Origin of the sequence: Terrimonas ginsenosidimutans, from assembly GCF_022012415.1 — a bacterium.
GTDB lineage: Bacteria > Bacteroidota > Bacteroidia > Chitinophagales > Chitinophagaceae > Terrimonas_A > Terrimonas_A ginsenosidimutans.
The window spans coordinates 115,344-173,014 of the sequence record NZ_JAKLTR010000003.1 but is presented as its reverse complement, the minus strand read 5'-3'; the positions used below and the strand labels follow the sequence as shown (position 1 = coordinate 173,014).

The 57,671-nt window shown below is 46.0% G+C and carries 45 protein-coding genes (2 of these 45 cut by a window edge); 26 read left to right on the top strand and 19 right to left on the bottom strand.

Features of this window, described 5'->3' with window-relative positions:
• Both LZZ85_RS05815 and LZZ85_RS05810 read right to left on the bottom strand, forming a co-directional pair.
• Positions 1 to 1,521 carry the 5' portion of a TonB-dependent receptor gene (locus LZZ85_RS05815; protein ID WP_237869537.1) on the bottom strand. 642 nt of this gene lie to the left of the window's left edge, so the window shows 1,521 of its 2,163 coding nt (coding positions 1–1,521); its start codon is at positions 1,519 to 1,521; the stop codon falls past the left edge of the window.
• An 842-nt stretch (positions 1,522 to 2,363) separates the two neighbouring features.
• Positions 2,364 to 2,882, bottom strand: coding sequence for a hypothetical protein (locus LZZ85_RS05810; RefSeq protein WP_237869535.1), 519 nt, complete (start codon positions 2,880 to 2,882; stop codon positions 2,364 to 2,366).
• A gap of 172 nt (positions 2,883 to 3,054) precedes the next feature.
• On the opposite strand from LZZ85_RS05810, the gene LZZ85_RS05805 reads away from it, so the two are divergent.
• The 7 genes from LZZ85_RS05805 to LZZ85_RS05775 all read left to right on the top strand — a co-directional run bounded on the left by LZZ85_RS05805 (position 3,055) and on the right by LZZ85_RS05775 (position 10,664).
• Positions 3,055 to 3,759 carry a LytR/AlgR family response regulator transcription factor gene (locus tag LZZ85_RS05805; protein ID WP_237869533.1) on the top strand — a complete coding sequence of 235 codons (705 nt, stop codon included), beginning with the start codon at positions 3,055 to 3,057 and terminating at the stop codon, positions 3,757 to 3,759.
• 3 nt (positions 3,760 to 3,762) lie between these two features.
• The gene (locus LZZ85_RS05800; RefSeq protein ID WP_237869531.1) at positions 3,763 to 5,778 is read left to right on the top strand and encodes a tetratricopeptide repeat-containing sensor histidine kinase; all 2,016 of its coding nucleotides are present in this window, start codon (positions 3,763 to 3,765) and stop codon (positions 5,776 to 5,778) included.
• Between the two features lie 244 nt (positions 5,779 to 6,022).
• Entirely contained in the window at positions 6,023 to 6,547 is a 525-nt protein-coding gene (locus tag LZZ85_RS05795; RefSeq protein ID WP_237869529.1) for a hypothetical protein, read from the top strand.
• 16 nt (positions 6,548 to 6,563) lie between these two features.
• The gene (locus tag LZZ85_RS05790; protein WP_237869527.1) at positions 6,564 to 7,253 is read left to right on the top strand and encodes a leucine-rich repeat domain-containing protein; all 690 of its coding nucleotides are present in this window, start codon (positions 6,564 to 6,566) and stop codon (positions 7,251 to 7,253) included.
• Between the two features lie 177 nt (positions 7,254 to 7,430).
• A complete protein-coding gene (locus LZZ85_RS05785; protein WP_237869525.1) occupies positions 7,431 to 8,342 on the top strand; it encodes a helix-turn-helix domain-containing protein in 912 nt (303 codons plus the stop codon).
• 355 nt (positions 8,343 to 8,697) lie between these two features.
• Positions 8,698 to 10,125, top strand: coding sequence for a DUF4932 domain-containing protein (locus LZZ85_RS05780; protein WP_237869523.1), 1,428 nt, complete (start codon positions 8,698 to 8,700; stop codon positions 10,123 to 10,125).
• Positions 10,126 to 10,175: 50 nt separating this feature from the next.
• Positions 10,176 to 10,664: a hypothetical protein gene (locus LZZ85_RS05775; RefSeq protein ID WP_237869521.1), complete on the top strand. Its 489-nt coding sequence runs from the start codon at positions 10,176 to 10,178 to the stop codon at positions 10,662 to 10,664.
• A gap of 51 nt (positions 10,665 to 10,715) precedes the next feature.
• Here LZZ85_RS05775 and LZZ85_RS05770 read toward each other — a convergent pair whose 3' ends face one another.
• Positions 10,716 to 11,207, bottom strand: a complete 492-nt coding sequence (locus LZZ85_RS05770) for a YfbM family protein (RefSeq protein WP_237869519.1) — start codon at positions 11,205 to 11,207, stop codon at positions 10,716 to 10,718.
• A 165-nt stretch (positions 11,208 to 11,372) separates the two neighbouring features.
• Here LZZ85_RS05770 and LZZ85_RS05765 point away from each other — a divergent pair, with 165 nt between their 5' ends.
• The 7 genes from LZZ85_RS05765 (at position 11,373) to LZZ85_RS05735 (ending at position 22,433) form a co-directional block, all read left to right on the top strand.
• Positions 11,373 to 12,674 (top strand): SWIM zinc finger family protein, encoded by a 1,302-nt coding sequence (locus tag LZZ85_RS05765; protein ID WP_237869517.1) that lies wholly within the window; start codon positions 11,373 to 11,375, stop codon positions 12,672 to 12,674.
• A 3-nt stretch (positions 12,675 to 12,677) separates the two neighbouring features.
• The gene (locus LZZ85_RS05760; RefSeq protein WP_237869515.1) at positions 12,678 to 14,162 is read left to right on the top strand and encodes a DUF5691 domain-containing protein; all 1,485 of its coding nucleotides are present in this window, start codon (positions 12,678 to 12,680) and stop codon (positions 14,160 to 14,162) included.
• A gap of 10 nt (positions 14,163 to 14,172) precedes the next feature.
• Positions 14,173 to 15,258 (top strand): ATP-binding protein, encoded by a 1,086-nt coding sequence (locus LZZ85_RS05755; RefSeq protein ID WP_237869513.1) that lies wholly within the window; start codon positions 14,173 to 14,175, stop codon positions 15,256 to 15,258.
• 131 nt (positions 15,259 to 15,389) lie between these two features.
• Positions 15,390 to 17,663 (top strand): DUF5682 family protein, encoded by a 2,274-nt coding sequence (locus LZZ85_RS05750; RefSeq protein ID WP_237869511.1) that lies wholly within the window; start codon positions 15,390 to 15,392, stop codon positions 17,661 to 17,663.
• Positions 17,664 to 18,800 carry a VWA domain-containing protein gene (locus tag LZZ85_RS05745; RefSeq protein WP_237869509.1) on the top strand — a complete coding sequence of 379 codons (1,137 nt, stop codon included), beginning with the start codon at positions 17,664 to 17,666 and terminating at the stop codon, positions 18,798 to 18,800.
• Between the two features lie 12 nt (positions 18,801 to 18,812).
• Positions 18,813 to 21,749, top strand: coding sequence for a DUF4132 domain-containing protein (locus LZZ85_RS05740; RefSeq protein WP_237869507.1), 2,937 nt, complete (start codon positions 18,813 to 18,815; stop codon positions 21,747 to 21,749).
• A 303-nt stretch (positions 21,750 to 22,052) separates the two neighbouring features.
• Positions 22,053 to 22,433 carry a hypothetical protein gene (locus tag LZZ85_RS05735; protein ID WP_237869505.1) on the top strand — a complete coding sequence of 127 codons (381 nt, stop codon included), beginning with the start codon at positions 22,053 to 22,055 and terminating at the stop codon, positions 22,431 to 22,433.
• A gap of 72 nt (positions 22,434 to 22,505) precedes the next feature.
• On the opposite strand, the gene LZZ85_RS05730 is transcribed toward LZZ85_RS05735, so the two are convergent.
• Positions 22,506 to 22,652: a hypothetical protein gene (locus LZZ85_RS05730; RefSeq protein ID WP_237869503.1), complete on the bottom strand. Its 147-nt coding sequence runs from the start codon at positions 22,650 to 22,652 to the stop codon at positions 22,506 to 22,508.
• Between LZZ85_RS05730 and LZZ85_RS05725 the strand changes: the two genes are divergently transcribed.
• The 5 genes from LZZ85_RS05725 to LZZ85_RS05705 all read left to right on the top strand — a co-directional run bounded on the left by LZZ85_RS05725 (position 22,636) and on the right by LZZ85_RS05705 (position 30,232).
• Positions 22,636 to 23,718 carry an efflux RND transporter periplasmic adaptor subunit gene (locus LZZ85_RS05725; RefSeq protein WP_237869501.1) on the top strand — a complete coding sequence of 361 codons (1,083 nt, stop codon included), beginning with the start codon at positions 22,636 to 22,638 and terminating at the stop codon, positions 23,716 to 23,718. The two genes, LZZ85_RS05730 and LZZ85_RS05725, sit on opposite strands and share 17 nt — an antisense overlap.
• 154 nt (positions 23,719 to 23,872) lie before the next feature.
• On the top strand, positions 23,873 to 27,040 hold the full coding sequence (locus LZZ85_RS05720) for an efflux RND transporter permease subunit (protein WP_237869499.1): 3,168 nt from the start codon (positions 23,873 to 23,875) through the stop codon (positions 27,038 to 27,040).
• Positions 27,033 to 28,466 carry a TolC family protein gene (locus tag LZZ85_RS05715; RefSeq protein ID WP_237869497.1) on the top strand — a complete coding sequence of 478 codons (1,434 nt, stop codon included), beginning with the start codon at positions 27,033 to 27,035 and terminating at the stop codon, positions 28,464 to 28,466. The genes LZZ85_RS05720 and LZZ85_RS05715 overlap by 8 nt, the downstream gene beginning before the upstream one ends.
• 263 nt (positions 28,467 to 28,729) lie before the next feature.
• Positions 28,730 to 29,254: a putative antibiotic biosynthesis monooxygenase gene (locus LZZ85_RS05710; RefSeq protein ID WP_237869495.1), complete on the top strand. Its 525-nt coding sequence runs from the start codon at positions 28,730 to 28,732 to the stop codon at positions 29,252 to 29,254.
• A 63-nt stretch (positions 29,255 to 29,317) separates the two neighbouring features.
• Entirely contained in the window at positions 29,318 to 30,232 is a 915-nt protein-coding gene (locus LZZ85_RS05705) for a pirin family protein (RefSeq protein WP_237869493.1), read from the top strand.
• A 28-nt stretch (positions 30,233 to 30,260) separates the two neighbouring features.
• On the opposite strand, the gene LZZ85_RS05700 is transcribed toward LZZ85_RS05705, so the two are convergent.
• The 5 genes from LZZ85_RS05700 to LZZ85_RS05680 form a co-directional block, all read right to left on the bottom strand.
• The gene (locus tag LZZ85_RS05700; RefSeq protein WP_237869491.1) at positions 30,261 to 30,932 is read right to left on the bottom strand and encodes a DUF4844 domain-containing protein; all 672 of its coding nucleotides are present in this window, start codon (positions 30,930 to 30,932) and stop codon (positions 30,261 to 30,263) included.
• A gap of 151 nt (positions 30,933 to 31,083) precedes the next feature.
• Positions 31,084 to 32,304, bottom strand: a complete 1,221-nt coding sequence (locus tag LZZ85_RS05695) for a hypothetical protein (protein ID WP_237869488.1) — start codon at positions 32,302 to 32,304, stop codon at positions 31,084 to 31,086.
• A gap of 373 nt (positions 32,305 to 32,677) precedes the next feature.
• Entirely contained in the window at positions 32,678 to 35,239 is a 2,562-nt protein-coding gene (locus LZZ85_RS05690; protein ID WP_237869486.1) for a polynucleotide kinase-phosphatase, read from the bottom strand.
• 18 nt (positions 35,240 to 35,257) lie between these two features.
• Entirely contained in the window at positions 35,258 to 36,691 is a 1,434-nt protein-coding gene (locus LZZ85_RS05685; RefSeq protein WP_237869479.1) for a 3' terminal RNA ribose 2'-O-methyltransferase Hen1, read from the bottom strand.
• 245 nt (positions 36,692 to 36,936) lie between these two features.
• Entirely contained in the window at positions 36,937 to 37,977 is a 1,041-nt protein-coding gene (locus LZZ85_RS05680) for a ferredoxin--NADP reductase (protein ID WP_237869471.1), read from the bottom strand.
• A 108-nt stretch (positions 37,978 to 38,085) separates the two neighbouring features.
• Between LZZ85_RS05680 and LZZ85_RS05675 the strand changes: the two genes are divergently transcribed.
• Positions 38,086 to 39,669 (top strand): Na+/H+ antiporter, encoded by a 1,584-nt coding sequence (locus LZZ85_RS05675; RefSeq protein WP_237869469.1) that lies wholly within the window; start codon positions 38,086 to 38,088, stop codon positions 39,667 to 39,669.
• 59 nt (positions 39,670 to 39,728) lie between these two features.
• Here LZZ85_RS05675 and LZZ85_RS05670 read toward each other — a convergent pair whose 3' ends face one another.
• On the bottom strand, positions 39,729 to 40,733 hold the full coding sequence (locus LZZ85_RS05670) for a S41 family peptidase (protein ID WP_237869467.1): 1,005 nt from the start codon (positions 40,731 to 40,733) through the stop codon (positions 39,729 to 39,731).
• A 372-nt stretch (positions 40,734 to 41,105) separates the two neighbouring features.
• The gene (locus tag LZZ85_RS05665) at positions 41,106 to 42,023 is read right to left on the bottom strand and encodes a DUF4886 domain-containing protein (protein WP_237869465.1); all 918 of its coding nucleotides are present in this window, start codon (positions 42,021 to 42,023) and stop codon (positions 41,106 to 41,108) included.
• A gap of 301 nt (positions 42,024 to 42,324) precedes the next feature.
• On the opposite strand from LZZ85_RS05665, the gene LZZ85_RS05660 reads away from it, so the two are divergent.
• Positions 42,325 to 42,852, top strand: a complete 528-nt coding sequence (locus tag LZZ85_RS05660) for a hypothetical protein (RefSeq protein WP_237869463.1) — start codon at positions 42,325 to 42,327, stop codon at positions 42,850 to 42,852.
• Positions 42,853 to 42,892: 40 nt separating this feature from the next.
• On the opposite strand, the gene LZZ85_RS05655 is transcribed toward LZZ85_RS05660, so the two are convergent.
• The 3 genes from LZZ85_RS05655 to LZZ85_RS05645 form a co-directional block, all read right to left on the bottom strand.
• The gene (locus tag LZZ85_RS05655) at positions 42,893 to 44,083 is read right to left on the bottom strand and encodes a GAF domain-containing sensor histidine kinase (protein WP_237869461.1); all 1,191 of its coding nucleotides are present in this window, start codon (positions 44,081 to 44,083) and stop codon (positions 42,893 to 42,895) included.
• A 133-nt stretch (positions 44,084 to 44,216) separates the two neighbouring features.
• Positions 44,217 to 45,005, bottom strand: coding sequence for a hypothetical protein (locus LZZ85_RS05650; protein WP_237869458.1), 789 nt, complete (start codon positions 45,003 to 45,005; stop codon positions 44,217 to 44,219).
• A 112-nt stretch (positions 45,006 to 45,117) separates the two neighbouring features.
• Complete coding sequence (locus LZZ85_RS05645; RefSeq protein WP_237869456.1) at positions 45,118 to 46,020, bottom strand: glycerophosphodiester phosphodiesterase family protein; 903 nt, start codon at positions 46,018 to 46,020, stop codon at positions 45,118 to 45,120.
• Positions 46,021 to 46,192: 172 nt separating this feature from the next.
• On the opposite strand from LZZ85_RS05645, the gene LZZ85_RS05640 reads away from it, so the two are divergent.
• Entirely contained in the window at positions 46,193 to 47,317 is a 1,125-nt protein-coding gene (locus LZZ85_RS05640; protein ID WP_237869455.1) for a peroxiredoxin family protein, read from the top strand.
• A 212-nt stretch (positions 47,318 to 47,529) separates the two neighbouring features.
• Positions 47,530 to 48,288 (top strand): DUF1349 domain-containing protein, encoded by a 759-nt coding sequence (locus LZZ85_RS05635; protein ID WP_237869453.1) that lies wholly within the window; start codon positions 47,530 to 47,532, stop codon positions 48,286 to 48,288.
• A gap of 426 nt (positions 48,289 to 48,714) precedes the next feature.
• On the opposite strand, the gene LZZ85_RS05630 is transcribed toward LZZ85_RS05635, so the two are convergent.
• Together LZZ85_RS05630 and LZZ85_RS05625 are read right to left on the bottom strand one after the other, a co-directional pair.
• Entirely contained in the window at positions 48,715 to 50,784 is a 2,070-nt protein-coding gene (locus tag LZZ85_RS05630; protein ID WP_237869451.1) for a hypothetical protein, read from the bottom strand.
• A 51-nt stretch (positions 50,785 to 50,835) separates the two neighbouring features.
• Entirely contained in the window at positions 50,836 to 51,447 is a 612-nt protein-coding gene (locus LZZ85_RS05625) for a hypothetical protein (RefSeq protein ID WP_237869449.1), read from the bottom strand.
• Between the two features lie 852 nt (positions 51,448 to 52,299).
• Between LZZ85_RS05625 and LZZ85_RS05620 the strand changes: the two genes are divergently transcribed.
• Entirely contained in the window at positions 52,300 to 53,712 is a 1,413-nt protein-coding gene (locus LZZ85_RS05620; RefSeq protein WP_237869447.1) for a hypothetical protein, read from the top strand.
• A gap of 223 nt (positions 53,713 to 53,935) precedes the next feature.
• Entirely contained in the window at positions 53,936 to 55,171 is a 1,236-nt protein-coding gene (locus tag LZZ85_RS05615) for a hypothetical protein (RefSeq protein ID WP_237869439.1), read from the top strand.
• Positions 55,172 to 55,445: 274 nt separating this feature from the next.
• On the opposite strand, the gene LZZ85_RS05610 is transcribed toward LZZ85_RS05615, so the two are convergent.
• Both LZZ85_RS05610 and LZZ85_RS05605 read right to left on the bottom strand, forming a co-directional pair.
• A complete protein-coding gene (locus tag LZZ85_RS05610) occupies positions 55,446 to 56,015 on the bottom strand; it encodes a hypothetical protein (protein WP_237869437.1) in 570 nt (189 codons plus the stop codon).
• Positions 56,016 to 56,025: 10 nt separating this feature from the next.
• Complete coding sequence (locus LZZ85_RS05605) at positions 56,026 to 56,172, bottom strand: hypothetical protein (protein ID WP_237869435.1); 147 nt, start codon at positions 56,170 to 56,172, stop codon at positions 56,026 to 56,028.
• A 318-nt stretch (positions 56,173 to 56,490) separates the two neighbouring features.
• On the opposite strand from LZZ85_RS05605, the gene LZZ85_RS05600 reads away from it, so the two are divergent.
• Positions 56,491 to 56,814, top strand: a complete 324-nt coding sequence (locus LZZ85_RS05600; RefSeq protein ID WP_237869433.1) for a LytTR family DNA-binding domain-containing protein — start codon at positions 56,491 to 56,493, stop codon at positions 56,812 to 56,814.
• A 97-nt stretch (positions 56,815 to 56,911) separates the two neighbouring features.
• On the opposite strand, the gene LZZ85_RS05595 is transcribed toward LZZ85_RS05600, so the two are convergent.
• Positions 56,912 to 57,671 carry the 3' end of a hypothetical protein gene (locus LZZ85_RS05595; protein ID WP_237869431.1) on the bottom strand. The gene runs 1,226 nt beyond the window's last position, so the window shows 760 of its 1,986 coding nt (coding positions 1,227–1,986); the start codon falls outside the window, past its right edge — the gene reads right to left on this strand; it ends in the stop codon at positions 56,912 to 56,914.

The following is a 57,671-nucleotide window of genomic DNA, read 5'->3' as shown; positions in this document are numbered from 1 at the left end:
AAACTGGTTTCTTTCAGCCTCCTCCGTGAATACTGTTGGCGCTTTATATCCAAAGCCACCGCCTGCGCGAACAGTTATCTTCGGGCTGACCCGCACCATGGCCGAAAGACGCGGCAGCAATTCAAAGTCCTCTGAATTCAGATAATCTCCACGAAGACCTGTTTCCAGCGTGAACTTCTCCGTTACAGACCATGCATTCTGGACAAATATGCCGTAAGTATTAAGGCTGTAGCTGCGGGCAGGATCAGGATTACCCGGCCTTTCATTGAGGACATCTGTTATCATATTGGCTCCAATGACCCAGTCAACATTCTCTCCTTTCCTGTTCCACGTAAATTCAGTAAAGGACGATTTCTGTAATGCATCAAATGTATACGCAGGAATGGCAATAGTGCGATCGAAATGCGTATAGCTGCTTTTCAACTGAAGCGTCGCCTGTTCATTAAGACGATGCGTGATCCCAAACTGCCCCGTGATCCGGTCTGTATTGTTCCGCTCATAAAAACCGGGAGTATTGTTTTTGACATAGTCCATATCTCCCCCGAGACGATCTTCTGTGATATAGCTGAGTCCAATATCGGCAGTTGTTTTCTGTCCATAGATGAACAACCGCGGATTGATCGCATAGCGTTCGAATTTCGGAATGGCAGTAAAGCCGATATCGGCGGGATCGAATGCGGCATTGCTGTTCCGTGATCCGAACACGGTCAAACCGATCTTACTATACCTTTCACTGTAAAACCCGCTAAGATCCAATCCACCGCCACTTGTACCATTGGCGAGGAAGTTCAGTTCCGGTTCTGCTCCCGGTGTCTTCGATACAAGATTCACTAATCCGGCAATGGCGCCGCCTCCGTACAATGTTGAAGAAGACCCTTTGATCACTTCCACCTGTTTAAGATCCAGTGGTGCGATCTGAAGAATGGATAGTCCCCCGGAGAATCCGGCATACAAAGGATATCCATCTTTTAGGATCTGTGTATAGCGTCCGTCAAGTCCCTGGATCCTGATCCCCGCATTATAGGAAGTAGCGGATGTCTGTTGGCTTTGGATCCCGGTGCTTTCATTCAATACCATCCTGATATCACCAGGTTTCATATTGCCTTTCTCTTCCAGTTCCTCGCCGGAGATCACTTCGATCCTTGTTGGCTGATTGGCGATCGTGCGGCTGGTTCTCGTAGCACTGACGATCACCTCCTCTTCTTCCTCCTCCTCGTGTGCGCTCATTTCAACGGTGATAGCAGACACGGCTGTTTCAAGGGGAAACTTCAATTGAAGGCTTTTTTCCCCGAAGCCGATATGGGAGATCAGAAATGTATGGGTGCCGTCCGGGATAGAGGAGAGATTGACCTTGCCGGCGCTGTCTGCGATAAAAGACTTCCCGGTCTGTTTCCAGGTAAGGGTCGCTCCCTGCAAAACTGCTTTATCCTCTGCGTTAATGATACTGATCGTTACACTATGCTGCGCTTGCGCTGCGTATGCAAATATGCACAGCGCAAAGCCTGTCAATAAATATTTCATTGCCTGTTTAATAAATAAAAAAAATGAGGATTGCTGCGTAAGAACTAGCAGCGGGGAGGCTGGAATAAAGAGGGGTAGATGCCTTCACGGTCGGTAATGCGGTAAATATTATATAAAGGCAATCCCGACTCCTGTTCAATAAGGCTGATAGATAATGGTTCCATTTCCACCGAAGCCGCGCAGGATCCACACGCCGAAAACGGTGAGCAAAAGCCGCTGTGTTCTTCCTCATCTGAAGAATGACCGGCCGTTTCGGAAGGATTTATCTCTCCCGAGCAGTCATCATCCTCGCAACAGGGATAAAAGCTGCAGACGGCAACCATGAGAAAGCATAATATGGCGAACCATTTTTTCACGCTACAAATATAGCCTGCCAGGATTACTAAAAAAGAGCAAACAGGGCCTTACTCAAAATTCCTGCTGTTTACACGCTGCTTTCCGCCGGTTACTTCAGATGGCTTTTCTCCCGCAGCAAGCTGTCTTATTTTGCACGCAGTAACGAAAAAACAGGTTCATGCTTTCACCAATCGAGTCATTCTTCCTTCTGGTCAAAAAAACAGTGATCGCATTTTTAATAATGCTGATGGGGATGGATTCGATCGGCTGATCCACCTGATGCACATAGACCGATCTGATCAAATCTTTGAATTATAAACGGGCAGGCAGTTCAATCTCACATGTTCATTTTGACAAGGGTTCCGGAATGGAACCCTTTCTATTTTGCCAGGTGATTACCTGGAAACTTTCCTATTTTTCTTATTCGTTCCTTGTAGTGGCTCTTTCGGGTGAATATAATCGATGATGGAAGCGTACAATAAGCATCATCGCCTCTCGTATATATTTCAATCTCTGTAATAAAATTTGCCTTCTGTGATCTTCAGCGTATCGCCCGCATTTCCGACCAACTGTCCCTCAAATACCGCTTCTATCTCAACAGGGTTCGCCGACGCCTTCATCACATTAACCTTCATCGAAAAACCCATCATAGACCCGTACAGGTAATTCTCGGGGCTAAGATTTCCCAACTGCACAACGTTATTATCAGGATTGCCTTTCTGGATCGAAAAGCTGCCTGGGCCAGCCGTTTTAAACAGGTTTATATTAAAGGCCTGCTGGCTTTTGTCTGAAGCTCCTTTTGACCCTGAGATCATGATCGCATCATCGTATCCTTCAGGATGAAAAGCACCGAAAATCTCCTGATCAGCCACCCAGGGAGCGCCATTAATCTTCATTGTCAGATAATTTGCTGAACCGGAATTTTCCACTTCAGCGGTTTCAGGGTTCGCTTCACCGGAATCATTGCTGCAAGACGTTTCCAGGCAAAACAAAAAAACAATTGATAAGATCGCATTATTCTTCATAATAAATTCTTTTAGATGACGCAAAAAAGACGATGGAACTGACAGTGATCCCATCATTGTTCCGCAAACCTAATAACTCAAATGAGGCATCAGCAGTCACAATCGATCATCGACATTTTAAATAGACAAACAATGTTTTGCTCTATATTTGGAAAACCTTAACCCAAGCCTGATGCCCAGGTCATACCGCTGCATAATTGTTGATGATGATGAGATAGACCGCCTCACAACCTTGTCCTTTGCCAGGCAATTTCCCTTTTTGAATATTTCCGTTTTTGGATCGGCAACAGAAGCTCTTCCTGCAATCCGGCAGGAACTTCCGGACGTCGCGTTCCTTGATGTTGATATGCCAGGAATGACCGGCCTCGAATTACGCCGTGAATTTCTGCAGATCCCGGCCTGCGTATTCATAACTGCCTACCCCGACTATGCCGTTGAAAGTTTTGATCTTGCCGCGCTTGACTTCATGGTGAAGCCGATCAAAGCAGAACGCTTTCGGAAAACAATAGACCGGATCCAGGAATTCCTTGAAGTAAAACATAAAGCAACCCTGCTGGACCATACACTTGGGGCAGACACTATCTTCATCAAAGACGGTCACAAACAGGTAAAGCTGAACCTACATGAGATCATTTACCTGGAAGCGCTGAAAGATTATACAAGTATCGTTACCACCAGCGGTAAACATTGTGTACTGAGCAGCATCGGAAACCTGTTGAAAGAACCTGGCTTCCATTCATTTTTGCGTATTCACCGAAGCTATGCCGTGCAAAAGAATTTCGTCGCATCAATCAGTGCAAACGAGGTCACAGTCGGCAATATCCAACTTCCCATTGGAAGAAACTACAAAGAGGCGCTGGCTGATTTGAAACAGTAATTCATGAAGAAGATCATTCTTGCAGTTACAGTATGTGTCGCGTTGCAATGCCCCGCTCAAAAAACCGGGCAGGATCTTGTGGATTCACTTATCCTTGAATTGCCCCGCGCTGCTGACGACACCATTAAAATCCGTCTGTACAACAGGATCTTTAATACACTTGTAAATACGGATACCAAAGAAGCATTGAAATACGCCAGGCTTGGTCTCACTCATGCACAACAAATGAAATGGCAGAAAGGGATAGCTGTTTTCAGAGCAAATCTTGGACAATTCTACAGCAATGCAGGGAACTACGACTCAAGCCTTTTATACTATCAAACTGCTTTATCTGCCTTCCAGGCGGCTAAGGATAAGCAGAACATGTCGAACACCTATAACAATATGGGAGTAGCGGCACAAAATATACGCGCCGACTTTACTGCCGCTACAAAATTTTACCTGCAGGCGCTAAAGATCGCCGAAGAGATCAAAGACAGTACACGGATGTCCAACGGTATGCACAATCTCTCCGCCATTTACCTGACACAGCAAAATTTTACCAAGGCACTTGAATACGAACAACGTGCGCTTGCGATACGTGAGAGTATGGGCAACCTTGATGAGGTTGCCGGCTCTTTGGAAACGATGGGCAAAATATTCTTTCAGCTGAATGATATAACACGTGCCAAAGAACATTTTGAAAAAGCGGCTCCCATGTTTGAAAGTACCGGCAATATAGCGGGCCTTGCTTCTATCTGGTCAAGCCTCTCCCTTGTTTATAAGGGCGATCACCGCCGGATCATTGAGACCCGCATTAAAGCCAGGGATGCATGGAACGAGATCAATCCGCTTCACTCAACCGCTATCACAAATCTCGGCAATCTTGGTATCGCCTATATCGAACTGGTGAAATACGATACACTGCACAAAGTGCAATATGGTGATGTAATACCGGATGACCGTGCATTACTTCTTCAGAAAGCGGGAGAATACCTGAAAGGAGCTATTCAACTGACGGAACAAACAGGTGAATCAGAACTCCGGTCTTTTTTTATCGGCTCTCTTGCCGAAGTGCAGGAACTGACCGGTGATTACAAAAATGCTTATTTCAATTACAGATCATTCAAAGAGACCCAGGACTCCATTTACTCGCAGGAAAACAAAAACAAGATCGCGGCAGCAGAAAGCCAGATAGAAATTGATAAGAAGAACAGCGAGCTGAAAATAAAACAGCTGGCCCTGGATGGCCAGCGTAAAACACTATGGGGCCTTGTTGCCGGCCTGGTGCTTCTTGCGACAATAGGAATTCTCCTTTACCGTCAAAACCAGGCAAGAAAAAGAAACAACGAATTATTGCGACAGCTCAATACAGAACTTGACACAGCGAATAAGGTGAAGGCGAAGTTCTTCGCGATCCTCAGCCATGATCTGCGCGCTCCCATCGCACGCCTGTCCAATTTCCTCCATTTGCAAAAAGAATCGCCAGATCTGATAAATGAGGGACAGGCTGCAAAACATCAGCAAAAAATGGTGGACTCCGCAGATGCTTTACTGGAAAATATGGAGAGCATGCTTTTGTGGAGTAAAGGGCAGATGGACCACTTCGCACCATCAATAAAGGATATTTCAGTAAAGGATCTCTTTACTTATCTCGGCCAGAACTTTGCTGCGGAAACCAGCATACACTTCTCCTTCACCGATACTGACGCGATCGTGTTCCGCACAGACGAACACTACCTTAAAACGATCATGACAAACCTGACCGCCAATGCAGTAAAAGCGTTAGAGCACACAGAAGACCCGCTTATTGAATGGAAGGCCGAAGCCGCTGATGGCGTGGTGAAACTAATGATAACAGATAATGGACCAGGGATCGATCCGGCTATATTTCAATCAACAAGCATTTCCGGTGAAGACTCAAGGTTCGGCCTGGGTATACATATCATAAAAGATCTGGCAAGAGTGATCCACTGTACTATCAGCACAGTAAACGTGCGGAAGGGATCCTGCGTAATACTAAGTCTTCCCAAAAAATGATCGGCCGGCTCATGCGCTGCATCAACTATCGCGTTGATATCCCGCACCATTCATCCCGGTAAATCTCCATCCGCAAAATAGAAAGCCCGCCTGCTTCAGCCAGGATCAGCAAACAAACAACCGTCTCAAACATACAAACAACATCAAAGCTTCGCCAAAGAACGTAAAACATCTTCCTACCTCTATATAAACAGCGCATCCCCTGCCCGCTTACTTCCTCAACTTAGTTCCAAACTATTACCGCATGCCCGCAGCCCGCATAATGCTTGTTCCGTGCCTGATGCTTTTCGCCCTTGTTTCATCCGCACAGAAGCAGATAGAGATAATGCAACCCAAAAAAGAATTCGATATTCAACTTGCCTCAAAAATGCTGAATGAAGGCACCTCTGAAATCAAAGGGTATGCCTATTATGAGGAAAGAACGCCGATCGGCATAAAGGTCGGGGAAACGATCTATGGCAGGGTGGGTGTTGTCGTTTCCCTGTATCCTCTCACACCCTACATTGAAGAATACCTGAGTCTTAAAAAAAGAAATAAAGAAGGAAAACGTATTGCAACGATCTCGTCACTGGCAAACTGTTACCGGATTGAAAGCAAGATCTACTCTCAAAAAGGTGAATTTCTTTTTGTAGGCCTGGCTGCAGGCAAATATTATCTTGAATCACTTGTTCATTTCCCGTCCGGCATTGGCGGACGTGAGGTGTCAGCTATTGTCGAGATCAAAAACAATGGCGACAAAGCAGAATGCAAGCTCAAATACATTTACTAATTCTTATCATTCTACTATGAGATCAATATTAATCATACTATTTACGGTACTTAGCGCAGCTACTCATGCGCAAGTGGTCAGAATTCCTGATCCGAAATTCAAACAACGTGTCATATCTCTCGGTTATGATAAAAATGACGACAACCAGATACAGTTGACAGAAGCGCAAGCCGTAACCAGCCTCTACCTGAATGACCTTGATATCGTCAATATGGAAGGTATCAACAGTTTTACAAACCTGGAAGAACTCGGGGTATACAATAACAAGCTCACCGCCCTCGATGTTTCCAAACTGAAAAAACTAAAATACCTGTACGCCTTCAATAACAGGATCAAAGAGCTGAACATTACTGGTCTCACGAAGCTGGAACATCTCTTCGTCCAGGATAATATATTCATCACCTCACTGGATGTTTCAAAACTCACCGCTCTGAAAGAACTGAATTTTAATGGCAACAGACTTGTGAAACTTGATCTGACAGGACTGGCTGTACTCGAAAAAATTGACGGGAAAGACAACAACCTTGAGACAATATCTTTGAGAGAGGCCCCACAAATAAAACATGTCGACCTGAAAAACAATCCGCTTAAGGTGACGATCGACATCCGCGGGCTCACAAACCTGGAATATCTGAACCTCGAAGGATCTCAATTATTATTCCTGAATTTCAGTGGAACAATACGCCTGAAAGAATATTACTGGTAATATTACGCGACCTGTTATGGCAGGTCAGTTTGCAAATTCCATAAGTCTTTTTTTTGAACAAAATATTTTTGTGCTAACACGCTGATCAAAAGGAATTAATACAGAAATATTTTTTTAAACCTTGCCGCAGGTCACTACAAGACTGGCATTGGAATATGATTTTTATAATTTTGCCAGATGAATGGCAATGAAAGTTTAGAAGACTTCTATCGTTCGAAGTTGAATCACGTACCCGAAAATCTCAAGCAAGGCATTGGTCACTTTAATGTTTTTAAAGTGGAGGACTATGCCGGCCCACACAAAAATCCTGTTCCCTACAGCAGACGCGACTATTACAAGATCACATTGATCAAAGGACGTAACCGCTATCACTATGCTGACAAGACCGTTGAGATCAAATCCAGGTCGCTCCTTTTTACCAACCCCATGATCCCTTACAACTGGGAGCCTATTGATGATGAGCAAACAGGTTACTTCTGTATTTTTACACAAGACTTCCTGAACAGTTTCGGTTCGTTTAAAGAATACCCCATCTTTCAACCCGGAGCAACGCCGCTTTACGAGTTGAGTGCGGATGAATTCAAACAAACAGAAAGTTTGTTTGAGCAAATGTTCTCCGAAATCGGCTCTTCCTATGCATTCAAACTGGACCTGATCAGAACGCTCGTGATCCAGCTGATCCATACAGCAATGAAACTGCAGCCGGCAGATTCGACCCCGGTAAACATTCAGCATGCAAATGACCGCATCACCGCGCTTTTCGCCGAGCTTCTTGAAAGACAATTCCTGATCGAATCTCCCCTGCAAAGGATGAAGCTGCGGAGCCCGGCAGACTTCGCGCTGAACATGTCGATCCATATTAACCACCTCAACCGTTGCCTCAAATCAATCACCGGCAAAACAACCAGCCAGCTGATCGCGGAAAGAATACTGCAGGAGGCACGGGTATTGTTAAAACACACCGACTGGAATATATCGCAGATAGGATACTGCCTCGGGTTTGACGAACCTTCGCACTTCATCACCTTCTTCCGTAAAAACGTACAGCTTACCCCAAAAGCATTCCGAAACACGAATGAACACGAATGACCGCTAACGAACACGGATACGGGATTGTTTTTTGTTTTATACTATAAGCATAACAAAACCCCAGTCACCGCATAAAGCAGAATAGATCGCTTGGAAAAGATCCTCGAAAAGATCTGCTAAAATGTACAACCGGCGTAATGCCCTCTCTTTTCTGAACAGCAGCAGCGCTGCCCGTTTTCGAATAGAACCAATCGCGTGATATTATCAATATCTCTTCAGCTGGTGACCGATGGGCTGGTTCAATAACTGTTGTTCTCAAGACCAGACATACGAATTCGCGAAACCGTTCGTTTAACATACATCCTCCGGCCCTGCCTACCTCCTGGACAAATTTTAAACCTTAAATCAAACTGCTATGAGATTCACATTTCTTGTGTCTTTCCTGTTTGCTGTATGCCTTAATGTTGCCGGGCAAATCTCGGAAGAGACCTATCCTAAAACCCTTTGGTGCGAAAACGATACGTTTACCATTGCATATAAAGGTTTCGACAGGAAATTCCCCCGGAAGGTCAGCAGTACAACCGAATCTGACAGCGGAACCGATGCTACAATGGATGATTATGCAACACTGTATTACGGTAAAGACAGCATCAGGATCAAATACCACAATCGGGTTCCTTACGGACAAAATGTCTATTTCAATATTGAATCGCCAAAGGGAAAAACCAGGTTCCGCCTTCATTTCAATGAAATAAACTGCTATTTTCCCCCGGATTATATAAAGAAAAATACAGGCAGTATACAGTTCGATATTCCAGAAAGTTATGAACTGGCCAATATCATCTGGACGCTTTCTCCGGGCGGCCAGCGCGCAACTGACCTTAATAAACAAAATGATTACTTTAAAGAAGTAGCGGCTTATTTCAAACCATGGATGGATCATCCGGTTCTTAAATCCCTCGATTTCCCGGATAGCATCTATTACGATAAATACTACCAGTTCAGGGAAAACAGTTTTGCATTCAATTTTGATAAAACCTTAAAAAATAACCGCCTGCTGTTCAATGGTCCGTATTATTATGTTTTCGGGGATGAACTGGCCGATAGTAGTTTGTTTGGGAAAATGAAACCCCTGGCAGAAGACTTCGCCGCCAAATCTAAGTTCCGGGAGTTCTATCAAAAGCATCTCCTTTATTACAAAAAAGCGATTGCGAGACAACAACAGCTGTTGCCGGTAAGACAAATGTGGACATGGCTGGAGGGTCAATTTCCCGGAAGACAGTTTCAATCATACCGCATTGTATTTTCACCGCTGATCGGAGGCTCGCACAGTACACAACAGTACCATGCAAAAAGCAACGATGGATGGTTTTCAGAAAACGTTATGTTCATCTGTGGAACTGATCGTTATGACAGCGTGACTACTTACACAGAAAAGCAGCGTGAAGGTTTGATGTCTGGCATTGTGTTCACAGAGATCGATCATAATTATGTAAACCCGACAACTTCCAAATTCCGGGCAACTGTTGACAGTATCTTCTCCAACCGGGATTACTGGGTGAAGCCAGGCATCAGCAAAGGTTATTATGGCAGCCCTTCCTCCGTATTCAATGAATACATGACACAGGCCGCATTTTGCCTTTATGTGGATGATGATTATGATAAAGAAACGGCGGATCTTGTCATACAAAAGCGGGAAGAAATGATGGCCGGCCCGCGCAATTTCAGCAAGTTCCGCGAGTTCAACCAAGAGCTGATGAAACTCTTTAAGGGAAATAAGCCAAAAAAACTGGTAGATCTGTATCCGGCAATACTGGAATGGTGTAAGAAACAGGGAAGTTAAACGGTCAATCTCCGGCATTTCATTGTAACTTGTAAACGAAAACAACCTCAATGAATTTCCTGCAAAGACTGGTCGCCGCATTTAAAGGCACCCGGGCTCCGGAGAACCCGATGCCGCAACGTACATTGAACCTGCAATATGAGATCCTTCCTGAAAATGCAGCTGCATTCGCAGAGCAGTTCGTAGAGATCATCCGCAATAATGAACGTGTAGGACTGAACTATACCATCGGCACGCTGGTTTTTGTAGACGATTTCCTTGAACGTTTTAACAAGAAGGGCGTTCCCCTTGACAAATTCGCGGAAACGATTTTTGTGGCAGGCTGCTATGTGGGACAAGTGATGATCTTTAACCACGGCGGGGAATGGATCAAAGAAGCAGATGCTAACGTTGCCAATGTACGGTTATCACCGATCGTATTGCGATTATCAAACGGACTGGTCGCAGACCCGCTTACACAAACGTTCAAACGTTTTACAAAAGGAAAATCAGAAAGCCTGATGCGCTTTTATCACGCGTTCACGCAAACTCCACAGTAGCGTATACTGACCAACTAAGATAGTTGACCTTCGTCAACAATCGTTATCCGCCTAATTTAGAAACGTAATGATCGCCTCATCATTTTTCGATGCAAGGGCAAATACTTCCTGTACCGATTCAAAGTATTCGCTCACATAATCCAATGCATAATCCTGCGACCAGATATTAGGATGTATGCCCATTTCACTCATCTTATCGCTATCAAATCCTTTTCGAAAATCTTCAGCGCTGATTGCTGCAAGCTTTTTATCCAGTTCTTTTACCTGATCAGGCGTAAGGTACTGAGCAGGGCCGTATCCGAGATCCTGTTGCTGATCTATTTGCTGGTTGCTGAATAAAGCTTTCCCAAGCGGATGATCCAGCTGCTCCAGATTCTGGCCTGTTAACAGGAATAAAATTCCTTCCCAGGATTGATCTATATCTACAAGACTGGCGTCTCCTTCTTCAATGGAATCCAGCCTTTCCTCCAGTCGCGAACTATCCTTCAAATAGCTGTCCAGTTCAGCTTCGCTAACGCGAAGTATATTAAAGATCATGCTCATGGCATATCAGTTTTGTAATGAGAATTTTGATAACGGTTAAATGCGGAAGCTATGTAAACCCTTCAATAAATAAATATTATTTCTTACATAATCCGACATCAGTTTTAAGAAGAATAAAGGTAGAAGAATGTTCTCCTTTTTATTATTTTAGACGAAATTTTTTCGTTGAACCTTTCCGAAGATCAAATACTCGCGCTTGCACCTGATGAACCTTCAAAAAAATCAGGCAAGGACCTTGCAAATCCCTCCAAATGGGTGACGAAAGGAATGAATGATAAAGCACTATGGGGAGAATGCCAGGGAAGTGGCAGCAAGCCTTATCAAACACAGATCGACATCAACAATATTGCCTTTAAGTGCTCATGTCCCAGCCGCAAATTCCCCTGCAAGCATGGGCTTGGTCTTTTGCTTCTGCACGCACGCCAACCGGCATTGTTTGGTACGGGCGAACCCCCATCCTGGGTTACCGAATGGCTGGATAAACGCGAACAAAAACAAGAGAAGCAAACGGAGAAAACAGATAAGCCGGTAGACGAAGCAGCTCAGGCCAAAAGGCAACAGGCGCGTCAGACAAAGGTGAGCGACGGCATTGAGGAACTGACAGCGTGGTTGAAAGACATCATACGCAACGGGATTGTGGGGATCCCTGACAAAGGAACTGCATTCTTCGAAAACATTTCACGCCGCATGATCGATGCACAGGCTCCCGGGCTGGCAGGTATGGTCCGCCTGCTTAGTGAAACTGATTTCTACACAGAAGGATGGCAATCAAAATTCATGGAACAGGTTGTAAAGATCTACCTGGTAATTTCCGGATACAGAAATGCCACTGCCGTACCGGAAGAATTGCAACAGGACCTGAGGGCATTTATCGGGTTCACCCAGAGTCAGGAAGAATTAAAAGAACAGACCGGCGTTCTGGATACCTGGCTCGTGCTGGGCAAACAATCTTCCGAAACCGATGGCATTGTTACAGAAAGATTCTGGCTGTTCGGTACAAAAACAAACCGATACGCCGTAGTACTGCAGTTTATTGTCCGCGGCCAGGGACTACAATTCAACTTTACTGCAGGAATGTTTGTAGAGGCTGAATTGGTCTTTTTCCCTTCAGCCGCTCCATTACGCGCACTTATCAAGAGACAGATCACTACATCAGCGGTTAACAGCATACAAAAATTCAACACCTGGCACTCGGTTCTTGAAGAAGAGACGAGGTTGAACAGTCTACTTCCTTTCCGGAGCGAGCGCCCTTACCTGGTCAGCAATCTCACTCTGGCGAGGTATAATGAACAATGGTGGCTTCGCGACAACGAAGGATATATGATGGCAGTAAAAGATCATTACCCTAATATCTGGGACCTCCTTGCTGTTTCCGGCATGCAACCACACGATATGGCCGTTGTAAGCAATGGTGTTCAATATGAACCATTGGGCATCTGGTTAAATGAGCAGTATAAAATGATATAAACAATGCAAGCCTGGGATGACATTATCAACATAGCCATGATAGGCACGGATAAAAAGCAACCGGACACCATCAGTGTCCCTGCTTCCCTTGCGGAAATAACTACCCGCATTATCACTGGCAGTGAAAAAAACAGGGAAGAACAGTTTCTACAGCTTGCCTCGCTGCTTTACAATTACCAGCGTTGTGGAATCTCTCCGCTCAAAAAAGAGACCGCAGGCACAGCAGCTCCCGTCGAAGAAAAAAAATATTGTAGTACCCACGCAGCACTGGCGTTAAGAGATGTGCTTCAGGACGATAATCACTCGCTGTTGCAATACTGGCTGGAGCGATGTGACAGCAGAACGCAGATTGCACCGGCCAGGTTCGTACCCGCCCTGCTGATCAACGGCGAGCGTAACAAAAAACTCCGGTTATTGATCAGCTCCTGCGTTGGAAAAAGGGGAGAATGGTTGTCTGGCTTCAATACCGCATGGGATTTTTCAGCCAAACAAACACAGGAAGAGATCTGGCAAACAGGTTCACTGGAAGAACGACAGGAAGTACTACAGCAAACACTCGTTACTGATCCGTTGAAAGCACGTGAGTGGATCCGTCAAACCTGGCAACAGGAAGATGCAGCAACCAAACTGGTCCTGTTAAGCATTCTTGCTCCATTTGCAGATGAATCTGACATAGATTTCCTGGAAGGCTTATCAAAAGAAAAAAGTAAAAAGCTCCAGCTTTTCGCACTCGAATCACTGAGAACGATCCCCGGCTCGCCCATCGTATTGATGTACGAATCATTTTTACGCTCTGCCGTCACAATACAAAAAGAAACCAGCATGCTGGGGTTTTCGAAGAAAAATACACTGCAGTGCAAACTGCCCGATGCAGTCAGTGAAGATTTATATAAAACCGGGATTGACAAACTTAGCAGCGATAAGACCTGGACAGATGATGAATATGTCGTGTTTCAGGTAATGCAATATGTCCCTCCATCATTCTGGGAGAAAACGTTTCAATTATCGGCAGAGGCGCTCCTTGAATTATTTGAAAAAACAGACACGGGGAAAAAACTTCTTCCCGCGCTGACAAAAGCTGCAGCAAATTTCCGCGACCGCAACTGGGCCAATGTTATCGCGCAGCGAAGATCCGTTTTTCAAAAAGAATTGCTTCCCTTACTTCCGCTTGCCCCGCGTGATTCATACATCAATCATTTCTTTGCAAAAAACATCAACGATGTGATGGATTATGCAAAGGAGACCGATGAACCGTGGAGCATGGAAATGACAAGGCTGATCCTGCGGGAAGCTGCTAAAAAGCCCTACCCTTACGTCGGTTTTTTTCAGAAAGTAATAGCTCAAATACCTGTTGCGGTTTCAACAGAACTATCTTCCTACCCGGTTTCAGAAGATCAGTACTCAAGATCCCTTTGGTCAGGCATGAGTGAAGAGATCAGCCGTACACTAGCCATCAAGAATCAAATCAACAACGCATTTACCATTTAAAATAACAGTCATGTCATCAATCTTACGACAGCATGCAGAAGATCTATACGCACAGGAACTGGAAGAGATCCGCAAACAGGATGACGAGAAGAAACCCACAAACTGGAAACTGTCGCCGCAAGCGGTAGTCCTTTATCTCGTTGGCGGCAAACTTAAAAATGGTTTTGAGGTCTCACCAAAATACATCGGCAGCAAACGGCTGATGGAAATTGCTGTGGCAACGTTAACCACCGACCGGGCTTTGTTGCTATACGGTTTACCCGGTACAGCCAAAAGCTGGGTCAGCGAGCATCTCGCGGCTGCGATCAGCGGAGATTCAACCCTGATCATACAGGGAACGGCGGGAACGGGCGAAGAAGCCGTCCGCTACGGATGGAACTATGCCAAACTACTGGCGGAAGGTCCATCAGAGAAAGCACTCGTTGAAACACCCGTAATGAGGGCGATGAAAGACGGTAAGATCGCTCGTATAGAAGAGCTCACCCGCATCGGAGCAGACGTACAGGATACACTGATCACTATTCTTTCCGAAAAAACATTACCAGTCCCTGAATTGAATACAGAGATACAGGCGGTAAAGGGATTCAATATTATTGCTACTGCCAATAACCGGGACAAGGGTGTGAATGAATTATCAAGTGCATTGAAACGCCGGTTCAATACAGTGATCCTTCCCGTTCCAGATTCCATCGATGAAGAGATCGATATCGTAAGACGAAGAGTGGAAAGTTTTGAAAAAGTAATGGAATTGCCGGCAGAAAAACCGGCTTTGCAGGAGATCCGCCGCATCGTAACGATCTTCCGCGAATTACGCAGCGGCGTAACACTGGATGGCAAAACAAAGATCAAGATCCCAACAGGCACATTGAGCACAGCGGAAGCAATTTCTGTAGTGAACAACGGCCTGGCAATGGCCGCTTATTTTGGAGACGGACAAATTAAAGCCGCCGACCTTGCTGCGGGCATACTGGGTGCCGTAGTCAAAGATCCTGTTCAGGATAAGATCGTTTGGCAGGAATATCTCGAAACAGTTGTCAAGCCACGTGACGAATGGAAAGATGTGTACAGAGCCTGCAGGGATCTTCCTTCCATGTAGAGCTGACGATCGATGACTCGTCTGGCGGGAATTTAACGCCACAAACGAGGTGCTGAATTTCCTGTAATCAGATCCTGTATTCCGGCAAACGGTCATCGAACAATTACCGTTCACTCTTAACCAAGCAGTTCATGGCAATACACATACTAGGCATACGGCACCATGGCCCCGGCTCCGCGCGGAATGTGAAAGCATTCCTGGAAGCCAACAAGCCGGATATCGTACTGGTAGAAGGCCCACCCGAAGCAGATGAGATCCTTTCCATGGCAACAGATACGGAATTAAAACCACCGGTCGCGATCCTCTGCTATCAGCCGGATGCTCCCCAACATTCCTCCTTCTACCCCTTCGCAGATTTTTCACCCGAATGGCAGGCCATTCTTTATGCAAAAAGAAATAATATCCATGTAAGATTCATGGATCTGCCCGTTTGCAATTTGTTCCCGCTTCGCAGGCCAAACCCGGAGGAGCCATCACAAGACCTCTCCGGTAAAGGCAGTGATACCGTCAATAACGTTTCCGAAGAGACGACAACAGAGGAAGAAGAACAGGGTATAACCATTCAGATCAAAAAAGATCCGGTCACTTATCTCGCTGAAGCGGCAGGTTATGACGATGGAGAAAAATGGTGGGAGCATATGTTCGAACACCGTATCGGAAACGAAGAGGTATTTGAAGCGATCAACGAAGCGATGGGGACACTAAGAGAACTTCTCCCCGAAAAAGAAGATCGCATTGAACAGGCGCGGGAAGCCCATATGCGAAAAATGATCCGGCAGGCTGAACGCGAAATGTTCCAGAATATCGTTGTCATTTGTGGTGCCTGGCATGCTCCCGCACTGATCAATATGCCTTCGCAAAAACAGGATAATGATATCTTAAAAGGATTGTCAAAAGTAAAAATAGATTGTACCTGGATCCCCTGGACTTACAACCGCCTTAGCTATACCAGCGGCTACGGTGCCGGCGTATTCTCCCCGGGATGGTATGAACATGTCTGGCAACATCCGGAAGATGATGGAACCCTATGGATGGCTAAAGTGGCAAAACTTTTTCGCCAGAAACAAATGGACACCTCGGTTGCACACGTGATAGAGGCAGTTCGTTTGGCAGAATCTCTCGCTTCGCTCCGGCAACTCCCTAAAGCAGGCCTTGACGAACTGAATGAGGCAACCTTAAGTGTATTATGTAATGGAGAGTCTATACTTCTCAGCCTTGTGAACCGGGAATTGGTGATCAGCGACAGGCTTGGACAGGTCCCCGATACGATCCCTAAACCGCCGCTGCAGGTAGATATAGAAAAGACCCAGAAAAGACTCCGGCTGCCGGCAACAGCAGACTGGAAAGACTATACACTTGATCTGCGTAAAGAGAATGACCTGGAACGAAGCATACTTCTTCATCGCTTACGATTGCTGAACATTAACTGGGGACAGGCATCTGCCTCCTCCGGGAAAGGAACATTCAAAGAGCAATGGCGTTTACAGTGGCAGCCGGAATTTTCCATTGAGATCATCGAGAAAGGAACATATGGCAATACAACAGAAGAAGCCGCAGCTACGTTCGTGGAAGAACAAAGCGCGCAGGCTACTTCCCTCAAAGTTGTTTGCTCCCTGTTGGAGGAAAGCATTCCCGCAGAACTCCCCAAAGCAGTAGAAGCACTTATCAAACAAATCAACACCCTCGCGGCAGCGAGTGGTGATGTGATCCAATTAATGGAAGTGGTTCCGGGACTGGTAAGTGTTACGCGTTATGGTAATGTCCGCAAAACAGACGCGGAGCTGGTTTCCGGCATTGCCACAAGCATGATCACGCGCATATGTATCAGCCTGCCTGCCGCCTGTACGGGTATAGATGATGAAAGCGCTACGAATCTTGTCGGTCTTCTCGCTACCCTGAATGATTCAGTGAGCCTTTTACAGAATGAAGAGGTCAGCCGTCAGTGGCAGCAAACCCTGACAACAGTTGCGGAGAATAACAACACCGCTGCGATCATTGCAGGTTATGCAACCCGTTTGCTCGCAGATTATAAAATACTCGAAGGAGAAGCACTGGTAAAGGCGTTTTATTATGCGATGTCAACCGCATCTGTTCCGGCAGCTGCAGCTGCATGGCTCGAAGGTTTTCTAAAAGGAAGCGGAACCCTTCTGCTGCTGGACAATGATATCTGGAATATTGTACATCAATGGATCGGGCAGCTGGAAGAAGAATCATTTACCCAGGTATTACCGCTACTGCGACGAAGCGTTGCTGAATTCACTCCAGCTGAACGCAGAAAACTTGGCGAGAAAGCAAAAACAGGAAACGTAACAACTATACGCGCAAGGGAAACCGATATAGACGAAGAAAGAGCGATGAAGGGGATTCCCGTGATACTACAATTACTCGGTCATAACAATAACTAAATGCAGCAAGATCAGGCATTAAAAAGATGGAGATTGATCCTCGGCGGTAAAAGTGACGGAACAGGAGTTTCGCTTACAGGCAATGAACTGAAAATGGATCAGACACTGGAGGCGTTGTATGACAACGAGCGGACCGGAGGCCTTGGCCCTTCCTCTCCAAATGTCAGCCGCTGGCTTGGCGATATCCGAAGCTTCTTTCCGAACACTGTTGTGCAGGTAATGCAAACCGATGCCGTAAAACGCCTCAACCTTACACAGATGCTGCTGGAAAAGGAGATGCTGGAAAATGTGCAGGCCGATGTGCATATGGTTGCCACCTTAATGACCTTAAGCAAAGTGATCCCGGAGAAGACAAAAGATACAGCCCGTCAGGTGGTGAAGAAAGTAGTCGACGATCTTTTGCAAAAACTTTCGCAACCGATGCAACAGGCTATTGCGGGAAGCCTGAACCGCTCGGCCAGAAACCGTCGTCCGCGTCATAACGAGATCAACTGGCATGAAACCATCAAAAAGAACCTGAAGCATTATCAACCTGAATACAAAACGATCATTCCGGAAACAAGGATCGGTTATGGCCGCAAGCGTACGGCATTGAAAGACGTGGTACTTTGCCTTGATCAAAGCGGATCGATGGGAACTTCCGTTGTTTACTCCGGCATCTTTGGTTCGGTGATGGCCTCTATCCCTTCGGTAAAAACAAAGATGGTGGTATTCGATACAACCGTGGCAGATCTTACAGAAGAGCTTGCGGACCCGGTTGACCTGTTATTTGGTGTACAACTTGGCGGCGGAACGGATATACATGCGGCGCTAAGTTATTGCCAGCAGATCATCACCCGACCGGCCGATACGGTGATGGTATTGATCACAGATCTTTATGAAGGCGGTGACGAAGCAGGCATGCGGAAGAAAGCAGCGGAGATGGTTTCAGCTGGAGTACAGCTGGTGGTGTTGCTGGCATTGAATGATGATGGAGCGCCGGCATACGATCATGCAAATGCAAAATTCCTTGCGGACCTGGGTGTACCGGTATTTGCATGTACACCGGATAAATTTCCTGATCTGATGGCGGCGGCCCTATCAAAGCAGGATATCAGTCTTTGGGCGGCAAAAGAAGATCTATCAATAAAAAAATAACCCCTGACCAGTATGGCATTCACCCTCCAGCAAGTAGACGAAACTCTGAAAAGCGAGATCGGAACTGTTGGTTATGGCAATCTCTACGATAGCTTTCATTCCAGCGACAACTATAATTATGTCATGGATTATCTTACCGGAAGAACCAATACACTTGCGTCTCCCAAACAGGATGTTTCCCTGTATGTTTGCGTTCTTTTATTAAAGTTGCTGGAAGATATTGAAAACCCTTCCGCTAATGATCGCCTGATCATCGACCTCGTTCAGCATCCCTACTATGCCCCTTTAATAACTCCCCACTTTATCTCCTGGCTGTATCAGTATGCGATCCGAAAGGACACAGTCAGCGCGTTGAATGCAGTTCAAACCTATCTGTCACAATATGGAATGAACAGTTCAAACCTGTTTTCCGGATTGATGCAATATCCGCAGGATGCAATGCCCACCTCAAAAAAGAGCGATGGCGCAGTGAAAGCATTTCTCACAACCTATCTTCAAAAAAGCAAACAGTTGCCATCGCTTCAGGCATTTATGGCTTATTCTCCCGGTAGATGGACCTGGAGCCATTTTCATTTAATAGAAGAAGTGCGGCCGGATTTCATTCCGGAATATATCAGGGAATGCATACTGGCCGATGATTGGAAAACATTGATAAAATTCATTGACCACAAGGAGGGCGCATATCTTTCTGTCATTGCTGAATTCCTCAAAACCAATGACCAGGATGATGCAAGATTGCTTCAAAAGAAACTTGACGCTGCTTTTCGATTATATGAATTATCCCCGGATAACTGGAAAAGTCTGGTGACAGACCTCGCGAAAACGTACCTGACATATCAGATAAATTTTTATGACAAGTGGGAGTATGGAACACATTTCGGAGTCTTTAACGGAGAGCAGATCGGATATTTAAAATACAGCTCTTTTGCTTATCTGGTATTATTGACATTTGACCGTATCTCCGCCACAACGTTACTGGATCACAGCGCGAAACGAAAGATCCGGTTAAGCGAAGAAACCTTCAGGATCATTCATCAACAACTCGGAAAAGATGCCTTTCCGTATATGGAGCAGGCATTACTGGACGGAAGTGCCGATATAGATTTACAACGGGAACTGATCAATCTGCTTGGACATCAGAGTGCAGGTCACCACCTGGCCCTGCTGTGGAAACTTACCTCCAGCAAACCGAAAGCGATAAAAGAACTGGTGGCTCAATCGCTGGTAGCCGGCGACCCTGACGCTGAGCAAAAAGCCATAAGCCTGCTGAAACAGCGAAACGCAGATTCGCGGCATACCGCTGCGCTGATCCTCTCGTTGACAGGTAGCCAAAGTGCGCTTCAGGCGATCCGCAGCGTCCTCGACCTGGAAAAAAATGATAACACCCGGGATGTTCTGCTGGAAGCACTTGCTGCTACAATTCCTGCGGCCGCAGATCAGGAATATCTTACTGCCGTGGTCGAAGCAGCCAAACTCCGTGGGCGCCTTGAAAAACCTGCTGAAGAATGGATGGACGAAGCCAAACTACCCGCGTTGTTTGACCTTTCCGGAAACCAACTCAATGCAGATACGGTAAGATTTCTTTTTTACAGGATGAGCCGTGTAAAAACAATGCGTTCAGATATTGAAGTAAAACCCATCCTGCAGATCATTGACAGGAAAAGGTCGGGCGCATTTGCATCGTCGCTGATGAATCAGTACATGGACTCCGGTGCAAAAGCTGATCAGAAATATGCGCTCGCCCTTACCGCCTTATTAGGAGATGACCCAGTGATCGACAAAATAAAAGCCGCGATCAATCGCTGGATCGATGAAAGCCGCTGGAAAATGGCAGAAATGGGCATCGGCGCTCTTGCTTTGCAGGGAAGTGATAAAGCACTCCGTTGGGTGGAATGGTACAGCCGTAAATACAAGAACAAAAAAGCAAATGTCGGCGCCGCGGCATTGACTGCACTGGAAACGGCAGCAGAAGAACTCGGCATCAGCACACATGAACTCGGCGACAGGATCGTTCCCGATTTTGGATTCGACGGATTATTCAGGCATTTCACCATTGAAGGCGAAGAATTCCGTGCCTTTATCGACAGCAAATTCAAGATCGCGTTTTTTAATGACGATAATAAAAAGCTCAAAGCGATCCCCGCATCGGCTTCCGCCGAACTGAAAGATGAATTCAAAGCAATTGCGAAAGAGGTACGCGATATTGTAAAATCACAATCACCAAGGCTGGAGTATTATCTACAGATACAAAGAAAATGGACAATGGAACAGTGGGAGCAATTCTTCCTGCGGAACCCTGTCATGTTCATTTATGCAACGAAAATACTTTGGGGCGTGTATGACGAAAAGGGGAAATTAGTTCAAACATTTTTATGCAATGAAGACACCAGCCTGATCGATGTGAACAGCGAAGAGATCTCTCTGAATGAAAACGCGCTGATCGGAATCATTCACCCAACAGAGCTTGAGCCATCACTTCTCCATCAATGGAAGCAACTTTTCTTCGACCTGTCCATCGACGCAGTCTTCCCGCAATTGGAACGCTTGTCTGTTGAACTGACCAGTGAAGAAATGAATGCGAAGATCATTCGACGCTATGATGGTAAAAAAACCGTTACAGGCTCTATCCGCAGTACCTTAGAACGATTTGGCTGGCGAGCAGGGCCAGCGCTCGATGGCGGCATGATCGACACGTTCTATCTTATACATACAACGCTAAAACTGGAAGCCATGCTGAAAGTTGAAGGCGTCGGCGCAGGTTTCGGATGGACGCAGGATGAAAGTCTTGGACCTTTGTTTATCGTCCGGCAGGAAAAGATAAAAAGCCGTTACTACTATCACCCGAAAGATGAGAATGACGAAGCATTGGTCACACCAAAAGATTTACCACCAATCTTCCTGAGTGAAATGCTGGCCGCAGTCGAAGCCATAAAACTAAAAGAAGAATGACCGTCAACAAGAGAATATACTTTTGAAATACTTCCTTTCCGCTATTCCGCTTCAGGTTTATTTTTTACCGTGATGGCGGAAAGAACTGCATTAAACGCCTCTTACTTCCGCTGCCAGGTTAGTTAGATTGAAACATTCATTTACCAGGTTTACATTGCCTTTGACAGACCTCTTTCCCGGCATGTCCCGCATTAACGCCCGTTAGCAAAACCCACCGTTAACGCCCCCATTAACCAATCGTTTACATATCTTAAGGCATGCCCTATTCTTTCCCGCCACAATCTTTTCTATTTTTGATTTCAAATGAAAATAGCAGTATTCATCATCACCCTTTGCATGTTCCTGATCGGTGGCGCCGACCGGGCCTGCGCCGGTTACCGGTCCAAAGGTTGCTGCTATACCCGTACCTATCATCACGAGATTGACGCCAAACGGAATGATCTTGCTTCCGTTCTTAAGGCAAATCAGCCAACAATAGATATTGATACGGAACTGCTCATCGCAGACGAACTCGAAGAAGAATGCAACGACGCCAATAACCGGAGATCAAAATTCGCCTGGTACCATTCCTTCATTGCTGATGACAACGCAGATAATTCCGGCCTCACTATAATTGGTACAGCCCCTTCATACTGGCCAAAACAATCCGACAAGTATATACATCAGCGCGTCTTCAAGATCTGAGCTCCCCTCTTCCGGTTTGTACACATCCTGCACAAACTGATCACTCCATTATTTACAGACCTCTAACGTTTGCTATAACGATCCTGTCATCAGGAATAAAACCTCCGCTTCGCGGAATAACAGTTCGCCGCTAACGATCTGCCTGCTATAAGAATACAACCTTAACAACACATTCAACAGATCAATCCTCATTTTTAGTTTTATGAAAAGAATAGCCATTTTCGCAGGTTTTGCAGCCATCGTTGGCCTGACCAGTTGCGCAGCCAAATCAGCTGAAAAAGAAGAAGTTTCCAAATACCTCGTAACAAGCCCGGTTCGTGTAGACACATCCTTCACCAAAGAATATGTTTCCCAGATCCGCTCTGTACGTAACATTGAGATCCGCGCCCAGGAAAAAGGATTTTTGCAGAATATCTATGTTGACGAAGGGCAATTTGTAAAAGCCGGGCAGATCCTGTTCCGCATCATGCCTAAATTATATGAAGCGGAATTGCTGAAAGCACAGGCAGAAGGAAAAGCAGCAGAGATCGAACTTCAGAATGCAAAAACACTCGCTGATAAAAATATCGTTTCAAAAAATGAGCAGGCAATGGCGCAGGCTAAGCTTGACCAGGCTAATGCCGAGATCGCACTCGCAAAGCTTCATCTCTCCTTCACTGAGATCCGCGCACCTTTTGATGGAACGATCGATCGTCTTCCCAAAAAACTTGGAAGCCTCATTGATGAAGGGGAACTGCTCACCAGCCTTTCAGACAACAGCCAGATGTTCGCGTACTTCAATGTATCAGAACCGGAATATCTCGATTATCAGACAAACACAAAAAACCGCGGCAGCGCAGAAGTAAATCTCCTGCTTGCAAACGGCACCTTTCTTTCCAAACCAGGTAAAGTAGAAGTGATTGAGAGTGAGTTTGACAGCGAAACGGGCAATATTGCCTTCCGCGCCATCTTCCCTAACCCTGACCGGTTGCTGAAACATGGCGAAACCGGCAAAGTAAAACTGACCATGCCAATGAAAAACGCACTGGTCATTCCTCAAAAAGCAACGTATGAAATACAGGACAAGATCTATGTTTTCGTAGTTGACAAAAACGGTAAACTCGAATCCCGCAATATCACCATCACCGGAAGCATGCCCGACCTCTACGTCGTAAGCAGTGGCCTCGCTGATGGCGACAAGATCTTACTCGAAGGTGTTCAAAAAGTAAAAGATGATGAGGTCATCGCTTACGAATTTGAAAAGCCCGAGGAAGTCATTGCACACCTCAGACTTAAAGCGGAGTAACAATACACAAATAAATAACGCGGATTTCGCGAATTGGCGCCTGCTGATCGTACTGTTTTTACAAGCAGGCAGACAATTTATTGCCCGAAAAACAATATCTCTTCCATTCCAGACACACCAATTCGCGTAATCAGCGTAAATAAATCAGCGTCCCATGTTTAGCAGATTCATACAACGGCCGGTCCTCTCCATCGTCATATCCCTGATCATCGTATTCCTGGGTGTGCTGGCCATCACCGGCTTGCCGGTAACACAGTTCCCTTCGATCTCACCGCCCAAAGTGAATGTGGTGGTTGACTATCCGGGAGCAAACAACGAACTCATGATCAAATCCGTGATCATTCCTCTTGAACGGGCGATCAACGGCGTACCCGGCATGAAATACATGGCTTCTGATGCCGGTAATGACGGTGAAGCCACCATACAGGTGATCTTCAACCTTGGTACAGATCCAAACGTAGCCTCTCTTAACGTACAGAACCGCGTGGCCTCGGTAGTGAATAAACTTCCCCCACTGGTAGTACGCGAAGGTGTTAAGATCAGCAGGGAGGAATCAAATATGCTGATGTATATCAACCTGTATAGTGAAGATGCCAATACAGATCAGAAATTCCTGTTCAACTTCGCGGACATCAATATTCTTTCAGAGCTGAAACGTGTGGATGGCGTGGGTTATGCAGACATTCTCGGTAACCGCGAATATGCCATGCGCATCTGGCTGAAACCTGACCGCATGCTGGCATATAAGATCTCTGCGGATGAAGTGATGGAAGCGCTGAGCAAACAAAGCCTCGAAGCTTCACCAGGTAAAACAGGAGAAAGCTCCGGGAAAAGATCCCAGTCATTTGAATACGTATTGAAATATTCAGGGCGATTCACTACAAAAGAGCAGTATGAGAATGTAGTGGTAAGATCAAGTTCCAACGGTGAACTTCTTCGGCTGAAAGATGTAGCAGACGTTGAGTTTGGCAGTTCTATGTACGACATCTATTCCAACCTGAATGGAAAGCCTTCTGCCGCACTGGTGCTGAAACAATCATATGGCAGTAATGCGAGCCAGACCATCGAGAATGTGAAGAAGAAGATGAAGGAGATCCAGGCCAGCAGTTTTCCAAAAGGCATGAAATACGAGATCAGCTATGACGTATCGAAATTCCTTGACGCCTCTATCGAAAAAGTATTGCACACACTCGTGGAAGCATTCATCCTGGTAGGGCTGGTAGTATTCCTGTTCCTGGGCGACTGGCGATCGACGATCATTCCGGCGATGGCAGTGCCGGTGTCGTTGATCGGTACATTCATGTTCATGCAATACTTCAATATCACGCTGAACCTCATTACCCTTTTTGCGATGGTGCTGGCGATCGGTGTGGTAGTAGATGACGCAATCGTGGTGATCGAAGCCGTGCACGCGAAGATGGAAGAAGAACATCTCTCGCCACGAAAGGCGACAAAAAAAGCCATGAAGGAGATCTCTGGTGCTATCATCGCGATCACCTTCCTGATGGCGGCCGTTTTCATCCCGGTTGCATTCATGTCCGGACCAGTTGGTATGTTCTATCGCCAGTTCTCGATCACGATGGCAACGGCGATCATTCTTTCCGGCGTGGTAGCGTTGACATTAACGCCCGCATTATGTGCGATGATATTAAAGAACAATCATGGTAAACCGAAAAAGAGAACACCGGTCAGCCGTTTTATAGGAGGATTCAACAAACTCTTTAACCGGACTTCCGATAAATATGAAGGAATACTGAATAACGTGATCTCCAGGAGAGCGGTAACTTTTGGAGTGCTGGCTGCATTTTGTGTGGGCACCTATTTCCTGAACAAGAGCGTGCCTTCTGGATTTATCCCGAACGAAGACCAGGGTATGTTCTATGCGATCATCCAAACACCTCCGGGATCTTCACTGGAAAGAACAAACGAGATCTCTGAAAGACTACAGAAGATCTGTGAGGACATTGATGGTGTTCAGTCCGTTTCATCCCTGGCGGGTTATGAGATCCTGACAGAAGGCACCGGCTCAAACTCAGGTACCTGCCTGGTGAATCTGAAAGACTGGAAAGACCGGAAAGAATCTGTTCAGGAGATCATTGCAGAGCTGGAAGAAAAATCAAAAGACATCACTGGTGCAAATATTGAATACTTCCTTCCTCCGGCCGTACCAGGATATGGCGCAGCAGGTGGCTTTGAACTGCGCTTGCTTGATAAAGCAGGCTCCGGCAACTACAAGCTGATGGAAAAAGTGAACAATGATTTTGTAGAAGAGTTGAAAAAAAGAAAAGAGCTTACCTCTATCTTTAGTTTCTATAGCGCCAGCTTCCCCCAGTACATGCTGAAAGTTGACAATGATATCGCGCAGCAAAAAGGCGTGAGTATCGAGAATGCAATGAATACGCTGTCGACATTAGTAGGCTCAAACTATGAGATCAGCTTTATCAACTTCGGCCGCCAATACAAAGTGATCGTGCAGGCTGGTGCGCAATACCGCGCTCTTCCTGATGATATCCTGAAATTATATGTGAAGAATGACAAGGACGAAATGGTTCCATTCTCGGCCTTCATGAAAATGGAAAAAGTATATGGCCTGTCGGAGATCACACGGCACAACATGTACAATACTTCTGAGATCAGCGGCTCCGCAGCCCCAGGCTACAGTAGCGGTGAAGCGATCGCAGTGATCAATGAGGTAGCAGCGAAAACTTTGCCGCGAGGCTTTGGGATCGACTGGGCGGGTATCTCTAAGGATGAAGTGGCGCAGGGGAACGGCGCGGTCTGGATATTCCTGATCTGTCTCGGTTTCGTATACCTGATCCTTGCGGCGCAATACGAAAGCTTTATTCTCCCCTTGTCTGTGATCCTTTCATTACCGACAGGTATATTCGGGGCATTTCTCCTGTTGAAATTAATGGGACTTGAAAATAATATCTACGCGCAGATCGCGATGGTGATGCTGATCGGCTTATTAGGAAAGAACGCTGTACTGATCGTTGAGTTTGCTGTTCAGAAACACCGTTCCGGATCAAGTGTAAGAGAAGCCGCCATGGAAGGAGCGAAGGTGAGATTCCGTCCGATCCTTATGACATCGTTTGCCTTCATCGCCGGCCTGATCCCGCTGGTGTTTGCAAATGGCCCGGGAAGGATCGGCAACCGTACGATCGGCACAGCGGCAGCTGGCGGTATGCTACTCGGTACCATCTTCGGTGTATTGATCATTCCCGGCCTGTATTTCATATTTGGAAAGATCGCCGAGAAACGGTTACTGATAAAAGACGAAGAAGAAAATCCTTTAACAGAAGAAATTGAACACAATGTTTAAACTGAAAATAACTCATTGCCTCGGCGTTCTGGGAATGACCGCAGTCATGGCAAGCTGCAATATCCCGAAAGTCATACAGCGGGACGAAAACAAAAACACACCCGCTTCTTTTGGCGGAGAGAGTATCGATACGACTAACAGCGCATCGATACAATGGAAACAATTTTTCTCTGATCAAAACCTGGTGAACCTGATCGACACAGCATTGAAGAATAACCAGGAACTGAACATCACACTACAGGAAGTTGAGATCGCACGTAACGAGATCCGGATGAAACAGCAGGCCTTGCTTCCATCAGTAACGTTAGGCGGCGGCGTTGGCGTGGAAAAAGTAGGACGCTATACCAGCCAGGGTGCTGGTGATGCTTCAACAGAGATCAAACCCGGCAGGGAAATGCCCGACCCACTGGGCGATTTCCGGATTGCGGCTGTAGCTAACTGGGAAGTGGATATCTGGAAAAAACTGCGCAATTCAAAGAAGGCTGCAATCACCCGTTATCTTTCCACAGAAGAAGGAAAGAATTTTGTGATCACTAATCTGATCGCGGAAATTGCAGATTCCTATTATGAATTACTCGCACTGGACAATCAACTGGAGATCGTACGTCAAAATATCGACCTCCAAAAAAACGCGCTGGAGATCATCAGGGTGCAGAAAGAAGCCATGCGTGCAACAGAATTGGCAGTACAGAAATTCCAGGCTGAGGTGCTGAAAACACAAAGTCTTGAATTCAATATTCTTCAGCAGATCAAAGAAACAGAGAACAGGATCAACTTCCTTCTTGGACGTTTCCCACAGGACATTCCCAGGGAGAAGAACTTTATTGCATTGGTGCCAACGTCTGTAAGAGCCGGGATTCCGTCACAATTGCTAGGGAACCGTCCTGACATCAAACAGGCGGAGCTTGATCTTGCGGCAGCCAAACTGGATGTAAAAGTGGCACGCGCTGAGTTCTACCCTTCACTGGGGATTTCAGCAGGTGTAGGTTTCCAGGCATTCAATCCGGCCTACCTGTTTCGTGCTCCTGAATCCATCCTGTATTCAATTGCCGGTGATATTGCGGGACCTCTGATCAACCGGAACGCGATCAAAGCAGAATTCCTGAATGCGAATGCAAGACAGGTGCAGGCATTATTCAATTATGAAAGAACGATCCTTAACGCCTACCTGGAAGTATCAAACAATTTATCAGGCATTTCGAATCTCGAAAAAAGCTACGGACTGAAATCACAACAGGTAGATGCACTCACCAGGTCGATCGACATTTCGGGAGACCTGTTCAGGAATGCACGCGCTGACTACCTCGAAGTACTGATGACGCAAAGGGATGCACTGGAAGCAAAACTGGAATTGATCGAAACAAAGCAGCAACAGATGAGTGCTGTGGTACAGATATACAGAAGTCTTGGTGGAGGATGGAAGTAGTTGTGGTGGCTGCTCTATCTCTATGGCCGGCGTAATAGCCGGCCTTTTTTTTGATCATGTATCCGAACGAATTACAAGCCATCCGGATCAGATACAAAAACCTGATAAGGAAAGGTTTTTCCTGCTATGAAACGCAGAGCAAGATCAGACGCAGGAACACTTCTGCAATACAATCCCCGGATCTCAACGACAGTTTTCATGCAACGGACGATCAGATATCAGATATCACTGAACTTCTGTTATATTTAATCAAATGTTGTTGTATGCCTGTTCATGTTGCCATCACCCGGAAAGTTTTACCCGGTAAAGAGGAAGAGTTCAAAAAAGCATTGCGAAATTTTCTTGGCGATTCATTTATTCATGGAGGTGTTCATGGCGCCGCGATGATCACTTCTTTGCCGGGAACCGATGAAAGGGAGATAGGCATTCTGCGAACATTTAAAGACGAGGCAGAACGTGATGCATTCTATCAGTCGAAACTGTTCAAAGAATGGGACGCATACGCTTCAACCTTAACAGAAGAAACGGTTTACAGAGACCTTACCGGTCTTGAAGCCTGGTTCCGGTCACCAATGCCTCCTCCCAGGTGGAAAATGGCACTGGTAACATTATGCGGCGTTTTTCCTGCCAGCATACTCCTATTTTTTTCCATCGGAAAGCTTATCAAAGAATGGCCATTGATGGCAAGGCTTTTTGTGACCGCATTTTTAATGGTGGTGATGCTTACATGGTTTATTATGCCACTTCTTACAAAAGGATTAAAGAAATGGCTGAAACCGGGATCATAACCAATAATCGCTAATTTTGGGATCATACTACAGAGTTTGCGTATCTGGTCCTAAATCTATTTTATGCTTGAACTTGTTATCGACGCCCGTGCCGCTGCTATCAGCGAAAACATGAAGGTTAAACGCATACTGCCGTTCCGCCAACGCAGAATGGTAGGGCCTTTTATATTCATGGATCATGCGGGTCCGGTAACAAATGCGCCGGCAACAGTGTCTTCGCTTGATGTTCTCCCCCATCCGCATATCGGCTTGTCTACGGTAAGCTATCTCTTTGGAGGAAAGGTAACGCACCGCGACAGTCTCGGTGTTGAAAAGATCATCTTACCCGGCGAAGTGAACTGGATGACTGCAGGGAGCGGTATCGCGCACTCGGAGCGTTTCGAAGACCCTTCAGCACTTGCAGGAGGAGAACTGGAAATGATGCAGACCTGGGTAGCATTACCGGAAAAAGATGAAGAATCTGCTCCGAGCTTCAGCAACTATACCCGTGATGAGTTGCCGGTATTTACAGATAAAGACGTGTGGATGCGATTGATCGCAGGAAATGCATACGGCCTGAATAACGATGTGAAAACACACTCACCGCTTTTTTATATCCATGCAGTATTAAAACCCGGCGCAAGATTCGGCTTGCCTAAGGAACATTCAGAGCGCGGACTTTATATCGTAAAGGGAAGCATTGAAGTGAACGGACATTCATATCAGGATGGACAAATGCTTGTTTTCTCCAGGGGAGCAGATCCGTTGATCATTGCAAAAACAGATACCGTAATGATGCTGCTCGGAGGTGAACCTTTAGGTGATCGTTATATCTGGTGGAACTTTGTTTCTTCAAGAAAAGAACGCATTGAACAGGCCAAGGAAGACTGGAAGCAGGGACGGATCATTTTACCACCCACCGATAATGATGAATTTATTCCGCTACCGGATGAAAAATCAAAACCGGCGGGTGGACCAAATCCAGAGCCACTATCTTAGTCTCCTTTGTTGAAAACATAGCAGGATTTTAATGCTTGCGGAAATACCTGACCTGCTCAAGGCGGATCAAAGCCTGCTCATGAGAGTATTCATCTTTGGGCAGGTACTCAACCGGGTGGCAGTTTACATAACGCGTAAGCCGGGAATTCTCCTGATCTGAGTGCAGATCATATCCGTTGCAGGCCCCGCATTGAAGGATCATCCATGTCCGTGGCGTTATACGTTCTCCTTTTTTGAGTACCAACACTTCCATTTCTGCATTGCACTGACTGCACCTTTCTTTATGTCTTTCAAGCACTCTTTCGGGACGGATGAATCTCACAAGCTCCATCAGGAAAACAAGGACATACCCATACAACCAGCGGTTCATCATTCGTCTTATATCAACACCGACAATATGCGCCAGCTCCATAAAGAGATCGCAGATAAATTCCTTTTCTTCCGTATCATAATCCCACCTGTTCAGGCTGCGAAGCGACGACTTCAGGTATAGCTTCAATTTTTTTTCCTTCGTACCCGACTCGATCATGCCAGTCAGGTTCAATGCACAATCGTTGAAGAAAGACCCCAGGAAAGAACTCATTTCCGGAGCTGAAGGATTCAGGCCCCTCTTATTCCATGCTTCATCTGAAAATTTATCCCTTGAAATAAATTCACCGAGAAGCTTTACTTTTTCATTTTCTGCCGGCATGATCTCCATAAGAATAAATAGATCCGGAAGATAGTCACATTTGTTCAATCAACTGCGGCAAGTATGGGCGATTATACCGCCGAATCAATACGGAAGATCAGGCAATAATTTAGAATGACCGGCAAGAGACTACAGGCATTTGACGGAATTATTCTATCCTTCAATCCACTTTCTTCATTTCCTTCCATCGCTGATCCTGGAATATAGATGAGGGGTCGACATTTGGACTGTTTGTCATCACATAGTTCACCCCATCACCCCGGCTCCACGCATGATTGTACCCGGCGCTAAGTTCCACTTTACCATTGTCATCCCGATAGTGTTCCACTTCACGGATCGTTTTAATAAAGTTCGTATGCATCCTGTCCTGCGAGCTTTGCTGCGCTTCCCAGCTGCGGAGTTGCGTATCCATTTCGGAAAGACGTTTGTTTCCGTTAGCGATCGCCTGTTTGCCGATCTGCGCGGTTCTTTCATCCATTACCCTTATCGTGCCAAGATGCTGCACGTGTTTTTTCTCCCTTACCGATCTCCAGTAATTGTCTGTTGTTTCTTTCCAGATCGGATTGGTACGAAATCCTGCAACGATCACGGACATCATTTTTTCTTCCAGGCCGGCATTACTTTGCGGGAACAGGAACAGCATTCTGGTCGCCGCAGAGGTATAGCTGACATCATATCCACCCGTGTATACATTGGGAATATATGTTTCGATATTGGTAACAGAACACATCACAATACCCGCTGTATCATTATTCCATTTCAATCTTGCTGTAATAGCCGTATGCCTGAAGTTGACCTGCCCGGCACCATAGCGCATCAGCTCTGCCCTGCCACGTTCGTCATTCTGACGCATGGACTGCACCACATCAGGATTGGACTTGATATCTGAGATCGATGGGTTATTCATTTCCCTTGACCATACATTCTTTAAATATTGCGTCGCATCCAGGGGCTCACCAACTCCGCAATAGGGTGTAGCCTGCTGGCTTGAAAACTGGTTGCTCTGCTGATTACTACTCCAGCTCCACATGATATTGGGGTAAATAAAAAAGGACGACTTCCCTTCAGGTGATTTACCGGAGAACTGCATATTGGTGCCCGCACAGGTATTGCCTGCGGGCGTCCAGAATACACCGCCATCGGCTGACCAGCCTTTGGGCAGCATGATGCTATAGGCCTCGACCGGTTCCGCAGAAACCTGCTTATCCATGATCTTGACCCGGCTGAATTCAACATAATCTTTACCGGCCGTAAACTTCGCGGCAGTATTGGATGCATTCATCGTTGATTTTTTTTGCGTGTTGTTGGTTTGCGACTGGCATGCACTGCTGAACAGGAACAAAGCCAGCAGTTTCACAAAGTGGTGAGAAGATGGTTTCATATAATGATCTTATGTTTTTGTCAGGAATTGCGGTGTTTGATCGTCGATGATCAAACCCGGTTTCAGGTCTATCGTACAAAGCGGCGGAAGGTCATCAGGAAAACAGTCCTTTCTTTTTCAAACCGGGTAACTTTTGCATTTTTCTGATCTAAAAGAAACGGAATCACGAACCATGAGACGTGCCCTTGTAGTGATCACAGGTGGTGATTCAAATGCGAAGGCCGGTGGCTTCCCGCAATGGATGCCACCGGCCTTTAGGAAAATATCCATAAATAAAGCCCTGGTATTTTGCCAGTTTATTTTAATGGCAGGAACGGAGGAAAGTTATGGGGTCAGCTGGCGCAGCCTGATCCTGCGTCATTCATATCCTGCTTTACAGTCTCGGATCCACTGGTTCACTTTCCATTGCCAGCACTGCGAACACACATTGATGCACTCTTCGTAAAGGTTCCTTGTCTGTAAATCTTTGCAATCCTTCAACACCAAGGGTGAACTCCCGCATCGCCAATCCACGCTTTGCATTCAGACCCCGCTCTTTTAACCTGGTCAGATTCTCCAGAGATGTGTATTCGGGTCCATAAATGATCCGCAGATATTCACGTCCTCTGATCTTGATCGCAGGCTGTATCAAGCCCTTGCTGTCTTTCTCAATAAAATTGTAAGGCTTTACCACCATTCCTTCACCTCCTTTTCCTGTTAATTCAAGCCACCATTCAGTAGCATTGCTGATACTCGTTTCATCATTCAACTCTACAATTTTGAAAGGTGTCGCCTGTAATATCCCGGGGTCGGCATCGCAGACCCTGTGGATCTCATTCATATGCCATTCGTGGTTTTCATCTGTCCATTGCCTGCCTTCCGTTGCGAGGATATGGAAAGGCGCCACTTTATAATCTTCAATACTATTCACCGGCCAGCAGTATTGCCTGTATGCCGCAACAAACTGCTCAGCTTCTTTTGCACGGAGATCATATTCATCCAGCAGGGTTTTTCCGTTCGCGTCTCTTACCATCAGTTTCTCCAAGGCAGCTTTTGTTTCTCTGAGTGCATGAACAGACGCACTACCAACGGCAGCATACTGTGCCTGTAATAAAGCCTGCGCTTTTGCGCTCCACGGCATCAGCTCTACATCGAGACAAACCCAGTCGGTGTTGAACTTTTCGTAGAAGGATGAGTCAGTTAATGCTTTATTGATCCTTTGCAACAGTTGCTGCTCTGTTTCCCTGTTGTTAAAAAACGCACGGCCAGTTCTTGTATAAATTGCTCCGATACCTTCTTCCGTAATACCAAATGCCTTGCTGATCGCTTCTTCATTCTTGCCAACAATCACGACCGCTCTGGATCCCATGTGCTTTTCCTGGCAAACAACCCTGCTTATCCCCGCTGCTTTATAGTATTCAAATGCCTCCGTCGGAAACTCGAGATAGTCTTCCAGGATGCTTGTTTTTGACGGGCTCATGGTCGGAGGAAGATAGATCAGCCATTTCGGATTGATCGCGAAGCGGCTCATTACTTCAAGCGCTGCTATCGCATTCTCTTCACGAATGGTAATATTTCTGCCAAACCGGGTTTCAATGATCTGCTTGCCGGTAAAATCAGCAATATCCAAGACCTGGTCATTCTCCTGCTGGATCGTAAGCCCGTTGACCACCGTTTTACCATGACCGAGTGGCCTCGCCGGCTCACAATATACCTGCATTGCCTGCACGGACACCAACTCACGCTCCGGGTATTTCAATGCGGTAAGCCTGCCACCAAATACACAGCCGGTATCAATATCGATCGTGTTATTGAGCCACTGAGCTTCCGGCACTGGTGTATGGCCATAAACAACCATTGCCCTGCCTTTGTATTCCGAAGCCCAGTTGTAACGGACCGGCAATCCAAACTCATCGATCTCTCCGGTAGTTTCGCCATACAAACAGAACTCGCGTACACGGCCAGAACCTCTGCCCTGCATCTCTTCTTTCAATCCAGCGTGCGAAACAACAAGTTTACCATGGTCAAAGACATAATGACTGATCAATTTATCCAGGAATAGTTTCAGTTCCTCCCTGAACTCCGGGGATTCTGCATTCAACTGGTCAATAGATTCCTGTAACCCATGCGTTGGCTGAACCTTTGCACCATTCAGCCATCGAAGAAGTTTTACATCATGATTGCCCGGGACGCAGTACGCATTTCCGGCGGCCGTCATCTTCATTACCAACCGAAGCACTTCCGGCGTTTTTGGTCCACGGTCAACCAGGTCTCCCACAAAAACAGCCTTTCTTGCCGCGGGATGTTCCCATCCGGACCCATTGTCGGCATATCCGAGTTTCGCCAGCAGTTCAACCAGCTCATCATAACATCCATGCACATCGCCAATGATATCAAATGGCCCTGTTATGTCTTTCTTATTGTTATAAAGAGGATCTCGAATGATGCCTGTAATAGCATCCACTTCTTCCGGCGTTCTCAATTCGATGATCTGGCGAAAGCCTTCATACCTGAGTTTCCTGAAGCTTCGCCTGAGCTGAGAAATATGCTGCGGAATTACGTGTGCGCCCATGTTCCGGTCTGCCCGGCCGGCATTTCTTTCAACGCAAACTTTCTCCGGCATGTTCAGGATGATTGCCGTTGGAAGGCAATGATATTCCCTGGCGAGCCTGACCCAGTCTTTGCGGGCCTCATCCTGCACATTTGTCGCATCGATCACCGTAAGCAATCCATTCTTCAAACGCATACCTGCGATGTAACGCGCCAGTGCGAAGGCATCCGCAGAAGCGGGCTGGCTGTTCTCGTCGTCACTTACAAGACCACGGCATATATCAGACGAAACGATCTCTGTTGCCTTGAAATGTTTCCGGGCAAAGGTTGATTTTCCCGATCCGGTTGCCCCGATCAGCACAACCAGTGAAAGCTCCGGTATCCGTATTGTTTTTTCTATCGGCATTTTACTTCTTTAACCTGTTTAAATAATTCCCTGTGCATTTTTCACCGGGCGACTGAACACTGCCATCTGGCTGAGGGAACCAACTTCCGGATCCACTTCTCCGATCGTTTTAAAGATGACGTCATAGTTATATCTCACAGCGATACCAGCAGCCCATGCTTCAAATTCTTTTCTGGTCCATTCGAAGCGATGATCCGAGTGACGCATCTGACCTTGCTGAATGTTTTCAAACTTCACATTATACTCTTCGTTTGGTGTTGTGACCACCACCACACCCGGCTGTGCATATTCAAAAACTGCTCTTTCGAGAGAGGCAAGCCGTGGCTCGTCAAGATGTTCGATCACTTCAACCAGGGCTGCTCCATCAAACCCTTCGAGCCGTTTATCGCGGTAGGTAAGAGAACCCTGGATCAATTGGATTCTTTGCCGTTGTCTTTCAGGAAGCCGGTCGATTTTCAATTTATCCTTTGCGATTTCCAGGGAACGATAGCTCACATCCATTCCCATTACCAACTCAAACTGCTTTTCCGCCAGCAACAGTTTTAGCAGCTTACCCTCCCCGCAGCCAAGATCCAGCACACGTTTCGCTCCTGCCATGAGCAATTCATCTTTTGCCGTTTGTAACCGCTGGTCATGTATGCGCGGTTTTGGGACTTCCGACACTTCTTCCGCAGCCCTGTCTTCTCCGGCCTCACTGCCATCCTCGTCAACCGGATCTTCTTTTTTGACCAGGATCTCCAGCGCTTCATTAGCCAGCGATCGCTGGTGTTTGAGATAACGCCGGGTGATCAATTCGTTTTCAGGATGTCCCGGCAACCATTCGCCCCCCTTTTCCAATAGCTTATCGATCTCATCTTTTCCTATCCAGTAGTGCTTGTCATTATCGCAGACCGGAATAAGCACATATAAATGAGAAAGCAATTGCCGGAGGGTAATAATATTGCTTAGTTCAACAGTATAATAACGGCCATCGCCCCATTCCGGAAAAGCAGGGTCCAGCGGGTGTTGCGTTGCGATTATCGTATAACCAAGGGGCTCAAACAAGGACTTCAGCAACTTCTCCCCTCCCCTGACCGGCAATACGGATAATTTAGCTGATAACGGCAACAGCTCATCTACCAGCGCTGGCTTATCCTTACAACGTCCATTCAACGCGGAGGAATATGCTTTCGCGATCGCCGCACTCATGAATGAACTGCATACATATGGCCGATCGTTTACGTATTGCTCCAAAGCAAAATCATTTCCTTTAGGACCGGCTTTTCTTACCAGACCAACAGGGTCGATATCCAGCAACAGGGCCGCTGTACATTTCTCCCTGCTTACTTCGGGATAAAAAATATGCGCCTTTCCCGCAGAGGTCTCTACAGACTGTATCTTACCGGGATGTTTGTGCAGAAGATAGCTGAGATCATCGGCGGGTATGCGTGTATTGGTGATAGTTAATAGCACAATGCTGGTATTAAATGAAAAATATCCTTACCTATTCTTTGATAGGTCAAAGATGTATGCCCACTGCGCAATGGTTCTGCGCAGACAGAAATATTTTCGAATAATTCATAAAAAAATCGGGAAGCTGTGTCCTGAACAGGTTTCAAGACCGGCGATTACTCCGGGACTGGCAACGCATTCTTATTTCTACCGGGTTTGATTTTTACCAGGAAAGCGGAATAATTGCAATGCAAACCCGTTTGGTGTTAAAACTCCAGTTCCACATCCCCTCCTACAGGAAATCCCTGACACGTCAATACCTTTCCCTTCGCTATTTCATCATCCATCAGCACTTCATTATACGCCATCCATGTCTTTCCTTTCACACAGGTGGCAGCACAACTTCCGCAGTTGCCCGCTTCGCAGCTATAGGGAAGATGAATGTTCCGTTTTTTTGCTGCTGCAAGGATCGTATCGGGGTATTGCACATCAAACTCAAAATGCCTGCCTTTAAGAAGCACCTTTACCTGATGAGGATCCGTGTCAGGTGGAACGGGTTTAAACACATGCTGCCTGGTATTGAAATTCTCCTTTCGTATATTCTTTTCCGGCACACCCGCGGTGATGAGGCTGATGCCCGCAACCAGCATATAGCTTTCGGGGCCGCATAGATAAAAGACCGACTCCTTTAACGGGATCGTATGCTGATCCAGCAATTCATTGAGCAGGAATTTGCTGAGCCGCCTTCTTGTTGTTTCTGACTGGCTAAACAAAAATTCTATTTTCAGACGGCCGGGGAATTGCTCCCGCAAGCTGATCAGAGCATGATAGAAGATCGTATCTTCTCTTGAGTAGTTGCTATAAAGCAATACCACAGGAAGACTTGTTGTATGCAGTGCCGTTTTGAGTAATGCATACACAGGTGTGATACCGCTGCCCGCCGCTAAGAATACCAGGTGCTGAAGGTGTTCCCATTCATCAGGCAAGCGAAAAAAACCTGCAATGCCTGAACTCAAGAATGTATCTCCAACCTTCAGGTTAGTTAATAACTGTCTTGAATATTCACCATTTACCACTCGCTTGATGGTAATGCGCATCGGCTCTCCGAGAGCAGGTGCGGAAGAGAAAGAATAAGACCTTCTGTTTTCCCGCTGTCCTTTTTTAAACACCAGCGTGATAAATTGTCCGGCCCTGTATTCCGCGCTTTTCCCATCTGCCGGAGCAATCTCAAATGTTTTCGCATTCTCCGTTTCGCTGATCACGTTAGTAACGGTAAACAACCTGTAAATAGATGTTTCATCTGCCATAACAATATTTTTCTAACCATGTCAAACATCCCAAACCTTTCCCCAAAACACAACGATTGTCGATTTTGTTGTAAATTTTCATCGCTCAATGCAAATCAACTAAAACTAATGCACACTATACTTCCCTTTTTATTGGCAATGGTCGCGGCTGTGGTACTACTGGAAATGTGGGCAACGAAATTGCGGATAGCTTATCCGATCCTGTTGGTGGTAGCCGGCCTGGCGATTAGTTTTATCCCCGGTTTGCCGGTGGTAAAAATAAATCCCGATCTGATCTTCTTTTTATTTCTTCCCCCATTGCTGTTTGAAGCCGCCTGGACGGTTTCTTTTAAAGAGATGAAAAAATGGTGGAGGATCATCGGAAGTTTTGCCTTCCTGGTCGTCTTCTTTACGGCCCTGTCTGTGGCGATCTTTGCCAACTATTTTATCCCCGGATTCAGCCTGGCGTTGGGATTCTTGCTGGGAGGGATCGTATCGCCGCCCGATGCGGTCAGCACAGGAGCGATCACGAAATTCGTGAAGATCCCTAAATCAACAGCTGCGATCCTTGAAGGTGAAAGTCTCCTGAACGATGCATCGTCACTGATCATATTCCGCTTTGCACTGGTGGCCGTGGGCACAGGTCAGTTCATCTGGTCCGAAGCCACGCTGAGTTTTCTGTGGATGATACTCGGCGGCGTCGGGATCGGTTTAGCTCTTGCATGGATCTTTGTGAAAGCCCATAAAAAACTACCGACAGATGCGCCTTCTGATATCGCGCTGACGTTGATAGAACCCTATTTCATGTACTGGATCGCAGAGACAGTACATAGTTCCGGCGTGCTGGCAGTCGTTTCCGGCGGATTGTATATGTCGGCCAAACGATTGATCTTTCTGAACAGTGCCAGCAGGATCAAAGGATACAGCGTGTGGGAGAGTTTTGTATTTATATTGAACGGCATCGTATTCCTCGTGATCGGGCTGGAACTACCGGAAATTGTTCAAGGTCTCCGCTCACAGGGAATTGCTTTAAGAACAGCTATCGAATATGGCGCATTGGTGACGCTTGTGCTGATCCTGGCAAGAATGATCAGCTCTTATGCCGCATTGATCGCTACGCTGATATTCCGGCCCGGAGTGGCGCCACGTTCTACATCGACAAGAAGGCGCTGGCTGATGCCGATGTTATTAGGCTGGACGGGCATGCGGGGCGTGGTTTCACTTGCAGCGGCCCTGGCTATCCCTGTTGCGTTGGACAACGGTGAGGCTTTTCCTCAACGCGATCTTATCCTGTTCATCACATTTGTAGTCATCCTGCTCACCCTGGTAGTTCAGGGCCTCACCCTGCCTTATATTATCCGTAAGAGCAAACTATTTGAGATCATGGGTGAGAAAGGGTCTGAAGCAGATATGCGCTACAAGATGAAACGCGGGTTGAAAGAACATTCGTACCAGTTCCTGAAAAACAGGTTCGATCATGACCAACACAATCACGCAGGAATTGAAATGCTGTTGAAACACTGGGAAGAAAAAGCCAAAGCCGCAGATGACAGCTGGATGAATGAAAAGACCAAAGCCATTTTTGTTGAAATGCTCGAGAACCAGCGGGAATACCTCACTGAGCTTAATAAAGATCCTGCGATCGACGAAGAGATCATCCGCCAGCAATTGTACCAGATAGACCTGGAAGAAGAGCGGCTGAAAGCGATCTGAAGGGAGTTCAGAAGCTTAAACTCTTAAACTTTTAAACTCCTGAACTTTTAAACTTTTACCTACCTTACCATTCTCATCTTCACCCATCCGATCGCCTGCTGCACCTTCTGATCTTTTCCAAGATCCTCGAAATTGTCTCCTCTAAGTATTTCAACATCGGGATTGATCCCGTGAGTATAAACAGTCCCGGACCTGTCCTGCATATAAGCGGTAGCAATCGACAGGCTCACGTTTTTTTCCAGCTCAAAACTGTTATTATTTGTAACGTGGCCGGCAGTTTGTTCTCCGATGATCGTAGTATTGGGACGTCCTTTGAACGCAAGCAGTAATGCCTCGCCTGAACTTGCCGTATGCGGCCCACAAACAATTGCCACAAATGTTTTGGAATTAACTGGTATAGAGGTTTGCTGAGGGATAGAATTAAATTCTTCTTTGCCGAACAGCTTCCCATCTTTAATGTACGTATTTGTATCGGTCGATCTTTCCTTTAGACTGCCCACCTGTCCATCGCCGATCAGCGGAGCAAGTGACGCAATCAATGGCCATACATCTCCGCCAGTATTCAATCGAAGATCAATGATCCAGCCTTTGATCGTAGAAGGATCGATGGCCGCAAGCGTACCTGTTAACCGTTGCGCCATCTCCTGTGCATTACCGGTAAAACCTTTTTCAGATGGGATACACAGATAGCCGATATCTCCCCAACGCTCTGCCTTTAACCGGGAACTTCCGGTCAGATCGGCATCGGTCAACGAAGCTTCTGACTCCGATGGCCGCCCCTCTTTCCAACTGATCGATTTACCAGCTGAGGCAACTGAGCTATGAGAATCGTTGACCCATTGAAAAAACAGAGGATACTTTGCCAGTAATTTGTCAAGCTTTGAAATGCCTTTGGTTTCCCTGTATACTTTCATCCGGAAATCATTCCAGTCAATCTCATTTCTGTTCAAAGAATATTGCTGCAGCTTAGAGATGGTAGAGTCCACGATATGCCGGAGTGATTCAGTTGGCTGAGCATATGCATTCACTGACACTACGAGGCAAAGAATGAGTAGTCTTTTCACGATGTTTTCATTGGAGGTTAAAAGATGATCACCGACAATTTAGACGATTCAGGGAACTTGCTTTACGCGGTTTGAGCAGACTGCGCAAAAAGTTATCCAGAATGTCAAAAGAGACGGATGATCATTAGATTTTTTCTTTAAAATGATCATTCCGCATCATTTTGCGGTTGACAACAATTAAGGCCTCCACGTTGCAGTTGATCAAAGAGATATCCTGAAAAGTGTAGTAACTATCTTAACAGTAAGAAATTCTTATCCCATTCTTAATCGGGAATTGCCCCGGTACTCGGCGACAGATAATATATGAAGAAAAAAGATGAAATAAAAAGTAATGAATAAGAATAGATGATCTATAAAACCGCAACACTTATCCTACTTAGTATTTTTCTTTAGCACACCTGCTGCAACTTTTCTGAGTTCAACGGCAAAGTCCTCCGGAATACCTGGGGCCACAAAACTGACCTTCCGGGGATTTTCTTTGAACAAGAACCCATACCAAACAAGTCCCGCGAGATAACACCCCGCATCATTTGCATGGTTCGCATCAAAGGCAAGTTTTCTATCCTTATCCCAGAAATAACCAATATTCAATGCATGATCCTGTGTTGGTAAATGCGGATAAACGGGGTTCTTATGATCGAACGTTGTATCCTTTTTATAGCCCCACTTTGCATCACTGGCCACTTTCCAGAATGCGTCGCCAACAGGTATCAGCTGAATGCCAAGACTGTCTGCCATTGAATGATAGGATGACCGCGAGTAGATCCACATTTCTTTCTGATCCTTTGCAAATACATTTCCATTGATCCTGCCGAACATTTTCGCATCGGCGCGGTAAGGCCAGGTCTGATGGAAGACGATCTTTGCATTGGGTTGTACCTGCCGGATAAAATTGTAAAGGTTTCTTGCATAGGGGGAATAGGTTGCCAGGTCACCCGAAAATACAGACGCTTGCTGGATTGTCACCACATCCCAGGTACCCTCAGACAACAACTGCTTTAATGATCTTCCATTATAGGCCCTGCCCCGGCTGGAGTCTGCCAGATTCACCGCAACTGAATCCCAGTGGCGCTGTAAAGGACAGCCACCGATCTCCGCACGCCCGATGATCAACTGATGTCCGCCCTGCTTGCTTATTTCCGGAAGATACTTCGATGCATTCTGCGAAAAGCTGTTACCGATCAGGAACAGACGAAGCGGCTGTTGCTTCGATTTTTTTTGCGCTGATGCTGTTCCTTCCAGGATCAAAAAGCTCAGGACAATGATCAACCGGGATGAAATTCCTGCCATAATGAGAAGGTGATTGGTAAGAGTTTAAACGATGTTGTTTGTGATGGAACTGTTTGTTGTCATCCTGCTGGATGATCTGCTATTTGCTGCAATTTTAAGATCACTACCCGCGGGCGGGTATGTGATGTTGTGCCTAAAACTAAAAAATGTCAGGGAGATCAGATAGTATCCGGCATATTTTTATTCCGCGTTATCAGGTTTTGCTATCCAGGTTTGCACGATCTCCTCCTACACCAACCATACGCCGAATGAATCCCATAATATATCGTAAATTGTACAAACCATAAAACCTATCCCGGCAATGAAATATCTTCTGCTCCTCATGATCCCGCTCATCACCTGCGCGAACGTATCCGCTCAAAAGAAACTAAAGATCGATATACTCAGGGAATCCGGCGATACGATCTGGTCTACCTCTGTCCAAAAGATCTATAATCAACCCGGTGGTCCGAAAGCTGTTGGTGACTACCTGAAAACAACACTGCACAGAACAAAAGCCGGCTACTCTCTCGAACTGGAAATACAAACCGGGCGAACAAATACTTTTACCATCTCCAGGGGATCCGCTGTTGACATTGAGTTAAGCGATGGCAGTACGGTAACGCTCCAAAGCAACAGCGATAATTCTTCACGCATCAGCCGGTTGAATTATGGTTGTTACATTTTCGCATATTACCGGATCAGAACTGCGGAGATGAAACAGCTGGTCGCAGCACCGTTGAAAATGATCAGGGTTCAGGCATCTATCGGCAACATGGACTACCCTATCAAAGAGAAATTTGCCGGAACGCTACAGGAGCAAGTGGAGAGGATCAGCCGTGAAGAATGAAGTGTCTTTGCTAAGCAAGTCGCTGCATCCACTGAAAGATCTATTTCGCAATAGTGAATGTGAAGACGGTTCCTTTGTTCACAACAGATTCAACGGAAATCTTTCCGCCCAGTACATCGATCAGCTTTTTAACAGTCGGCAGACCAATGCCATGATTTTTCACGCCAAAACGGTCTTTGCTCGCAACAGTGGTGAACAGATCGAATATCGTGTCAACTTTATCACGTGGGATGCCGAGGCCATTATCGGCGACTTTGAACTGGTACATTCCCTCCAGCTCTGCAAAATGAAGATCTATAGTGGTAATATCTTTGTCCCCATAGCGAACTGCATTATCGATCAGGTTGAAAAAGATCTGCTCGAGGGCGGTCTGGTTAGCGTGGATCTTTGCTTCCGGAGAAAAATGATAGATCCAGTTGATCTTAATGGTTGATGCAACAAGCTCCTGCACGCCTTTTATAAAAGGGAGGAGTTCTATCTCTTCTTTATTATGCAGATCGTCCTCATTTTTATAATAGCCGAGAATACCCTGTACCAGCCGGTTGATCCTCGTTGCTGCCCGCGCAGATATGCCAAGCAATTGCGCATCTACGGGCCGTCCAAGCTCGAGCGACTCCTTCAGCATCGTGTGTGCGGCTGCAATATTCACCAACGGTGACCGGATATCGCTTGCCACAACCATGGCAAATTGCTCCAGTTCTTTATTTCGTTTTTCCAGGGCATCCTGGAGGACCTGCATTTCGTAGGTTTTCTTTCGGGACTCCATCAACTGCATTACCTGGTGGGAAAGCATTTTCAATGCGGTAAGTTGTTCTTCAGATAAAACCTGCGGTTTACGGTCGACCACACAAAGCGAGCCGAGTGCAACACCCTTTTCGCTGATCAAAGGAAAGCCTGCATAAAACACAATGCCAGCCTCACCTGTTACCATTGGGTTTTCGCTGAACTGCGGATCAAGGCGCGCGTCCTGAACGATAAGACCTTTATCGGGAGAACCAAGCGCATGAACGCAGAAGGAAACATCGAGTGGCGTTTCGGAATCGTCAATACCGCGGTGCGACTTGAACCATTGACGTTCTTTATCGATAAAACTGATCATGGAGATCGGGCAACCGCAGATCATCCCGGCGAGATAAGTCACTTCGTCATATTCTTTTTCCTTCAGTGTATCAAGGATATTATACGATCTCAGGGTCCGGAGCCTCAGCTCCTCCGATTGTGGTAATTGCATACTCAAACTTTTCGCGGCACTGGTTTACCAAACTAATGGATCTCAGTGTTATTCCCAAACAAAGTGGATTAAATGAGCCGATGCGGGCAAATTTTTGACTGTAGTCCTCGCGCTGGCTGTTTCCGGGTATCGTTTACTTTTCCCTGGTCAGCGTGAGATACCGGTCTCCAATGGCATATTCCATACAGATCGAATCCTGGCCCATTGATCTACACTTCAGATGAAAGATCATCAACCGGTCTTTATCAAACCGGAATGCGTAATCTTTCATTGTTTCGGGCGTAGCGCCCATGGACATCTGGTCGGTCACTGCCTCGCTTGTGGCATAGTCGAGCCAGGCTTCGTATGCATTGATGCCGGGTATTCCTTTTACTTTACCATCAGTGGAAAACTCTACTGTTGCGCCGTGTTCGTCGCGGTATTTTCCGGCAAACAGGAGAATGTCTACAATGTTATAGGGATTCTTCTCTGCGGAAAGGTCTCCGCTTTTAAGTTTTATGAATGTGTCGAAGCCCAGTTTGAGCCTGGTCTCCGAGATCAGTTCGATATCCTGCAGCTTATTCAGCACGGGCTTATCCCAGATCTCGTATTTATTCCCGTTCTTCAGGATCACCACTTCCTGGCCTTCGTGAAAACCCAGGATCAGTGATGTTTCCTTCAATGTTTTCACCGGCATGATGATGCACGCATTTTCCGGAACCTCAACGTTGCCCGGTCTGCGGGTGTGGGTCACATCATTTACATATTGTTCATTCACCCAAAGACCTGCAAAGTATAAGGCTGTATCCAGTTTCTTAAAATCCTTTGTCTGCACAGCCGTTGCAGGAGAAAGACTATCCTGTACAGAAGCTGTTGGAGATTCATTGTTACAGGCAAACAATACAATACATACGAGCAATGGCAGAAAGATCCGGATTGTCATCTTGTTTATTTTCTTACGGTCAGGTAATGCGGGAAAAATTATGACGCAAGATAAAACAATAGATCTGTTCCGGGCGTACAGTAAAGTTCGCCCGGCGCAGCAATCTGCCGGCTCAAATATGAAGTTTCTTCTTTCTCAAATATTCCAGCAATTCTTTTGGTCTGTCCGTCTGGATCACGTTGGCTCCGATCTGGATCAGCCATCCCCAGTTCGCATCCGGATTGACCATGGCCTTTTCATCATCACGGCCGGCACAAAGACTCGGCCATAATGAATTCAGCCAAACGGTCACGCCATGTTTTCTGACCAAAGGCAGGGTTTGAGAAAGGACCGTAGATCCCATTGTATTGAAGCAAAGTTCAAAACCCGCTGTTTTATGATCATTCAGGTATCCATTCACCAATGCATCCGGATGATTATTGGCAACAATGGGCATGTAGTGAATGCTATCTACGATCGTACCGAATTTTGCACGAAGTTCCGGCAGTGGCAGATTCCCCTTGAACAGTCCGTGCTCGAGTGTGCCCGTCTTTTTCAACACACGATATACCTCCGGAATAAAGTCCCAGCATTTGTCGAGATTGATCAGGATAGGCTTCCCTTTCACACTATCCATGAATTCTTCAAATGACGGAATACGTTCTTCTGTTGTTCCGCCATGCGCCTGCCTGAGCGTAAGGCGTTGCAGGGAATCCCAGGTCAGCTCGTTCACTTTTCCTTTTCCGGATGTCGTGCGATTGATGGTTTCATCATGCATCAGCACCAGCACCCCATCTTTCGTCATGCGAACATCCGTTTCCATGATATCGACACCCATCTGCAATGATAATCGCAGGGCATGAATAGAATTCTCCGGCGCATTCCGCCAGTCGCCACGATGCGCCGCCACCAAAACGGTTTTAGAACTGGGGTGAAGAAACTGCTGCAGGATCCCTGCGGCCGTTCGCTGACGACCCGACTGTGCGCTTACAAAAACGGAAATGAGTAACCCGGCTGCAAAAAGAATCTGTTTCATACTGGGGAGAATAAGAGTTGCGAAAGTAAAGCCGGGCTAACTCATCCTCACATTATTTTTCTGTGATCAGTTACCCTTACAACATGTTGCGTCCTTTTTTTCAAAAAAATCCGTTTTCTTATGCAATTAAGCCTATTTTCCATCTCACTCTTTTTCGCCCCAAAACCCCGCAATGAAAAGATCAGTAGCCCTGCTAGCCTTTAGCTCCATAATATCGGTTTCTGTACAAGCCCAGATCGCAGAACAGGCGGTCAGCAAATTCCAGCTTTTAAAGAACGTCAGCTATAAGAGCCGGTCTTCCGGCGCGAATATATTCACCGGAGACAAGTCCGTTGACTCCTCCACTGCCTTGCTGACAAAACGCCGGGATGGCTCCTGGGCCTACAAGATCAGCAGCAAAACACAGGAAAAATGGTATTATGATCACAAACGGGTGATCCTTGACCTTACAGACAAAACCTACAGCATCGCCAACGACACACTTGAAGCGGGGAGCATTTATTTACCAACGCTGGCCTGTATCATGGAGCGCCTGGCGATAGACCTTTCAAAAGGCAAGCCTGTAACCAATCTTCCCGATTCTATCATCGCAGGAAAGAAATATTATCACTTCCGTGTTACGCAGCTTGATTCAATGAAAAAAGATAAAAAGATCTACGGCGCCACATCGTTCGTACTGGATAAGACCTCACTTCTCCCTTATGCCTTCCGGCAGGACGGCCTTGGCTACATCGACGGAACGGATATGTATGTAACACAACTGGACGAGTATACTTTTTCCGATTACCAGGTCGACCGCAAAAACTTCCCCGATCCCGCTGCTTTATTGGTACCGGCAGGATTTACAGCCGCCCGTCAGAAGGGTGCGAAGGATCTTCTGCAAAAAGGAATGGTCGCACCTGAGATGGATCTACTGGATATGAAAGGAAACCGCACAAAGCTCAGCGACTACAAAGGCAAGGTTCTGTTGATAAGCTTCACCGATAACGGGTGTGGCTACTGCGCAATGGCTGTTGGGCCGGTAAACGAACTGTTGGCAAAATATGATCAAAGGGAATTTGCGATCCTGAATGTAAATGCATTCGATAGTCCTGATGCGATCCGGACATACAATGACCGGTATCATGTGAAATTCGATTCTTATAAACCGGGGAAATCAGCAGTGGCGGATTACCGCGTGGATGGCTATCCGAATTTTTATGTGGTTGATAAGGAAGGAAAGATCGTAAAAGGGTTTGGAGGATTCAGTGAGCACCTCGAACGCGATCTGTCGGCTGCAATTGAAACGGTTTTGTAGTTAACTATTGACAGCTGCCAGTTTTTGAACATTAATTAGTCGGCCGGAACCTCATGCCTGATCACGGCGCAGTTTCGCCCTGATCACCTGCCCAAAGTGGCCGCCTGTCACCGTATCCCCATAACTCTCCATTCATCAGCAGGAAATAGACGCAAGGCTGTTTTAAATTATCCTCTATCTTGCACATCAGCTCATAACATTTAAAAAAGCCAATGAAACAATTCATTTTACCAGCGATCGCCGCAGGCGTTATACTCAGTTGCGGATGTAACTCCCCAGAAAAAAAAGAACAGCCTGAAAGTAAAAGCCCCGCCAAAGAAACCCCGCTTCAAATCTCAGGAAAAGAGAACGGCACACCATGCGATATCACATTACATGAGATCCATTTTACTAAAACGATCAACGGAGCAGATACGTTGATCCGGGATGAAAAGGAAAACGGCATCAGGTTCTCTGTAGGCGAAAAGAAAGATTATTTTAATGATCCGGACGGTAAATTATCCAACAATACCGCACCTGTACTGCTGACAAAAATCGACAACACAAAACCATTTACACTCACAACGAAAGTAACACCAGGTTTTACAAAGACCGGACTTTATAACGCTGGCGTTTTATATATCTATAAGAACGATAATCACTACCAGAAATTTTGTTTTGAACAGGATGAAAGAGGTGATCGCCGGGTCGTTTCCGTACGGACAATGACCACTTCTGACGATAACAACCACGACAAGATCACGCAGCCCTTTGTGTATATGAAGATCTCCTCTGACGGCCAGACGATCGGCAGCTACTATTCACTGGATAATAAAACCTGGCACCTAGCAAGATTGTACCGTAATGACTATGGTGCAGAGCTCTGGACGGGCATCAGTGCGCAATGCCCGGTAGATACTGGTTCGTTTGCATATTTCAATGATATGAAGCTGACGCAAACGAGTGTGAGAGATTTTAGAATGGGCGAATGATCATCTTTATCAATCAGCTATTTAAAGCGTTTCCATCATATCATTCTACCCGTAACGGTCTGTAATTCTCACAGACCGTTTTATATTATAGAAAGAAAGGTTGTGTATTCATTGATCGTTTAAGGGGGAGACGGAACATGACAGCAGCCGATACCCGCATGATGCAGCGCTCTTTGTTCCTGTCATAGAAAAACTACGTCAGGATCATAATATGCCCTACAAACTAAAACATTTCACTGATGTAATTTTGCAGCGTCAACAATGTTATGGAAGACGGCATGCTGCTCCATGGCATCGCAAGATCCTATTCCACTGAAAACCGTCCAGCCCCATGAGAATCCGTTTAACGAGCGCTGGAACTCATTGCCCCGTTTTATACGGGGCTTTTTATTTGATCATAAAAATGGTGTCAGCAGTTTTGATACTTCATGGTGTATAGACGGATCTATTGATCTGGTATTGAAAATTCCAGACAATATTGGTTGCAGCAACTCCAGTAACACGTATCTGAATATTTGTTCCGGTCGACGTTATGGTCCAAACCGGTGTACCGGTCATATCCTCTTCATCCGGCAAAATACTGGTGACCGCACCAAGTGAAACCGAACCCGATACATTTTTATACCGAACTATCTTCTTTCCGGTAATTCCCCCACCACCAGCTCCCTGTTCTTTTCCGGAAAGGGTAACTTCAATAGTGCCAACTTCTTCACTACCGGTGGCCACACTAAAGTTGACGGCAGTCGCATTGCTGGTTGTGACGGTTCCACTATAGATGGTTTCGGGTAAAGTTTCATAACGGCCGGAACTATTGTGTCTGACCAAACGGGAATAACCACCCGATGTATAAGCAGGCGCCTGTGAAATAAAGTTGCCGTTCACATGAAGTTTCTCCGAAGGGAATTGCGTACCGATACCGACCGAATTGGTCGAAGCTTTTGCAAAAAGGAGCTGCCCGTCTGTTGTTCCTTTAACATTTAGATTGTAATCGCCGGAATTATAATTCACTACCATACTGCGTCCGATATTCACCCCGCCAAAAAAACTGACAAGGCTCTCATCACTCACTACAAACCTGCCTGCACGCATGAGTTTATTATCGAGAACAGCTACACCCTGCGTTCCATAGGCACCGATTCCCACTCCGGTGTTAAGAGAATCAAAGTATAGATGATTAATGTTGAAAAGGTTTATTTTCATGGGAGCGCCCCCGCCGGACGAAGTGGCGAACAAACGTTTTCGCTGCTCAAAACTTCCGCTACCGTGTGTCTGGATATATAGCTGAGAAGTCTTTACATGTCTGGAAACAATCTCATCGGTGTTATCAATATTCAGCCGTAGGCGGCTGCCGTAGATAGACCAACCCATTGTGGTGATCACTTCACGTGCGACAATATCATTTACAATTGCCCTCGGATGCGTGCCATCTCCCTGAAGTCCCAGGGCCGACAAATAACTATATCCTCCAAATAAAGTATACGCATCACAATAAGCAAAATCATTTTTCAATGCCATCTCCCGAAATAGCTTGTTATTGGCGAGTTGGTTTGCCGTAGATCCTGCATCAGGTGCAGAACCTATGATCAGTTTCGATATCAGGGGAAATTGTTTGAGGGTATCCGCCAGGGCAGGTAAGCTCAGCGTCGCGTTTTCTTCTTTCGCGGAAACCATGATCAACTTAATATTGAATTCATCCAACAGGAACTTCAGGATCGAGCGGTTTGCGTAAAGATTCTGCGACAAAGTACTTCCACCTCTGCCAAGTTGTAAAGGCGTCAAACCTTTGGCCGTAATAAAAGCCAGCTTGATCCCAACCGCTTCACCGCTTGTGCACACGACAGAAAAACGCAGGCGAAGAAAATCAGGGAGGCCGGAAAACTCTATTTTAGCGGGTGCAATAGTATCACTGTAAAGATTTATTGATTGAGATCGGATCAATGTGTCTGCCAGCAGGTCAAAGACCTTAACAATCACATTACCCCCTGTCGGAGTTTTTGCAAAGATCGCTTTAAAGACATCGTAGCCGCGCTGCTGCCCCGTAGAACCGCCGATCGAATCGTTGGCATCCAATATGAAATGATCCCCTGAGGCAATGTATGTAAAATCCACCCCGGGACTTCCTGCCAGCCGGCTCTGTATAACAGCCGAATCTGCATATCTCGCTTTCCCGTTAAAATGAAAATCAGCTACGCCACCATTAAAGGACGAAGGATAGGTCAGCATTCTGAAATCAAACATCGTCCTCATTACTTCATTAAACGATACCGCATAGTTACCCGATACACTATTTCCATAGGAAGCCACTCCAAGAGATGAAATACTATCCAGCGAAAGTCTTCTCAGAGCAGCGGAGTACCCTACTAAAGCATTCCGGTTCTCAAGAAATGTAAGGCTGGTTATATCAGTTCTTCGTCCCGCTTCACCAAGGAGTTTTGGCGTTTGGGTAAAAGCTTCAAAAGAAGTGAAAAGTAAAAATATAAAAAGATTTTTTTTCATTTGGAATCAAACTTTTGCTTCAGTCAGCCTGTATTAACAGAAATTATTTTATCAAAAGATCTGGATCAGCATCCAGTTTGTGCCGTCATTTCTTAACACCACACCGGCATATTGTGTAGTAATGGACATGGGCCCTTCCTGGGTGCTAAAAGAAACAGCATTGGCAGATGTATCCATTTTTTTTATAACCAATGTTTTACCGGTAGAACCAGATGGAAGTGTCAACGCCACTGCAGCTCCCGCCGCATTTACTTTTACAAGGTCTTCCCCGGAAGAAGGGTTAGCAACAGCACCCGAGGCACTGATATTTTGTACGCCCGGTAAAGAGGAACCGCCTCCGGAATTGAACGCATGCCATGCATTGTTGTAATACAGGTATACCCCGGCGTCCGAGCCTGTGGTGTCAAGCAATAGTTTACCGGAATAGTTGCCCGCATTGGCGCTCGTGTCTCCATACACGGGAAAACCACGGAACTCCGTCCGGCCATTGCCTTTATTGTACAGAAAACCGTTTACATTTTTTGTACTGTTCTCAATGATCAGCTCAGCGGAACACGAATCGTTGGTGACTTTTACGCTGTCGGCTTTGATCTTATAGGTGAATTGAGAATAGCAGGAAGAAGAAACTCCTGCAAGCAGCAAAAGGAAGATGAATCTGATCATAATTATCGTTTTGATATTTTTAGAAAGATCTCGCCAATATTTTAGGTCGCACATTGAAAACTCAACATCCCTACAGTATCATACCTGACGGGACCTGAACTACACACATTACAAGACTCCACGTTAATATCATCTTGATAAATAACACGGCCTCGGTCTTATAATTAAACTATTGGGGGTTGCTTAAACTATTATTATGGCAGGGCTAGGCATAATCCTTTTGAAGATGATCATATACTGGAGTTTGGTGGTTTATAATGAAGGTTTAGTGGATCGAAAGATTTGCTTGACACCTCCTGGTAATCCGGAAAAAAACAAACCTTAGTTATGGGTAGGATGCTTAAACTATACGGCAGGATATTCCCTGTATCATCAATGAAAAATAACTAATTCTTTATTTGAAAACTCATCCAGAGGAATAAATAAAGAATATTTATTTATACGATCCAATGTATTTAAGCGAATACTCTTAATCAAAAAAGATAAACACTTAACAGGATAAGATGAGAATAGACAAAAATAGCTTAAAAAACTTCTATTCATTCAAAACAGAACTCCTTGTATTATCATAGCTATTCTATCTAAAGGACAATTTGTTTACCAGCTAAAGGAGTCAATATTGAGGTCACCAATGACTCATGCACTTCAGAATTAGTCATTGCGAACAGTTTGAAAAAATACCCAGCTGTCCTTTTAATGGCACAACTTTCATCGCTTATGCCACAATACTTCATCTAAAAGAAAACCCTTAATATACAAAAAATTAACCCTTAAATTAGTTTTTCTTACAACATGCAGTTTCTAAAAGTTTTATTTTAACACCACGAACTCCAGAACTTAAACCACCATCCCATGCTCAGACAGATTTTCATGCTGTTTGCGATACTGTTTTTACAAAACATCTCGCAGGCACAGTATACCTACAAGATCAAAGCCGACAGCGTAAAGATCACCAATGACTCCTGCACCGCAGAGTTGATACTGGAAAACAGCACAAAAGCAGTAAAAGGAATCTTGTATAACTATGGAAATGGCCGGACAGAGTTCCGCAAAGCGATGCTAAAGCTTAATGACAGTCTTTATCTTTTTGGGAATGATACCTTGAATATTGCGGCAGCCATCAGACTGAATGGTGGCGGATCATCTGCCATCCCGATCTCTTCTTTACTTGCCGCAACCAAAGTAAATACAATAGATAACGGAAGCTATCAGCAGGATTGGCAATGGAATACACTGGCAGGAGGAACAGGATTAAGGCTTCGGGCAAACACATCCGCCGCAACGAGCAGTACCCAGAAATTATTAAGTGTTGAATTGAATGGAACGAACAGTAATGCCGACCAGATTACATATGCAGGTTATTTTGCCAATGAACATGCCGCGAGCACTGGTGCTTACACATCCAACATAGGGATATACAGCAAAGCGACCGGAGATGTTTTTCATACTAATGCCGGTCGTTTTGATGTGTACAGCACTCACACCAGCAGTTATTCCTATGCCATTTATGGATATGCGGTTAATGCAAGCGCAGATAAAACGAATAATCATGCAGGGGTGTTTACCAATAACGGTGGTAACAATGTGATCCGGCTGGAACAGGAAGGTGCAACAGAGATTGCCGGAATTGGATTTGCCGGTATTAACGGCACCTGGGGATTTGGCAAACGAAACACTTCCGGAGCCCTGGAGTTCAACAATTCGAGGTTCTTTTCAGGCCATAGGGTCCTTCAACTGTTTCCGCAAAACCGTGTCCGCATCGGTGGTTATGATGATGATCATATTCACACATTCCAAGTCTATGGCACCACATGGATGGGAGACAATGCAGGCATCCTGCAATCGCCTGCTGTCGCCTATCTCAATATAGGTAAGGGCAATGACACCGTGGCCCCGCTGAAGTTAGCTGCCGGCGTAAGCCTTACAATCCCTCAAAATGGCGCTGTAGAATATGATGGAACCAATTACTACGTAACCTCAGGCAACACCCGATACACACTGTCAAAAACATTAGCGGCCACGGCGACGCTTGATTTCGCAAGCACCGGTGCGCAGAGCTACACTGATCTGACTGTTACAGTTTCGGGCGCCGCAGATGGCGATGCAGTAAGCCTTGGCATCCCGGGCTCATCAGTAACAGGTAACGGATCATACATGGCATGGATAAGCGCAGCCAATACCGTTACTGTGCGGTTCAATAATTTCGGAGCCGCTGCTGTCAATCCTGCCAGTGGAAGTTTCAAAATAGTAGTTACAAAGAACTAGTAAGAATACCGACTGGTAATCGCTTTCGATATACGGTTACCGATGTAGGAATATCGCACATCAACCCAACAGAATTGTCTTTTATTTCCATGTGATCTTATCTAAAAGTAAACTCTTATTCCTCCAAAAATTAACCATTAAAAGAGCGGCCGGTATAACAACAGGTTTGTAAAAGTTTTAATTTAAGGTGACCAACCATTCTATAAGCTTAAACCACCTTATCATGTTAAAGATCTTTTTGCTGGCTGTATCCTGCTGTGTCATCCTCAGTCATGAATCAAATGCGCAATTCACTTACAAAATAAAAGCAGACAGTGTACTCATCACCAATGACTCCTGTACAGCAGAATTGATCCTGGAGAACAGCACAAAAATTGTAAAAGGATTTTTATATAATAAAGGAAACGGACGGACAGAATTCAGAGCGGCAATGGTCCGCGTGAACGATACCACCTATATTATTGGCGGTGACTCACTGAAACTTTCTTCCGGATCATCGCGTGACTGGAAACTTGGCGGCAATACAGGTATCACTAATGCCAATGACTTTTTTGGAACAACGGACAACAGAGTAGTGGCCATCCGTACGAACAATATAGAGCGGATGAGATTTAACTGGCATAATGGGTTCGTGGGAATTGGCACTACTGCTCCTGTTCAACCACTTCATTTGGGAGGCACCAATCCAACCATTTACCTGGAGGGCGATAATAATTCATACTATCCCGCCATCCTGTTTAAGTCGGCACTGGGCACCGGTAAATTGGATCTCTATGGACCGGGAGGATATACAGGTTTGTTCCTGACCGTACCGAGCGTTAATAACAAGAGCATGGCGATCGGTGTAACAGCCGATTGTCCAACCGCTATGACACAGGATTCATCTAAGCGCGCCTTACGTGTATTTGGCGCACAGAACCAGGTAGCGCACCTGTTCCAGATCAGCCAGAACATACATACATTGCCAGGAGCTGTTTGGGAGAAGCCTGTATTCACTGTTAATAAAGATGGCAAGGTATCTATCGGAGATTTCAGCTCTTCTGCCATGCTCCACGTGCAAGCGGGAACAGCGACGGCCAATACGGCGCCTATCAAACTCACCGCCGGCACCAACCTCACCACACCGGAAGCAGGCGCTATAGAATTTGATGGTACCAATTATTACGCCACCAGTGGTTCTACAAGATATACACTCGCCAAAACATTAACAGCGACCGCCACGCTCGACTTCGGCAATACCGCTGCCCAAACCTCTTCCGATCTCACGATTACTGTAAACGGCGTAGGTGACGGCGATGCGGTGAGTATCGGCATTCCGAATGCATCACGCAATGCGAACAGTTCTTTTGAAGCATGGGTAAGTACTGCAAATACGGTGACGGTGCGGTTTAATAATTATTCTTCTGGTAGTATTAATCCCACGAGCGGAAGTTTCAGGGTGGCGGTGACTAAATATTAACGCGAATGAAACACGAATGGCCGCGAGACACGAATGAGACACGAATGGCCGCGAATGAACGCGAATGCAAACTGTGTAAACGAAGTTATTGTTGTATTATATACCGATAGTTTGGCTATAAAAAATCCTTACCGTCTTACCGCCTTTACCGGTAAAAATAAACGGGTGAGGCGGTAAGACGGTAAGGAAATCATTGTGATCGTCATTACAAAAGGATCAGCTGGTTCATCTAAAAAGAGAAGGTGCACCAGGTGATGCACCTTCGAACGAAGCTTTACACGATCACTTCCAGGCTGCCCTCATTACCGGGCACATCGGTTGCAAGAGCGATGATCTTCGTACCTGCAAGCGAATTGTTTGCTTGCGTGGTAGTATAAGACCAGTCGAGACCGTTCGTGTTCTGCACAGCTGCACCACGTTCCAGTAAGGAACCATTGGCTGCAAAGATCTGTACCCATACCGTTACGACACGGTAGTCATCGACAGCACGGATGGTGATCTTATCACCCGCATTACCTGTGTAAAGATTGGTGCTGATCTTTTTTACGACCGGCGCCTTGAGGCAATCTTCCAGGGCTCGGCTGTACACGTTCTGACGCGGTCGCAACGCTGTGGCGTATGCTTCGGCCATTGCCTGATCAGGATTGTCCGTTACAGCTTTCGCGTATTTGGATGCGATCAGGAACCGGTCCTGTTGCTCTATTTGTTCCGGGGTCGGTGAACCCTTTCTCGGTCTCGGCGCTTTGGCCACGATTGTTTTTCCGTCCCATTCACGGAATACGACTTCTTTACCGAGCATTCCTCTGAATTTCCCGGTGATGATGCTATTGGTTGAATTAGCCATTTGATTAAATTTAAAATGATGAATAAAAATGTTTACCAATGATCTCCATGCAGTCAGACGAATCGTCATTCATCTGACTGTATGTTGACCATATCACAAACAGCGGATAGGATTTCCGGGTCTTCGCTTCCCGGTAGCCCTGCGAAGAAAACTCCATCGTCTGCGTTTGATAGAACAAAAATAGAACAGCACACCACGGATTGTTTCCGAAAAATGACGGCAAGTATTATTGGATGTGACGAATTTCGTTTTTGGGTGTGACGAATTTGCATTTCTCCTCTTTGCATCCTCGAATGGTTACCCGTGGCCCTATGAACGGCCTCGGTTTTGGAGGAGGCAAAGAGGAGGGAAAGAGGGGGAAGAGAGTGAGAAGATGCCTTGGATTTAGAGGGGCCCAACACCAGTCAATTTCAGGCAATTCGAATCAACAAAAACAACCTCCATATATTTCAATTCACACATCAAACCTTATCCAATGGTATCAACACCTTTCTTCGTTTGGCAAAACAAAAAGCTGCTCTGCATCGATGCTGAAAATGTAATGTTTCTCGACACACGTGGCAACTACACGAGGATCGTGTACTACGACAAAACCTGCGATGAGGTGCAGGTGAGCCTGGTCACAGCTTTAAAAAAATTCCCTCCTGGTATGTTCATCCAGATCCATCGGAGCTATGCCGTCTCGATCCACTACATCAAAAAAATCTCCAATGATACGGTAGAAGTTGAGGGAGAAGAACTGCCGATTGGAAATAAGTATTATCAGGATCTGATCAATAAATTGACAATAATCGACTAGACGCGAATGAATCACGAATGGCCGCGAATGAACGCGAAGACATCCCGCTTTCAGAGAGCATTCGTGTTCATTCGCGGCCATTCGTGATTCATTCGTGTCAGTATTTGAGGACTGTCACCCGGAATGTTCCTGTAGCAGGATCTTTCGCCGTACTTCCATCATTATTCGTAAACCGGATCGTGATGGTATTTGCCGCGCTTACCCAGGCGGTGTAATTGCTATTGGTTTGAACAGCTGCGGATGGCACACCAAGGCTGACTGCATCACCATCGGCAGCGCCGTTGATGGTAATGGTGAGATCGGAGCTGGAGTTTGCAGCGGTTGATGGGAAGTTAAGAGAGCCGGTGTTGGTTAATGTTTTTGCGAGAGTATAACGCGTGTCATCGCTGGTAACGAAATAGTTGGTGCCGTTGTATTCTACTGCTCCGTTTTCTGGTGTGGCAAGGTTGGTGCCTGCGGTGAATTTCAATGGAGCTGTTTGACCGACGTCTGTACCTGCGGCGATGGTGAGACGGGCAGTGGGAGATGTAGTGTTGATACCGATCTTTCCTGATTGGCCATAGATCCAGTTACCGATGTTGAGTTGATTGGAAGCTGTTGCGGAAGCTGGTGAAGTAGTAGATGTGCCGATAAATATATTGCCGTTGCCGCTTGTCTGCTGAAGTCCCGCCTGGTAACCAATACCGATATTGAGATCACCTGTTGTAAGTGCGCCTAAAGAAGACTGGCCCAAAGCAGCATTAGTATTCCCTGATATATTATTGTTTAATGCAGTTCTGCCGATAGCTGTATTGAAAGTTCCGGTGGTATTCGAATTCATGGCATATAACCCCACGGCTGTATTATAACTGCCCGTT

What these genes read in the sequence shown, in the direction of transcription:
- LZZ85_RS05810 (WP_237869535.1), bottom strand. Translation starts at nt 2,882, where the DNA reads ATGAAGAATAATGCGATCTTATCAATTGTTTTTTTGTTTTGCCTGGAA.
- LZZ85_RS05805 (WP_237869533.1), top strand. Translation starts at nt 3,055, where the DNA reads ATGCCCAGGTCATACCGCTGCATAATTGTTGATGATGATGAGATAGAC.
- LZZ85_RS05800 (WP_237869531.1), top strand. Translation starts at nt 3,763, where the DNA reads ATGAAGAAGATCATTCTTGCAGTTACAGTATGTGTCGCGTTGCAATGC.
- LZZ85_RS05795 (WP_237869529.1), top strand. Translation starts at nt 6,023, where the DNA reads ATGCCCGCAGCCCGCATAATGCTTGTTCCGTGCCTGATGCTTTTCGCC.
- LZZ85_RS05790 (WP_237869527.1), top strand. Translation starts at nt 6,564, where the DNA reads ATGAGATCAATATTAATCATACTATTTACGGTACTTAGCGCAGCTACT.
- LZZ85_RS05785 (WP_237869525.1), top strand. Translation starts at nt 7,431, where the DNA reads ATGAATGGCAATGAAAGTTTAGAAGACTTCTATCGTTCGAAGTTGAAT.
- LZZ85_RS05780 (WP_237869523.1), top strand. Translation starts at nt 8,698, where the DNA reads ATGAGATTCACATTTCTTGTGTCTTTCCTGTTTGCTGTATGCCTTAAT.
- LZZ85_RS05775 (WP_237869521.1), top strand. Translation starts at nt 10,176, where the DNA reads ATGAATTTCCTGCAAAGACTGGTCGCCGCATTTAAAGGCACCCGGGCT.
- LZZ85_RS05770 (WP_237869519.1), bottom strand. Translation starts at nt 11,207, where the DNA reads ATGAGCATGATCTTTAATATACTTCGCGTTAGCGAAGCTGAACTGGAC.
- LZZ85_RS05760 (WP_237869515.1), top strand. Translation starts at nt 12,678, where the DNA reads ATGCAAGCCTGGGATGACATTATCAACATAGCCATGATAGGCACGGAT.
- LZZ85_RS05755 (WP_237869513.1), top strand. Translation starts at nt 14,173, where the DNA reads ATGTCATCAATCTTACGACAGCATGCAGAAGATCTATACGCACAGGAA.
- LZZ85_RS05750 (WP_237869511.1), top strand. Translation starts at nt 15,390, where the DNA reads ATGGCAATACACATACTAGGCATACGGCACCATGGCCCCGGCTCCGCG.
- LZZ85_RS05745 (WP_237869509.1), top strand. Translation starts at nt 17,664, where the DNA reads ATGCAGCAAGATCAGGCATTAAAAAGATGGAGATTGATCCTCGGCGGT.
- LZZ85_RS05740 (WP_237869507.1), top strand. Translation starts at nt 18,813, where the DNA reads ATGGCATTCACCCTCCAGCAAGTAGACGAAACTCTGAAAAGCGAGATC.
- LZZ85_RS05735 (WP_237869505.1), top strand. Translation starts at nt 22,053, where the DNA reads ATGAAAATAGCAGTATTCATCATCACCCTTTGCATGTTCCTGATCGGT.
- LZZ85_RS05725 (WP_237869501.1), top strand. Translation starts at nt 22,636, where the DNA reads ATGAAAAGAATAGCCATTTTCGCAGGTTTTGCAGCCATCGTTGGCCTG.
- LZZ85_RS05730 (WP_237869503.1), bottom strand. Translation starts at nt 22,652, where the DNA reads ATGGCTATTCTTTTCATAAAACTAAAAATGAGGATTGATCTGTTGAAT.
- LZZ85_RS05720 (WP_237869499.1), top strand. Translation starts at nt 23,873, where the DNA reads ATGTTTAGCAGATTCATACAACGGCCGGTCCTCTCCATCGTCATATCC.
- LZZ85_RS05715 (WP_237869497.1), top strand. Translation starts at nt 27,033, where the DNA reads ATGTTTAAACTGAAAATAACTCATTGCCTCGGCGTTCTGGGAATGACC.
- LZZ85_RS05710 (WP_237869495.1), top strand. Translation starts at nt 28,730, where the DNA reads ATGCCTGTTCATGTTGCCATCACCCGGAAAGTTTTACCCGGTAAAGAG.
- LZZ85_RS05705 (WP_237869493.1), top strand. Translation starts at nt 29,318, where the DNA reads ATGCTTGAACTTGTTATCGACGCCCGTGCCGCTGCTATCAGCGAAAAC.
- LZZ85_RS05700 (WP_237869491.1), bottom strand. Translation starts at nt 30,932, where the DNA reads ATGGAGATCATGCCGGCAGAAAATGAAAAAGTAAAGCTTCTCGGTGAA.
- LZZ85_RS05695 (WP_237869488.1), bottom strand. Translation starts at nt 32,304, where the DNA reads ATGAAACCATCTTCTCACCACTTTGTGAAACTGCTGGCTTTGTTCCTG.
- LZZ85_RS05690 (WP_237869486.1), bottom strand. Translation starts at nt 35,239, where the DNA reads ATGCCGATAGAAAAAACAATACGGATACCGGAGCTTTCACTGGTTGTG.
- LZZ85_RS05680 (WP_237869471.1), bottom strand. Translation starts at nt 37,977, where the DNA reads ATGGCAGATGAAACATCTATTTACAGGTTGTTTACCGTTACTAACGTG.
- LZZ85_RS05675 (WP_237869469.1), top strand. Translation starts at nt 38,086, where the DNA reads ATGCACACTATACTTCCCTTTTTATTGGCAATGGTCGCGGCTGTGGTA.
- LZZ85_RS05665 (WP_237869465.1), bottom strand. Translation starts at nt 42,023, where the DNA reads ATGGCAGGAATTTCATCCCGGTTGATCATTGTCCTGAGCTTTTTGATC.
- LZZ85_RS05660 (WP_237869463.1), top strand. Translation starts at nt 42,325, where the DNA reads ATGAAATATCTTCTGCTCCTCATGATCCCGCTCATCACCTGCGCGAAC.
- LZZ85_RS05655 (WP_237869461.1), bottom strand. Translation starts at nt 44,083, where the DNA reads ATGCAATTACCACAATCGGAGGAGCTGAGGCTCCGGACCCTGAGATCG.
- LZZ85_RS05650 (WP_237869458.1), bottom strand. Translation starts at nt 45,005, where the DNA reads ATGACAATCCGGATCTTTCTGCCATTGCTCGTATGTATTGTATTGTTT.
- LZZ85_RS05645 (WP_237869456.1), bottom strand. Translation starts at nt 46,020, where the DNA reads ATGAAACAGATTCTTTTTGCAGCCGGGTTACTCATTTCCGTTTTTGTA.
- LZZ85_RS05640 (WP_237869455.1), top strand. Translation starts at nt 46,193, where the DNA reads ATGAAAAGATCAGTAGCCCTGCTAGCCTTTAGCTCCATAATATCGGTT.
- LZZ85_RS05635 (WP_237869453.1), top strand. Translation starts at nt 47,530, where the DNA reads ATGAAACAATTCATTTTACCAGCGATCGCCGCAGGCGTTATACTCAGT.
- LZZ85_RS05630 (WP_237869451.1), bottom strand. Translation starts at nt 50,784, where the DNA reads ATGAAAAAAAATCTTTTTATATTTTTACTTTTCACTTCTTTTGAAGCT.
- LZZ85_RS05625 (WP_237869449.1), bottom strand. Translation starts at nt 51,447, where the DNA reads ATGATCAGATTCATCTTCCTTTTGCTGCTTGCAGGAGTTTCTTCTTCC.
- LZZ85_RS05620 (WP_237869447.1), top strand. Translation starts at nt 52,300, where the DNA reads ATGCTCAGACAGATTTTCATGCTGTTTGCGATACTGTTTTTACAAAAC.
- LZZ85_RS05615 (WP_237869439.1), top strand. Translation starts at nt 53,936, where the DNA reads ATGTTAAAGATCTTTTTGCTGGCTGTATCCTGCTGTGTCATCCTCAGT.
- LZZ85_RS05610 (WP_237869437.1), bottom strand. Translation starts at nt 56,015, where the DNA reads ATGGCTAATTCAACCAATAGCATCATCACCGGGAAATTCAGAGGAATG.
- LZZ85_RS05605 (WP_237869435.1), bottom strand. Translation starts at nt 56,172, where the DNA reads ATGGAGTTTTCTTCGCAGGGCTACCGGGAAGCGAAGACCCGGAAATCC.
- LZZ85_RS05600 (WP_237869433.1), top strand. Translation starts at nt 56,491, where the DNA reads ATGGTATCAACACCTTTCTTCGTTTGGCAAAACAAAAAGCTGCTCTGC.